Annotated in this window: 38 protein-coding genes and 1 pseudogene (1 of these 39 only partly in view); 28 read left to right on the top strand and 11 right to left on the bottom strand. The window is 60.5% G+C overall.

Translation table 11 applies throughout. The annotated features are described in order from the left end of the window. From J1D76_RS10915 to J1D76_RS10885, 7 genes and pseudogenes are all read left to right on the top strand, one after another. A partial coding sequence (locus J1D76_RS10915) for an RHS repeat domain-containing protein (RefSeq protein ID WP_421138334.1) occupies window positions 1–986 on the top strand: 986 nt, incomplete at its 5' end. After that, complete coding sequence (locus J1D76_RS10910; protein WP_421138333.1) at window positions 986–1402, top strand: hypothetical protein; 417 nt, start codon at window positions 986–988, stop codon at window positions 1400–1402. The genes J1D76_RS10915 and J1D76_RS10910, both read left to right, overlap by 1 nt. Window positions 1403–1552: 150 nt before the next feature. Continuing rightward, window positions 1553–1783, top strand: a pseudogene (locus tag J1D76_RS10905) (integrase core domain-containing protein); the annotation flags it as partial. Beyond that, the gene (locus J1D76_RS10900) at window positions 1784–2053 is read left to right on the top strand and encodes an RNase A-like domain-containing protein (protein ID WP_421138339.1); all 270 of its coding nucleotides are present in this window, start codon (window positions 1784–1786) and stop codon (window positions 2051–2053) included. It abuts the pseudogene before it with no gap. Next, complete coding sequence (locus tag J1D76_RS10895; protein ID WP_421138332.1) at window positions 2050–2364, top strand: contact-dependent growth inhibition system immunity protein; 315 nt, start codon at window positions 2050–2052, stop codon at window positions 2362–2364. The genes J1D76_RS10900 and J1D76_RS10895 overlap by 4 nt, the downstream gene beginning before the upstream one ends. A 399-nt stretch (window positions 2365–2763) precedes the next feature. Beyond that, complete coding sequence (locus tag J1D76_RS10890) at window positions 2764–3024, top strand: short-chain dehydrogenase (RefSeq protein ID WP_421138331.1); 261 nt, start codon at window positions 2764–2766, stop codon at window positions 3022–3024. Between the two features lie 233 nt (window positions 3025–3257). Then, on the top strand, window positions 3258–4097 hold the full coding sequence (locus J1D76_RS10885; RefSeq protein ID WP_421138330.1) for a 23S rRNA (adenine(2030)-N(6))-methyltransferase RlmJ: 840 nt from the start codon (window positions 3258–3260) through the stop codon (window positions 4095–4097). 188 nt (window positions 4098–4285) lie between these two features. On the opposite strand, the gene msrA is transcribed toward J1D76_RS10885, so the two are convergent. From msrA to aceE, 5 genes are all read right to left on the bottom strand, one after another. Next, a complete protein-coding gene (gene msrA, locus J1D76_RS10880; RefSeq protein ID WP_421138329.1) occupies window positions 4286–4933 on the bottom strand; it encodes a peptide-methionine (S)-S-oxide reductase MsrA in 648 nt (215 codons plus the stop codon). A gap of 63 nt (window positions 4934–4996) precedes the next feature. After that, on the bottom strand, window positions 4997–7690 hold the full coding sequence (locus tag J1D76_RS10875) for a putative bifunctional diguanylate cyclase/phosphodiesterase (protein WP_421138328.1): 2694 nt from the start codon (window positions 7688–7690) through the stop codon (window positions 4997–4999). A 226-nt stretch (window positions 7691–7916) separates the two neighbouring features. Then, complete coding sequence (locus J1D76_RS10870) at window positions 7917–9311, bottom strand: alkaline phosphatase D family protein (RefSeq protein WP_421138327.1); 1395 nt, start codon at window positions 9309–9311, stop codon at window positions 7917–7919. Window positions 9312–9582: 271 nt separating this feature from the next. Then, window positions 9583–11538 carry a dihydrolipoyllysine-residue acetyltransferase gene (aceF, locus tag J1D76_RS10865; protein WP_421138326.1) on the bottom strand — a complete coding sequence of 652 codons (1956 nt, stop codon included), beginning with the start codon at window positions 11536–11538 and terminating at the stop codon, window positions 9583–9585. An 11-nt stretch (window positions 11539–11549) separates the two neighbouring features. Next, the gene (gene aceE / locus J1D76_RS10860) at window positions 11550–14195 is read right to left on the bottom strand and encodes a pyruvate dehydrogenase (acetyl-transferring), homodimeric type (protein WP_421138325.1); all 2646 of its coding nucleotides are present in this window, start codon (window positions 14193–14195) and stop codon (window positions 11550–11552) included. A gap of 384 nt (window positions 14196–14579) precedes the next feature. Between aceE and glnE the strand changes: the two genes are divergently transcribed. The 15 genes from glnE to J1D76_RS10785 all read left to right on the top strand — a co-directional run bounded on the left by glnE (window position 14580) and on the right by J1D76_RS10785 (window position 32745). Then, window positions 14580–17519 carry a bifunctional [glutamate--ammonia ligase]-adenylyl-L-tyrosine phosphorylase/[glutamate--ammonia-ligase] adenylyltransferase gene (gene glnE, locus J1D76_RS10855; protein WP_421138324.1) on the top strand — a complete coding sequence of 980 codons (2940 nt, stop codon included), beginning with the start codon at window positions 14580–14582 and terminating at the stop codon, window positions 17517–17519. A gap of 319 nt (window positions 17520–17838) precedes the next feature. Next, window positions 17839–18873 carry a lipopolysaccharide heptosyltransferase II gene (waaF, locus tag J1D76_RS10850; protein ID WP_421138323.1) on the top strand — a complete coding sequence of 345 codons (1035 nt, stop codon included), beginning with the start codon at window positions 17839–17841 and terminating at the stop codon, window positions 18871–18873. A 1-nt stretch (window position 18874) separates the two neighbouring features. Then, entirely contained in the window at window positions 18875–19936 is a 1062-nt protein-coding gene (gene waaC, locus J1D76_RS10845) for a lipopolysaccharide heptosyltransferase I (protein ID WP_421138322.1), read from the top strand. Then, window positions 19936–21057, top strand: a complete 1122-nt coding sequence (locus J1D76_RS10840) for a glycosyltransferase family 4 protein (protein ID WP_421138321.1) — start codon at window positions 19936–19938, stop codon at window positions 21055–21057. Before waaC ends, J1D76_RS10840 begins: the two co-directional genes overlap by 1 nt. After that, window positions 21058–21864 carry a lipopolysaccharide core heptose(I) kinase RfaP gene (rfaP, locus tag J1D76_RS10835; protein WP_421138320.1) on the top strand — a complete coding sequence of 269 codons (807 nt, stop codon included), beginning with the start codon at window positions 21058–21060 and terminating at the stop codon, window positions 21862–21864. Continuing rightward, complete coding sequence (locus J1D76_RS10830) at window positions 21864–22598, top strand: lipopolysaccharide kinase InaA family protein (protein WP_421138319.1); 735 nt, start codon at window positions 21864–21866, stop codon at window positions 22596–22598. The genes rfaP and J1D76_RS10830 overlap by 1 nt, the downstream gene beginning before the upstream one ends. Then, window positions 22595–23347: a lipopolysaccharide kinase InaA family protein gene (locus tag J1D76_RS10825; protein WP_421138318.1), complete on the top strand. Its 753-nt coding sequence runs from the start codon at window positions 22595–22597 to the stop codon at window positions 23345–23347. Before J1D76_RS10830 ends, J1D76_RS10825 begins: the two co-directional genes overlap by 4 nt. After that, window positions 23347–24798: a lipopolysaccharide kinase InaA family protein gene (locus J1D76_RS10820; RefSeq protein WP_421138317.1), complete on the top strand. Its 1452-nt coding sequence runs from the start codon at window positions 23347–23349 to the stop codon at window positions 24796–24798. Before J1D76_RS10825 ends, J1D76_RS10820 begins: the two co-directional genes overlap by 1 nt. A 197-nt stretch (window positions 24799–24995) precedes the next feature. Continuing rightward, entirely contained in the window at window positions 24996–25331 is a 336-nt protein-coding gene (locus J1D76_RS10815; protein ID WP_421138316.1) for a YceK/YidQ family lipoprotein, read from the top strand. 163 nt (window positions 25332–25494) lie between these two features. After that, the gene (locus J1D76_RS10810) at window positions 25495–27252 is read left to right on the top strand and encodes a carbamoyltransferase (RefSeq protein ID WP_421138315.1); all 1758 of its coding nucleotides are present in this window, start codon (window positions 25495–25497) and stop codon (window positions 27250–27252) included. Beyond that, entirely contained in the window at window positions 27236–28366 is a 1131-nt protein-coding gene (locus J1D76_RS10805; protein ID WP_421138314.1) for a glycosyltransferase, read from the top strand. Before J1D76_RS10810 ends, J1D76_RS10805 begins: the two co-directional genes overlap by 17 nt. Then, on the top strand, window positions 28366–29262 hold the full coding sequence (locus J1D76_RS10800) for an antimicrobial resistance protein Mig-14 (RefSeq protein WP_421138313.1): 897 nt from the start codon (window positions 28366–28368) through the stop codon (window positions 29260–29262). Before J1D76_RS10805 ends, J1D76_RS10800 begins: the two co-directional genes overlap by 1 nt. Before the next feature lie 8 nt (window positions 29263–29270). Next, a complete protein-coding gene (locus tag J1D76_RS10795; protein WP_421138312.1) occupies window positions 29271–30713 on the top strand; it encodes a PIG-L deacetylase family protein in 1443 nt (480 codons plus the stop codon). Continuing rightward, window positions 30710–31864, top strand: a complete 1155-nt coding sequence (locus J1D76_RS10790) for a glycosyltransferase family 4 protein (protein ID WP_421138311.1) — start codon at window positions 30710–30712, stop codon at window positions 31862–31864. The genes J1D76_RS10795 and J1D76_RS10790 overlap by 4 nt, the downstream gene beginning before the upstream one ends. Next, window positions 31861–32745: a glycosyltransferase gene (locus J1D76_RS10785; protein ID WP_421138310.1), complete on the top strand. Its 885-nt coding sequence runs from the start codon at window positions 31861–31863 to the stop codon at window positions 32743–32745. Before J1D76_RS10790 ends, J1D76_RS10785 begins: the two co-directional genes overlap by 4 nt. Before the next feature lie 34 nt (window positions 32746–32779). Here the strand turns inward: J1D76_RS10785 and J1D76_RS10780 are convergent, their stop codons facing one another. Together J1D76_RS10780 and J1D76_RS10775 are read right to left on the bottom strand one after the other, a co-directional pair. Beyond that, window positions 32780–34000 carry an acyltransferase family protein gene (locus tag J1D76_RS10780; protein ID WP_421138309.1) on the bottom strand — a complete coding sequence of 407 codons (1221 nt, stop codon included), beginning with the start codon at window positions 33998–34000 and terminating at the stop codon, window positions 32780–32782. Further along, entirely contained in the window at window positions 34000–35862 is a 1863-nt protein-coding gene (locus J1D76_RS10775; RefSeq protein ID WP_421138308.1) for an O-antigen ligase family protein, read from the bottom strand. The genes J1D76_RS10780 and J1D76_RS10775 overlap by 1 nt, the downstream gene beginning before the upstream one ends. A gap of 155 nt (window positions 35863–36017) precedes the next feature. Between J1D76_RS10775 and msbA the strand changes: the two genes are divergently transcribed. From msbA to hldE, 4 genes are all read left to right on the top strand, one after another. Continuing rightward, window positions 36018–37820 carry a lipid A export permease/ATP-binding protein MsbA gene (gene msbA / locus J1D76_RS10770; RefSeq protein WP_421138307.1) on the top strand — a complete coding sequence of 601 codons (1803 nt, stop codon included), beginning with the start codon at window positions 36018–36020 and terminating at the stop codon, window positions 37818–37820. 188 nt (window positions 37821–38008) lie between these two features. Then, window positions 38009–38713, top strand: coding sequence for a sulfotransferase family 2 domain-containing protein (locus J1D76_RS10765; protein WP_421138306.1), 705 nt, complete (start codon window positions 38009–38011; stop codon window positions 38711–38713). After that, on the top strand, window positions 38706–39311 hold the full coding sequence (gene cysC / locus J1D76_RS10760; RefSeq protein WP_421138305.1) for an adenylyl-sulfate kinase: 606 nt from the start codon (window positions 38706–38708) through the stop codon (window positions 39309–39311). The genes J1D76_RS10765 and cysC overlap by 8 nt, the downstream gene beginning before the upstream one ends. A 102-nt stretch (window positions 39312–39413) precedes the next feature. After that, the gene (gene hldE / locus J1D76_RS10755; RefSeq protein WP_421138304.1) at window positions 39414–40835 is read left to right on the top strand and encodes a bifunctional D-glycero-beta-D-manno-heptose-7-phosphate kinase/D-glycero-beta-D-manno-heptose 1-phosphate adenylyltransferase HldE; all 1422 of its coding nucleotides are present in this window, start codon (window positions 39414–39416) and stop codon (window positions 40833–40835) included. Window positions 40836–40977: 142 nt separating this feature from the next. Here hldE and J1D76_RS10750 read toward each other — a convergent pair whose 3' ends face one another. The 4 genes from J1D76_RS10750 to J1D76_RS10735 form a co-directional block, all read right to left on the bottom strand. After that, window positions 40978–41946 carry a metal ABC transporter ATPase gene (locus J1D76_RS10750; protein ID WP_421138303.1) on the bottom strand — a complete coding sequence of 323 codons (969 nt, stop codon included), beginning with the start codon at window positions 41944–41946 and terminating at the stop codon, window positions 40978–40980. A gap of 32 nt (window positions 41947–41978) precedes the next feature. Then, window positions 41979–42791: an aldo/keto reductase gene (locus J1D76_RS10745; protein ID WP_421138302.1), complete on the bottom strand. Its 813-nt coding sequence runs from the start codon at window positions 42789–42791 to the stop codon at window positions 41979–41981. Continuing rightward, window positions 42788–43963, bottom strand: coding sequence for an NAD(P)/FAD-dependent oxidoreductase (locus J1D76_RS10740; RefSeq protein ID WP_421138301.1), 1176 nt, complete (start codon window positions 43961–43963; stop codon window positions 42788–42790). Before J1D76_RS10740 ends, J1D76_RS10745 begins: the two co-directional genes overlap by 4 nt. Window positions 43964–44124: 161 nt before the next feature. Continuing rightward, window positions 44125–44457: a DMT family transporter gene (locus tag J1D76_RS10735; protein ID WP_421138300.1), complete on the bottom strand. Its 333-nt coding sequence runs from the start codon at window positions 44455–44457 to the stop codon at window positions 44125–44127. A gap of 103 nt (window positions 44458–44560) precedes the next feature. Here J1D76_RS10735 and J1D76_RS10730 point away from each other — a divergent pair, with 103 nt between their 5' ends. Together J1D76_RS10730 and waaA are read left to right on the top strand one after the other, a co-directional pair. Then, window positions 44561–45463 (top strand): LysR family transcriptional regulator, encoded by a 903-nt coding sequence (locus J1D76_RS10730; RefSeq protein ID WP_421138299.1) that lies wholly within the window; start codon window positions 44561–44563, stop codon window positions 45461–45463. Window positions 45464–45474: 11 nt separating this feature from the next. After that, on the top strand, window positions 45475–45650 hold the beginning of the coding sequence (waaA, locus tag J1D76_RS10725; protein WP_421138298.1) for a lipid IV(A) 3-deoxy-D-manno-octulosonic acid transferase. It continues 1102 nt past the right edge of the window; only the first 176 of its 1278 coding nucleotides appear in the window; the start codon lies at window positions 45475–45477; its stop codon lies beyond the right edge, outside the window.

Genomic DNA, 45650 nt, shown 5'->3' with positions numbered 1-45650 from the left:
GCCCCAACCACTACCGCAGCTACCTCTACGAACCCGGCACTTTCCGACCCTTGGTCATGCTCGACGGCAAGGGCCGCCAAAACGCCCGCCCGTTCTACTACCAACTCGACCACCTCGGCACCCCGCAAGAACTCACCCACCACGACGGCCAACGGGTCTGGTCAGCGCACTACAGCGCCTACGGCAAACTGCGCGAAGTGAGCCACGGCAGCGGCGAACACCTGGAACAACCGCTGCGTTTTCAGGGGCAGTACTGCGACGCCGAGAGCGGCCTGCACTACAACCGGCATCGGTATTACCACCCGGACCTCGGGCGCTACCTGACACCGGACCCGGTGAAGCTGGCGGGTGGGTTGAACCCGTACCAGTACACGCGCAATCCGACCGGGTGGGTGGATCCGTTGGGGTTGAGTGGGAATTGTCCGGGGGCGAACAGGCCGGGGTGCTCGGTACCGAATCCGGTGGCTGGGGCTAAAGTTGATGAAGGGGAGCCGACGCTGCCGAAGATGTCGGCGGAGCAGCGGCGAGCGAGAGTTGATGAGTTGGCAGAAGCGAATGCTAAGCGACGGGTTATTGAATTTGAGGATAAGTACCAGATGCATACTGTTGCGAAGCACAGCTCAGAAATATCTGATCAAGCGCTTAGGCAGAGAGCGATTAACGGCGCAGATCCCCATACAGGTATTGCGCCGAGAGGGGGGAGAGGTAATCTAAGCTCTCAGTTCAAAAACTGGCGTATGCATTTAAATGCGCTGAATAAAGCGATGACAAGAGAATCTCTGGGGTTAAGTCCTCATACTGGGAAAGATCATAACAATGACCCGATTGTGAGGCTGGAGCTTCCTGGTGCAGGTCGTGGTTATAGGCCAAACAGGAATAATGCAAGTGACCCCAAGTTGAATGAGGATCTGAATTGGTTTGAAGTAAAGTTCGATAAGAACGATGTAACACGGCCCTATACAGGTTTTCCTGCGGAGAAAAAATAATGTTGCGTGACCCATTTGCAGATGAAAAATTTGAGCCTGACTTGATGTGGTTTATTGGGGCGTTCAATGTTTATGATCGCGAGGAGACTCGCGGTAAAGAGCTTGAAGTTTATGATCCGAACGATAAGTCAGATAGGGCAGAGCTGATCAAAAAATATAGCTTGAATTTAGGGTGCTTGTCGTACCGACACAAGCTTCTGCTTGTCGATGTTTTGGCGGAAAAACTGAGTGAGGAAAATTATGACTTTCAGGCTCTGTTCGACATTGATGAAAGTGAAGCCACGAGTTGGCCTCGAGGCGAGTGGTATGAGTTAGATGATCCTCGTGGATTTCTTCGAGATGTCTACTCGTTGGCTCAAGAGATATGGAGGGATGATCTTCTTAAAGCCAGCCTTGAAGACAAGTCAACTTGGTGAAAAGAATGCGTACGTAGTTGAAGGTTATATAGCCAATGATGAATTAATTTGCTCGCTATGCGGCTTTTAAAAATCCTCCGTATCGTGCTCGATTTAATGAATGGGAAACTGAGGAAAAATCCGTATTTCGTGAGTGGTGTGATTTGTGGCAGGTTTGCTCGCCAGATCGGCTTGCAGCCGGTGACCACACCGGTACGCAGCCCGCAAAGTAACGGCATGGCAGAAAGCTTCGTGAAGACGATCAAGCGTGATTACGTCGCGCATATGCCCAAACCGGATCGAGAAACGGCGCTGCGCAATCCGACGATTGCCTTCGAGCATTACAACGAGCAGCATCCGCACAGCGCCTTGAAATATCGGTCGCCGAGAGAGTTTAGGCGTTTGGCAGCAGCATCAATTTTACGGGGAGTTGGTGTCCGGTTTGGTAGGGGCAAGTCCACCCTTAATGCGAATAAACCAAAAATTGAAAGATTCCTTAGTGGCACAAAAGAGAAGACGACAATTACCCACCAATTTCCTTATCCGGTAGGTGTTAGCCTACTTAACGGTCGCACTGACGCCGCGCCAGCATCGAAGGTAATGTTGGTACTGATCAAGGATGTCAGACGACCTGAGGGCTATTTTTTATTAACAGGGTTTCCCGAAAAATGAGCAGAGATTTCCCCGAATTACATAATTTTTTTGGAGCGTACTTTCATCAAGATTGGACGGTCGAGCACAACACGGCTGAAAAAGTTATTGACGCTTTCCTGGCCGAGTCAGACTTTGAGGATCTAGCGGCGGTGCAGCGAGAGCTCGACGTACTGCTTGATCAAAATAAAAATGAGCTAGCGCTAAGGGAGTATTTGTTGACGGAGTTGAGTTGCTATTACTCATATTGGAACGTGTGGGTGTCAGGTGAATCCTGGTTGCGTCATATAGCGGAAAAACTGGCTCGTCAACTTGATCGGCATTCACATTAGCAGCGAACTTTCCGTGCAAGGTCTTCGGAAGTTTCCTTCAAAACGTAGCGGCTTCCATGAACGGGTGCGGTTTGAACTCCATGGATAGTCTTTGGCTGTCGCTGCAAATGCAGTGGCAGGGTGTAGGAACCCTTGGAGGTCAATCCCGCATCAGCAATGTCGTTTTTGTGGCACTTAATGTGTGTTCGCAAGTTCGTTCGCGGCGGCTGGCGCGGGACACGTTTCGACGTGGCTGAGTAGATGGCCTCTCAGTTTCCTACTCCCGCGTACGGCTGCCACCCAAGCCTCTAGGAAGGGCCGTTGGCAGCTTAACTTGCTAGTCAAAGGCCAAAATAAAATGAAAAAACGTCACCCCGACCCACCCACGAAAAACCCATTCCCCATCCCGACAACCGCTTCATGGTATTGACCAGCAACTGCACCGACATGCCCACCCTGTTCGTCGACATCCATGCACCGCTTGATATTTTGACCGACGCTGCCGGTTACCGGATTCGTGCCGTCACCCAAGTGCTTGAGAACCCGTCCATGCGTGGCTCGGTGGAGTGCGATTCGATGATTCTCAGTGACTTTGCCTTGCTCTGCGCCATTCCATTGCGCGATGGCTGTGATGTGCTGGATGTGATTGGGCGGCGGAGGCGGGCTCGACCATCGCAGTAGCGCAGAGGGCTTTTGTGGCGAGGGGACTTGCCCCCGTTGGGGCGCAGAGCGGCCCCAAAAAACTGGCAATTCAGTTTTGTCAGATGCACCGCGGGGTTTGATCTTGCGACTGCTTCGCAGTCGAACGGGGGCAAGCCCCCTCGCCACAGGGGTTGGGTTGTGGCCACTCAGCCGCCAGCCCCTGACTTGCCGGCCGGTAAAAGGTAAACTTCCCGGCCTTCGCAGGAGCAGCCATGAATTATCGTCACGCCTTCCATGCCGGCAATCACGCCGATGTGTTCAAACACCTGACCTTGACCCGCCTCATCGCCCTGATGTCGCGCAAGGAGCAGCCGTTTGCCTATCTCGACACTCACGCCGGTATTGGTCTGTATGACCTGCAAGGCGACCAGGCCAACCGCACCGGCGAGTACCTGGAAGGCATCGCGCGTTTGTGGGATCAGCCGGATCTGCCGATCCTGACCGCTGACTACATGCAAGTGCTGCACGAGATGAACCCGGATGGCCAGTTGCGCTATTACCCGGGCTCACCGGAATTGGCACGGCGCCTGACGCGTGCGCAGGATCGTGTGATGCTCAACGAAAAGCACCCGGAAGACGGCGTGCTGCTCAAGGACAACATGGCCGGTGATCGTCGGGTCAAGGTGCACCTGGGCGAGGGCTGGCATGTGGCGCGGGCGATGTTGCCGGTGCAGGAGAAGCGTGCGGTGATGCTGATCGACCCGCCGTTCGAGCAGCTCGACGAGATGCAGCGTTGTGCGGCGTCGCTCAAAGAGGCGATTGGCCGGATGCGCCAAACCGTGGCGGCGATCTGGTACCCGGTTAAGGATCAGCGTGCACTGCGCCGTTTCTACCAGGACCTGGCCGGCACCGGGGCGCCGAAGTTGCTGCGGGTGGAGTTGCTGGTGCATCCGCTGGATACGCCGAACAGCCTGAACGGTTCCGGGCTGGCGATTGCCAATCCGCCGTGGGGGCTGGAGGAAGAATTGCGCGAGCTGCTGCCGTGGTTGTCCCAGACGCTGGGGCAAACCCAGGGTGGGTGGACGATGGACTGGTTGATTGCCGAGCGTTGATCGGTGGATTCGGTGGCGTCTGGGCTGACGCCTTCGCTGGCAAGCCAGCTCCTACAGGGATCGTGGTCAAGCGCCACATAACTCTGTAGGAGCCGGCTTGCCGGCGAAGAGGCCGGCAAAGCCCGCATCCATGGCGACTGATACGCCGCCTTCGCTGCTAAGCCAGCTCCTACAGTCGATCCGGTCGATCAGATCGGGCAGGTCACGCCTGTGCCGCCGATCCCGCAGTAGCCTTCCGGGTTCTTGGCCAGGTACTGCTGGTGATACGCCTCGGCGAAGTAGACCGTTGGGGCTTCTTCGATTTCGGTGGTGATGTCGCCTTTGCCGGCCTTGGTCAGTTCGACCTGGAACACTGCTTTGCTGTGTTCGGCGGCGGCCAGTTGCGTCGGGTTGGTCGCATAGATCACCGAGCGATACTGGGTGCCGATGTCGTTGCCCTGGCGCATACCCTGGGTCGGGTTGTGCAGTTCCCAGAACATCTTCAGCAATTCGTCGTAACTGACTTTTGCCGGCTCGTAGACCACGAGCACCACTTCGGTGTGGCCGGTCAGGCCTGAGCAGACTTCTTCATACGTAGGGTTTGGCGTGAAGCCGCCGGCGTAGCCCACCACGGTGCTGACCACGCCTTCACGCTGCCAGAAGCGACGTTCCGCGCCCCAGAAGCAGCCGAGGCCGAAGATTGCAAAATCGACATCGGTGGCGAACGGGCCCAGCAGCGGGGCGTCGTGGACGAAATGTCTTTCCGGCAGGTTCATCGGGGTTTCGCGGCCAGGCAGAGCTTGATCTTTAGTAGGAAGCACGTTTTTGTTCACCAGAATTTCCGAGCGCAGAACCATGATCAGTCCTCTCAGTCAGGATAATTAGACAGACAAACAGTTTGCCCGAGAGTTGGGTCGCTGTCAGGCGATGGGGCCACGCGGGTAGCGTTTGAGCTTTTCGATCAGCTCGTTGCCCGGGATCGGCCGGTCGAACAGGTAGCCCTGGCCGACGTCGCAACGGTGGCGGCGCAGGAACGTCAATTGATCGGCCGTTTCGATGCCTTCGGCCACGACCTTGAGTTTCAGGTTGTGGGCCATGGCGATGACCGCCGAGGTGATTTCCATGTCGTCCTGGTTGTCCGGGATTTCGTGGATGAAGCTTCGATCGATCTTGATGATGTCGATGGGGAATTTTTTCAGGTAACTGAGCGACGAATAACCGGTGCCGAAGTCATCCATGGCCAGGGTCAGGCCCAGGCGTTTGAGCTGGTCGAGCTGCAAGTGTGTGTCTTCGGTGGCTTCCAGCAGCAGGCCTTCGGTCAGTTCCAGTTCCAGCAGGTGCGCCGGCAATGCTTCTTCCTTGAGGATGGTGGCGATGGAGGCCACCAGGTCCGGGTCGGAGAATTGTTTGGGGGACAGGTTGATCGCCACTTGCAGGTTGCCCATGCCGGCGGCAGTCAGGGCTTTGCTCATGCGGCAGGCCTGGCGGGCGATCCATTTGCCGATCGGAATGATCAGCCCGGTTTCCTCGGCAACGCTGATGAACTGGTCCGGGCGGATCATGCCCTTTTCCGGATGATCCCAGCGCAACAGTGCCTCCATGCCCAGCAAGCGACCGCTGCGCAGGCATAGTTTTGGCTGGTAGAACACGTCCAGTTCGTTCTGGGTCAGGGCGCGGCGCAGGTTGTTTTCGACGAACAGCTTGTAGCTGGCCTCGGCGTTCAGCGCTTCGGTGAACACTTGCACCTGGTGTTTACCGTTAGCCTTGGCTTTGTGCAGCGCCAGGCCGGCGTTGCGCATCAGCGTTTGCGGGTCGCGCCCGTGCAGCGGCGCGCAGGCCAGGCCCACGGAGCCGGTGACGCTGATCAATTGGTTATCGACGAACATCGGCTTGTCGAGGGTCGCCAGCAACTGATTGGCCACTTGCTGACCTACCGTGAGGTCGCTGTTGTCCAGCAACACGGCGAACTCGTTACTGGCGAAGCGCGCCAGGCTGCCGCTCGGAATCAGGCTGTTGCGCAGGCGTCGGGCCAGGCTGATCAGCAGTTTGTCGCCGGTCTGGTGGCCGAGGCTGTCGTTGATTCGCTTGAAGTTGTCGATGTCCACCAGCAACAGGCTGATCGGCGCATCGCTGTCCCGGGCAAAGCGCTCGTCGAGGTTGCGAATGAACGCCGGGCGGTTGCCGAGGTTGGTCAGGTTGTCAGTGTAGGCCAGGCGCTCGATGCGTTGCTGGGCGAGCTTGGTCTGGGTGATGTCTTCGTAGATGCCGATGTAGTGGGTCAGTTCGCGGTTGTCGCCGTAGACTTTGGAGATCGACAACTGGCCCCAGTAGGGTTCGAGGTTCTTGCGGCGGCTCTTGAATTCGCCCTGCCAGCTATTGCTCTTGGCCAGCGCCGAAGGCGCGTCGAACAGCAGTTCGCTGAGGTTTTCCAGGGCCGGCAGTTCCGACAGGCGCTGACCATGTACTTCTTCGGTGGAATATTGGGTGATCGCGGTGAAGCTTGGGTTGACGTATTCGACGACGCCATCGCAATTGACCAGCAAAAAGGCGTTGGCACTTTGTTCGACGGCGCGTTGGAACAGGTGCAATGCGCTGGTGGCGGCACGTCGGTTGTGGTTGCTGATGACCTGGGCAAACTGGTCGGCGAGTTCGCCGGCGAAGGCGATTTCGTCCGACTGCCAGGCGCGGGTCGCCCCGGTTTGCTCCAGGCACAGCACGCCGACTACCTGGCCGTCGACGCGAATACTGGCGTCGAGCATCGCATTGACGTCGCGCGGGCGCAGGCTTTCGGCCATTTCCCGGGTGCGCGGGTCGCGAGTGGCATTGTGGGCGTCGATGGCGCGTCCGGTGTGCAGCGCGTCGAGGTAGTCGGGAAATTCGCTGGCGTCGATTGACTGTGGCAGCAGGTATTCCTGGCTGGTACGGTGATAGGCCGAGATCGGCACCAGCATCGAGCCCTCGAGGTGCCACAGGCTGGCGCAGTCGATTTCGTAGATGTCGCAGGCACTGCGGGTGATTAGCTCGGCGGCTTCCTGCAAGGAATTGTTGCTGCTGTAGCGCTGGCGGGTGAGCAACAGGATCAGGTCCTGCTGGGCGCGAACTCGGTCCAGGTGCAACAGTTGCTCTTGCTGGGCACGCTGATTGAGTTCCAGCGCGATCTGCAGGCGCGAGTTTTGGGTTTCGAGGTCCAGCGCCGGTTGCAGCGGATCATCTTCGAACAGGCCATCGATCACCAGCAGGTAGCCGCGCAACAGGTGTCGATTGTGCTGTTTGAAGGCTTCGCCCAGCTCCAGCAGACTCAGCGAGCCTGAAGCGGTGTGCAAGGTGTAGCGAATCAGGTAATGGGGGCTGACGCTCAGCTGTTGCTGGACCGCGTCATGCAACTGATAGCGCGCTTCCGGTTCCATCAGGCTGGCGTAGGGCGAACCCACCAGCGCGCAAAGCTCAACGGCCGGCAAGCCGAATTGGCGTTCGCAATTGGGGTCGAGAAACAGCAGGGCCCAGCTGGGTTCATTAAGCCGTTCGAAACGCAGCATGCCGAGCCGCGAGGGCACAGGCAACTGCGTCACTACCTCGGCCACCATACGGCTGGCGGCATCGGGTTGGCTTTTCATGGAGGGAAACTCGCTTCGAATATGCTGAACGCGCCGGGCTCTCGCCCTCTTTACTGTTGCCTGCGGCAAGGTTGCATCATTGCGACACCGACTGACAAGAGAGATGAAGGCCAAGTGCTATAAGAATATGTCGGCAGCGGGCAAGATTTCTCCAGTCGATTACAAAAAGTAATGCTATTGGCCGAAAAGATCGCAGTTTTACCCAAGGCTGCGATCTTATTTCGCTTCAGCGCAGGCGGATGCCGATGGACTGCAACGGCTTGCCGTCCCGATCGTGATAATTCACCTGGATGTGTTCGGCATCGACCACCACGTGCGCGAAGTTATCCTGGCTGATCACGGGACTGGTCAGTTCATGCCGATAGTCGCCAGCGGCAGTTCGGGCCAGTGGTTGATCGAGGATGAAGGTGGAGGCCCTCGCGTAAGGCAACATTTTGCTGTTGCACAGGGGAGAGGACACGATGGTGTGCACCTCGAAGTCCGGGTCTTCGCTGTGGCTCAGGCGGCTGGTCAACGAGCCATGAATATCGCCGGAGATGAATACGACATTTTTGATACGACGTGTACGAATAGTCTCCAGCAACCGTAGCCGTTGTTCCGGGAAGGCTTGCCAGGCGTCATCACCCAGGCGTTTGCGGTCAGGGTAGAACATGACACTGGTGACCACGAATTTGACCCGGGCCGGGCTGTGGATCAGCCAGTCGCACAAGGTTTGCTCCTGGGCTATATCGAGAATGCGCCGGTCGCTGGCTGAGAGATTGCGCCGGGTGCGACTGTCAGTGACAAACCATTCGATATCGCCGTCGCTGAATTGATACCAGTATTTGTCTGAGTGCTTAATGATTTGCCCATCAGTGGACAGTGCGTGGATCGGACTATGACTGGCTTGATATATCTCATAGGCCTTCATGGCGTTGGCATATAAGTAATCGCCGGATTTGCTCTTGTTGGCTGGCCAGTTGTCCTCGATTTCATGGTCATCAAGCGTCATATAAGTTGCTAGGCTGGACATTAACTTTGCGATATGCGGTTGCGAAAACGCCGTACGGTATTTATGCAGGATTTCTTTAAGTTCCCGATCGGGTGCGATGAAGTTCAAGTCATCGACATAGACTTGATCGCCGGTCATCAACAAAGCACTGATCGGTGGGGAGGCTTGTTCCGCCAAACGTGAGATTGAGGCGAATATCTTGTCACCCAGATGAGGCACCGAGGCGATGCCAGCGGTCAGGCGCAGATACCGACAGGAACCGACAACAAAGGACCGGGGCTGACTGGCGTGGCTGGAACGGGTACGCAACTGATAAATCTGTCGTGGCCATTGCAGCGGCAACTCTTGCACGGTATCGACGGTGTGCGCCGGGCTCATCGGGCTGAACCAGCCTGCCTGGTATTCATAGTCGGAGTCGGCATCAAGATTGTTGACTACAAACACTTCGCACATATCGTTTTCGGTATTGAGCAGGCGAAAGCTAGCTTCTGACCAGTGTTCTTCGCCTTGTCGTCGATAGCGGATACCGGCAAATACCCAAGCATTTTCTTTGTATTCACCGCGCAAGAAGATTCGCGCGTGATGAGTGGTGGTGTGGCCGACAATTGGGCCAACAGTAGGTTTAAACATAATTGAATCCATTCGGCCGTTTGCGAATTAAATAAGTAATTTTTCGGCTGTAGTGAATAACCGTCTATTCAAGACTAGTTATTGGGCCTGAAAAAATACCGGGCAGAAATGGATGAGAGTTGTGGGCGATATCAGCCACAAGTGTAGGAAGGCGTTACTTCGATTAAAGCGTCGGGCAAAAAAAGCCCCGCCAAATTGGCGGGGTTGAGGTACGAGCGTGGCTCGGAAACGTGGAACGCAACCGGCCCTGCGGAAGCAGGGCCGGCCGGTATTACAGGAGCATGGTGCGGATGTCGCCCAACAGGTCGCTCAGGCGTTTGGTGAAGCGTGCAGCCGCGGCACCATTGATCACGCGGTGATCGTAGGACAGCGACAGTGGCAGCATCAGCTTCGGCTGGAAGGCTTTGCCGTCCCAGACTGGCTGGATGGTTGCCTTGGAAACACCGAGGATCGCCACTTCCGGCGCGTTGACGATCGGCGTGAAGCCGGTGCCGCCAATGTGGCCGAGGCTGGAAATGGTGAAGCAGGCGCCTTGCATCTCGTCCGACGAAAGCTTCTTGGTCCGGGCTTTTTCCGCCAGGGAAGCGGCTTCGGCAGCCAGTTGCAGCAGGCTCTTCTGGTCGACGTTCTTGATGACCGGTACCAGCAGGCCTTCTGGAGTGTCGACCGCGAAGCCGATGTTCACGTATTTCTTGCGGATGATCGCTTTGCCGCTTGGCGCCAGCGAGCTGTTGAAGTCCGGCAGTTCCTTGAGCAGGTGTGCGCAGGACTTGAGCAGCAACGGCAGGACGGTCAGCTTGACGCCAGCCTTCTCTGCAACGGCTTTCTGGGCAACGCGGAACGCTTCGAGTTCGGTGATATCCGCCGAATCGAATTGCGTCACGTGGGGCACGTTCAGCCAGCTGCGGTGCAGGTTGGCGGCGCCGACCTGCATCAGGCGGGTCATCGGCACTTCTTCGATTTCACCGAAGCGGCTGAAGTCCACGACCGGAATCGGCGGGATGCCCGCGCCACCGGTTGCGCCAGCAGCAGCGGCCGGTGCTTCCTTGGCCTTCTGCATCATGGCCTTGACGTAAACCTGTACGTCTTCTTTCAGGATGCGACCGTGCGGGCCGCTGGCGCCGACAGCGCTCAGCTCGACGCCGAACTCGCGAGCCAGTTGACGCACGGCCGGGCCGGCGTGAACTTTCGCGCCTGGCTTGGCAGGTGCAGCAACCGGAACGGCAGCAGCAGGTGCGGCGGCAGGAGCGGTGGCGGCTGGAGCCGGAGCGCTCGGTGCGGCAGCGGCAGGCGCCGGAGCAGCGGCCGGGGCAGCGCCTTTGACCTTCAACTTCAGGATCAGGTCGCCAGTACCGACTTCGTCATCGAGCTTGATGGAAACGCTTTCCACCACGCCAGCGGCAGGCGATGGAATCTCCATGCTCGCCTTGTCGGATTCCAGGGTGATCAGCGACTGGTCGGCGGCAACGGTGTCGCCAGCCTTGACCAGGACTTCGATGATCTTGGCCTTGCCCGACGAACCGATGTCCGGCACGTGGATGTCCTGAACGCTGTCGGCAACCGGTGCAGACGGCGCTGCTGCTGGAGCAGGCGCCACGGCAGCAGCAGGTGCAGTCGCTTGGGCCGGAGCAGCAGCCGGCGCCGCAGCGCCTGCCACTTCCAGGTCCAGGATCAGGTCGCCAGTGCCGACTTCGTCGTTGAGCTTGACGCTGATGGCCTTGACCACGCCAGCGGCAGGCGACGGGATTTCCATGCTCGCCTTGTCGGATTCCAGGGTAATCAGCGACTGATCAGCCTCGACGGTGTCGCCGACCTTGACCTGGATCTCGATGATCTGGGCCTTGCCCGACGAACCGATGTCCGGCACGTGCACTTGCTGAACCGAAGCGGCAGCCGGGGCAGCGGCAGGCGCGGCGGCAGCAGGCGCCGCAGCCGGTTTGGCCTCAGCCTTGGCGGTTGGCGCAGCGGCAGCCGCAGGGGCCGCTTGCGCGCCACCTTCGACTTCCAGCTCCAGCAGTTCGTCGCCTTCTTTCAGGCGATCGCCCAGCTTCACTTTCAGGCTCTTGATGATGCCGGCCTTTGGCGCAGGCACTTCCATGCTCGCCTTGTCCGACTCAAGTGTCAGGATGCTCTGGTCGGCTTCGATGCGGTCACCGACCTTCACAAACAGTTCAATTACTTCACCTTCACCGCTGCCGATGTCAGGTACGCGAATGAGTTCGCTCACAGAATCTCTCCTCAGCAGTCCAGTGGGTTGCGTTTTTCCGGGTTGATACCGAACTTGGCGATGGCTTCAGCCACGACCTTAGGTTCGATGTCGCCACGGTCAGCCAGGGCTTCCAGGGCTGCCAACACCACGAAATGACGGTCGACTTCGAAGAAATGACGCAGTTTCTTGCGGCTGTCGCTGCGACCGAAACCGTCGGTGCCCAGGACTTTGAATTCCTTGGACGGTACCCACTGACGGATCTGTTCGGCGAACAGCTTCATGTAGTCGGTGGAGGCAATGACCGGACCTTTACGGCCGTTCAGGCACTCTTCGACGTAGCTCAGCTTAGGCTTCTGGCCCGGGTGCAGACGGTTGGTGCGCTCAACGGCCAGGCCGTCGCGACGCAGTTCGTTGAAGCTGGTAACGCTCCACACGTCGGCGCCGACGTTGAACTCTTCACGCAGGATCTTCGCCGCTTCACGGACTTCACGCAGGATGGTGCCGGAGCCCATCAGCTGAACGTGGTGCGCCGCTTCGCGGTTGTCTTCTTCGAGCAGGTACATGCCTTTCTTGATGCCTTCTTCGGCACCGGCCGGCATGGCTGGCTGCTGGTAGGACTCGTTCATGACGGTGATGTAGTAGAAGACGTCCTGCTGCTCTTCGGTCATCTTCTTCATGCCGTCCTGAATGATCACCGCCAGCTCGTAGCCATAGGTTGGATCGTAGGTGCGGCAGTTCGGGATGGTCGCGGCCAGCAGGTGGCTGTGACCGTCTTCGTGTTGCAGGCCTTCACCGTTCAGGGTGGTACGGCCGGCGGTGCCGCCAATCAGGAAGCCACGGGTGCGGCTGTCGCCAGCGGCCCAGGCCAGGTCGCCAATACGCTGGAAGCCGAACATCGAGTAGAAGATGTAGAACGGCAGCATTGGCTGGTTGTGGCTGGAGTACGAAGTACCGGCCGCGATGAAGGAGCTCATGGCGCCTGCTTCGTTGATGCCTTCTTCAAGGATCTGACCTTTCTGGTCTTCCTTGTAGAACATCACCTGGTCTTTATCGACTGGCTCGTAGAGCTGGCCGACGGAGGAGTAGATGCCCAGCTGGCGGAACATGCCTTCCATACCGAAGGTACGGGCTTCGTCCGGGATGATCGGCACGATGCGCGGACCGATTTCCTTGTCCTTGACCAGTTGCGCGAGGATCCGCACGAACGCCATGGTGGTGGAAATTTCACGGTCGCCCGAACCGTCGAGGATCGCTTTGAGCGTGTCCAGTGGCGGGGTCGGGATGTTGAAGCTTTGGGCGCGACGCTGTGGCACGAAACCGCCCAGCGCGTTGCGGCGCTCGGCCAGGTAACGGGCTTCGGCGCTGTTCGGCTCAGGCTTGAAGAACGGCAGGTTCTCCAGCTCTTCGTCCTTGACCGGGATGTCGAAACGATCGCGGAACAACTTCAGGCTGTCGACGTCGACTTTCTTGGTGTTGTGCGCGGTGTTTTTCGCTTCGCCCGCACCGGTGCCATAACCCTTGATGGTCTTGGCCAGGATGACGGTCGGTTGTTCTTTGTGGTTGACCGCTTCGTGGTACGCCGCATAGACCTTGTACGGGTCGTGGCCACCACGGTTGAGCTTCCAGATCTCGTCGTCGGACAGATCGGCAACCATCGCCTTGAGTTCTGGCGTGTTGAAGAAGTGCTCACGCACAAACGCGCCGTCTTTGGCTTTGTAGTTCTGGTACTCGCCGTCGATGACTTCGTCCATGCGACGTTGCAGGATGCCGTCGACGTCCTTGGCCAGCAGTGGGTCCCAGAAACGGCCCCAGATGACTTTGGTCACGTTCCACTGGGCACCGCGGAACACGCCTTCGAGTTCCTGGATGATCTTGCCGTTGCCGCGAACCGGGCCGTCGAGGCGCTGCAGGTTGCAGTTGATGACGAAGATCAGGTTGTCCAGCTTCTCGCGGCCGGCCAGGGAGATCGCGCCCAGGGATTCCGGCTCGTCGCACTCGCCGTCGCCGAGGAAGCACCAGACTTTCTGTTTGCCTGGCTGGATGAAACCGCGGTGTTCCAGGTACTTCATGAAGCGTGCCTGGTAGATCGCCTGGATCGGGCCCAGACCCATCGATACGGTCGGGAACTGCCAAAAGTCAGGCATCAGCCAAGGGTGCGGGTAGGACGACAGGCCCTGACCGTCGACTTCCTGGCGGAAGTTGTTCATCTGGTCTTCGGTGATGCGGCCTTCCATGAATGCACGGGCGTAGACGCCTGGCGAGGTGTGGCCCTGGAAGTAGATCAGGTCGCCGCCGTGTTCGTCGGTCGGGGCCTGGAAGAAGTAGTTGAAGCCGATGTCGTACAGGGTCGCACTGGAAGCGAAGCTGGAGATGTGACCGCCCAGGTCAGAATCTTTCAGGTTCGTACGCATTACCATGGCCATCGCGTTCCAGCGTACCAGCGAGCGAATGCGGCGTTCCATGAACAGGTCGCCAGGCATGCGTGCTTCGTGGGTTACCGGGATGGTGTTGCGGTAAGGCGTGGTGATGGCGTAAGGCAACTGCGAACCGCTGCGGGTCGCGAGTTCACCCATACGGGTCATCAGATAGTGAGCACGGTCTTCGCCTTCTTTGTCGAGAACCGATTCCAGGGCGTCCAGCCATTCCTGGGTTTCGACGGGATCGAGGTCTTGCATGGCTTGCTCCAGGGCGGAAAGGCTACCAGAATCGGTTGCCTGAGTTAGCGACTGGCCTTGTGGGCAGACGTTTATGAATTCTTGGATTGCCGACAGGTTGTTCCGGCGGCGTGTAGTTTTACTACAAATCTTCCGGCATTTCAGCCTGCCTAATGTATATACGAGTAGTAAAACTACAGATGAGCGGCTTGTGGCCTCCGGCTGCGTTGTGAGAATAATCGTTAAGGTTGGTCTTTTTGCAACTACAAAAGGTAAAAGCTTGATGCTGGCTGCCAAGATTAGAGAAATTTCAGCTATTTCTAACTTTTGTTCGACACTCCGTCAGGTAGTGGGTTTTCGAAAACCACTACATGCAGCCCGATACACGCCGATCAAGGATAGACCATGAGCCTCCCGCCGATTGCCGAGCTGCCCGCCATTCTCCTGCCGTTTGTCACCCGCGCCGAGCAGTCGTTCCGGGCGGCTGTCGACACCCTGGACGATGACGGTGGGTTGACCACCTGGACACCGGAACGCTGGGCGCAATTCGCCCGTGTCACCGCCGCCAGCGATTTCGTGATTGAACAGAGTGTTCGTGACCCTTTGATGTTGCTGGAGCTGGTCCAATCCGGCGAACTGGACCGCCGCTTTGCGCCGGGCGAGTTGTGCGCACAGATTGCGAGCGCCGTGAGCGTGGCCGAGACCGACGACCAACTGGGCCGAGCCCTGCGCCGCCAGCGCGCACGCCATCAGGTGCGGATCATCTGGCGCGACCTGACCCGCCAGGCCGATCTGATCCAGACCTGCCGCGATCTGTCGGACATGGCCGATGCCAGTATCGATCAGGCTTATCAATGGTTGTATGTGCGCCATTGCCAGCAGTTCGGCGTGCCGACCGGGCGCCGCAGCGGCGAACCGCAGCAGATGGTTGTCCTCGGCATGGGCAAGCTGGGGGCGGTGGAGTTGAACCTGTCCTCGGACATCGACCTGATCTTTGCCTACCCCGAGGGCGGCGAAACCGTCGGCGTGAAACGCCCGCTGGATAACCAGGAGTTCTTCATTCGCCTGGGTCAGCGGCTGATCAAGGCGCTGGACCCGATGACCGTCGACGGCTTTGTATTCCGCGTCGACATGCGCTTGCGCCCCTACGGTTCGGCGGGCGCGCTGGTGCTGAGCTTCAACGCGCTGGAGCAGTACTACCAGGACCAGGGCCGCGACTGGGAACGCTACGCGATGATCAAGTCGCGGGTGGTGGCCGGCGACCAGGTGGCCGGCGCGCAACTGCAAGAGATGCTGCGGCCTTTCGTTTACCGGCGTTACCTGGACTTTTCGGCCATCGAAGCGCTGCGCACCATGAAGCAGTTGATCCAGCAGGAAGTGCGGCGCAAGGGCATGGCCGACAACATCAAGCTCGGCTCCGGCGGCATTCGTGAAGTCGAGTTCATTGCCCAGGCGTTCCAGCTTATTCACGGCGGCCGCGACCTGAGCTTGCAGCAACGTCCTCTATTAAAGGTACTGAGCACGCTCGAAGGTCAGGGTTACCTGCCGCCGGCGGTGATCAGCGAGCTGCGCGAAGGTTACGAATTCCTGCGTTACACCGAACATGCGATCCAGGCGATTGCCGACCGCCAGACGCAAATGCTGCCGGACGGTGCGCAGGATCAGGCGCGCATCGCGTTTATGCTCGGCTTTGCTGACTGGGACGCTTTCCACGAAAAATTGATGTTTTGGCGTGGCCGTGTGGCTTGGCACTTTGCGCAGGTCATCGCCGATCCCGATGAAGAGGAGGGGGGTGAAAGCGAAGTGGTGGTCGGCGGTGAATGGTTGCCGCTGTGGGAAGAGGCTCAGGACGATGAGGCCGCTTGCCGTCAATTGGAAGAGGGTGGTTTCAAGGATGCGCCAAACGCCTTGAAAACCTTGGCCAGCTTGCGCAGCAGCCCACAATTGCGGGCGATGCAGCGTCTGGGCCGCGAGCGTCTCGATGCCTTTATCCCCCGATTGCTGGCGCAGGCCGTGGAACATGACAATCCGGACCTGGTGCTGGAACGGGTGCTGCCATTGGTGGAAGCTGTGGCCCGTCGCTCCGCTTATCTAGTGCTGCTGACTGAGAACCCCGGCGCCTTGCGACGTTTGCTGACGCTGTGCGCGGCGAGTCCGTGGATCGCTGAACAAATCACCCGCTTCCCGCTGCTGCTCGACGAATTGCTCAATGAAGGCCGGCTGTTCAAGCCACCATTGGCGCCGGAGCTTGCCGCTGAATTGCGCGAACGCCTGACGCGAATTCCCGAAGACGACCTCGAACAACAGATGGAAGCCCTGCGTCATTTCAAGCTGGCGCACCGCTTGCGCGTGGCCGCCTCGGAAATCGCCGGCAGCCTGCCGCTGATGAAAGTCAGCGATTACCTGACCTGGCTTGCCGAAGCGATTCTTGAACAAGTGCTGGCGCTGGCCTGGCGCCAAACCGTGGCCAAGTACGGTACGCCGTTGCGCACGGACGGGTCGTTGTGCGACCCCGGCTTCATCATTGTCGGTTACGGGAAAGTCGGCGGCCTGGAACTCGGGCATGGTTCGGACCTGGACCTGGTGTTCATCCACGACGGTGATCCGCAGGCGGAAACCGACGGACCAAAGCCCATCGATGGCGCGCAATTTTTCACCCGGCTGGGGCAGCGGATCATTCACTTGCTGACTGCGCAGACCAACTCCGGTCAGCTATATGAAGTGGACATGCGTCTGCGACCGTCCGGTGCGTCGGGTTTGCTGGTGAGCTCCCTGGGGGCGTTTGCCCGTTATCAGGAGAACGAAGCCTGGACTTGGGAGCACCAGGCACTGGTGCGCGCGCGGGTGCTGGTGGGCAGCCAGGATGTTGGCCAGGCCTTCGAGAAAGTCCGCGCCGCGATCCTGGGCAAGGCGCGTGATCTTCCGACCTTGCGCCAGGAGGTCAGCGAGATGCGCGCCAAGATGCGCGATAACCTCGGCAGCAAGAGCACGGCGGCCGGCACCGGGGCAAATGCCTTCGAAGCCACGGCGCCGTTCGATATCAAGCAGGACGCCGGAGGTATCGTCGATATTGAATTTATGGTGCAATACGCGGCCCTGGCGTGGTCCGAAACACATCCGCCACTGCTGCGCTGGACGGATAATATCCGCATTCTGGAAGAGCTGGAGCATGAAGGTCTGATGCCCGTCGAAGATGCCAGCCTGTTGCGTGAAGCGTATAAGGCTTATCGCTCCGCCGCCCACCGGCAGGCCTTGCAGAAGGACCCTGGGGTCATACCGGGCGACCAGTTCTCGGACGAACGGCGCCAGGTCATGCGGATTTGGCGTGAGCTGGGGTTAAGCTGAAACGGGATATTTGATACGCCGATATCCCTTGTAGGAGCGAGCTTGCTCGCGATGGTCGTTAACGATAACGCGGCGAGCCTGGCGCCCCGCGGCGTTCTCGGATGCTTCGCGAGCAAGCTCGCTCCTACAGGAGTAGATCTGCGGTGTTACGCAGATCGAGTTACACCCAATACCCATGTGGGAGCGAGCCTGCTCGCGATAGCGCAGTGACAGTCGACAGCAATGTTGAAGGTGATGACCCATCGCAAGCTGCCATGCTCCCACAGAAATTTTCGAGGCGGGGAGGCGTAGGCCTCCCCGGTTCGTTTATGGAAACCACATGAAAATTCTGATCGTTGGGCCCAGTTGGGTCGGTGACATGGTGATGGCGCAGACACTTTTCCAGTGTCTGAAACAACGCCACCCGCAATGCGAAATCGACGTGCTGGCCCCCGAGTGGAGCCGGCCGATTCTTGAGCGCATGCCCGAAGTTCGCCAGGCCTTGAGCTTCCCGCTCGGTCACGGCGTGCTGGAGTTGGCAACGCGTCGGCGCATCGGCAAATCCCTGGCCGGCCAGTACGACCAGGCGATCCTGCTGCCCAATTCCCTGAAGTCGGCACTGGTGCCGTTTTTTGCCGGTATCCCCAAGCGCACCGGCTGGCGCGGTGAGTTCCGCTATGGCTTGCTCAACGACGTGCGCACGCTGGACAAAGACCGTTACCCGCTGATGATCGAGCGCTTCATGGCCCTGGCCTTCGAGCCGGGTGTCGAGTTGCCACAGCCTTACCCGCGCCCGACCTTGCAGATCGACCCAGTGACCCGCGAAGCGGCACTGGCCAAGTTCGGCCTGACCCTCGACCGCCCGGTGCTGGTCCTATGCCCTGGCGCCGAATTTGGCGAAGCCAAGCGCTGGCCTTCGGAGCATTACGCGAAGGTCGCCGAAGCGAAGATTCGCGACGGTTGGCAGGTCTGGTTATTCGGTTCGAAAAACGATCACGCCGTGGGCGAAGACATCCGCGCACGCCTGATTCCCGGCTTGCGTGAGGAGTCGGTCAACCTCAGTGGCGGCACCTCGCTGGCCGAAGCCATTGACCTGATGTCTTGCGCCGATTCAGTGGTGTCCAACGACTCCGGCCTGATGCACGTCGCCGCGGCGCTGAACCGCCCGTTGGTGGCGGTCTACGGTTCGACGTCGCCAGGCTTCACGCCACCGTTGGCCGAGCACGTGGAAATCGTCCGCCTGGGCATCGAGTGCAGCCCCTGCTTCGATCGCACCTGCCGCTTCGGTCATTACAACTGCCTGCGCCAGCTCATGCCGCAAGCGGTGAACGAAGCTTTGCAGCGGTTGCAGGGCACTCCGGTCGAGGTCCAATAGTTTGCGGGTTCTGTTGATCAAGACTTCATCGCTGGGCGACGTCATTCATGCGTTGCCCGCGTTGACCGACGCGGCGCGGGCGATTCCCGGCATCAAGTTCGACTGGGTGGTGGAAGAGGGCTTTGCCGAAATTCCGACTTGGCATCCAGCGGTGGGCAAGGTGATTCCGGTGGCGATCCGTCGCTGGCGCAAAAACATCTGGCAGACCATCAAGCGCGGCGAGTGGAAGCACTTCAAGCAAAGCGTGCGCGCCACGAAATACGACTTGGTGATCGATGCCCAGGGCCTGCTGAAAAGCGCCTGGCTGACCCGTTACGTCAAGGCGCCGGTGGCCGGCCTCGATAAAAGCTCGGCGCGCGAACCCATCGCTGCACGCTTTTACGATCGCCGGCTGGCCGTTGCCCGTGGTCAGCATGCGGTTGAGCGTGTGCGCCAACTGTTCGCCATCGCTCTGGGCTATGACTTGCCCAAAGGCCTGGGCGATTACGGCCTGAGTGTCGAGCGCCTGGTGGAATTGCCGCGCAAGAACCCTTACGTGCTGTTCCTGCATGGCACCACGTGGGACACCAAGCACTGGCCCGAAGCCTATTGGCGCGAACTGACCGAGCGCGTCGGTTACCTCGGTGTCGGGGTGAAGCTGCCTTGGGGCAATGCCGTGGAGAAGGCCCGCGCCGAGCGCATCGCCGCCGGTTTCAAGCATGCCGAAGTGCTGCCGAAACTGAACCTGGCCGGTGTCGGCAAGGTGCTGGCCGGCGCGCAGGCCTGTGTGGCGGTGGACACTGGCCTGGGCCACCTGGCTGCCGCACTGGACGTGCCGACGCTGTCGCTGTTCGGCCCGACCAACCCGGGCCTGACCGGTGCCTACGGCAAGGTGCAGATTCACCTGGCCAGCGATTTCCCGTGTGCGCCGTGCCTGCAAAAGAAATGTACCTATCAACCGACGGCCGACGATGCCCGTCAGTTTGACCTGAAGCGCGAGTGGCCCCTGTGCTTCACGCGCCTGAATCCCGAGCGTGTCGCCAGCCGACTGAGCACGTTGTTAATGGCTGAGGAGCTGCGCTGATGCAATTGGCATTTGTCCTGTACAAGTATTTTCCGTTCGGCGGCTTGCAGCGCGATTTCATGCGCATTGCGCTTGAGTGCCAGAAGCGCGGCCACCAGATTCGCGTCTACACGCTGATCTGGGAGGGTGACATCCCGCCGGGCTTTGAAGTGCTGGTGGCGCCGGTCAAGGCGTTCTTCAACCATCGGCGCAACGAAAAGCTCAGCGAGTGGATGGAAGCGGACCTGGCCAAGCGTCCAGTCGACCGCCTGATCGGTTTCAACAAGATGCCGGGCCTGGACGTCTACTACGCCGCCGACGGTTGCTTCGAAGACAAGGCGCAGAACCTGCGTAACTCGCTGTATCGCCGCTGGGGCCGCTATCGCCACTTCGCCGAATACGAGCGCGCCGTGTTCGCCAAGGATGCGAAGACCGAAGTGCTGATGATTTCCGAAGTCCAGCAGCCGCTGTTCATCAAGCATTACGACACGCCGCTGGAACGCTTCCACCTGCTGCCGCCAGGCATTGCACAGGACCGTCGTCGGCCGGCCGATGCCGACGAAATTCGTGCAGGCTTTCGCGCCGAATTCGGCCTCAAGGACGACGACCTGCTGCTGGTACAAATCGGCTCCGGGTTCAAGACCAAAGGCGTGGACCGCAGCCTCAAGGCGCTGGCGGCATTGCCCGCCGAGCTGAGAAAACGCACCCGGCTGTTTGTAATTGGCCAGGATGACCCCAAGTTATTCCAGGTGCAGAGTGCAACATTGGGGCTGGGCGATAACGTCACGTTCCTCAAGGGGCGCAGCGATATCCCGCGCTTCCTGCTGGGTGCCGACCTGTTGATCCACCCGGCGTACAACGAAAACACCGGGACGGTGTTGCTAGAAGCACTGGTGGCCGGCTTGCCGGTGCTGGTGAGCGCGGTGTGCGGTTACGCCCATTACATTGCCGAGGCCGATGCCGGCCGGGTGCTCGACGAGCCGTTCGACCAGGCGCAACTGACGCAATACCTGACCGGCATGTTGAGCGACGCTCAAGCGCGGGCGGCCTGGAGCCGCAATGGCCTGGCCTTCGCCGAAACGGCCGACCTCTACAGCATGCCGCAGCACGCGGCCGATGTGATTCTGGCGGAGCACGCTTAAATGAAGTTGATGCTGGCTGAACCGTTCAAGAGCCTCTGGGCCGGACGCGACCCGTTCGCCGAAGTCGAGGGGCTTGAGGGCGAGGTGTACCGCGAGCTGGAAGCGCGCCGGACATTACGCACGGAAGTCGACGGCAACGGGTTTTTCGTGAAAATCCACCGGGGTATCGGCTGGGGCGAAATCTTCAAGAACCTGCTCACGGCCAAGTTGCCTGTACTGGGCGCCGGCCAGGAGTGGCAGGCCATTCAGCGCTTGCAGGAAGTCGGCGTGCCGACCATGACCGCCGTCGCGTATGGCGAGAAGGGCAGCAACCCGGCGGACCAGCACTCGTTCATCGTCACCGAAGAGCTGGCACCAACGGTCAGCCTCGAAGATTTCAGCATCAACTGGATCAAGCAGCCGCCGCCGCCTGCGCTCAAGCGCGCGCTGATCGCCGAAGTCGCCCGCATGACCGGCATGATGCACCGCGCCGGGGTCAACCACCGCGACTGCTACATCTGCCATTTCCTGCTGCACACCGACAAACCGGTGACTGCCGACGACTTCAAGCTCTCGGTGATCGATCTGCACCGCGCCCAGACCCGCCCGGCGATCACTTCGCGTTGGCGTAACAAGGACCTGGCTGCGCTGTACTTTTCCGCGCTGGACATCGGCCTGACCCGCCGTGACAAGCTGCGATTCCTCAAGGGTTATTTCCAGCAACCGCTGCGACAGATCCTCAGCGAAGAAGCGCCTTTGCTGGCCTGGCTCGAAGGCAAGGCCAACAAGCTCTACGAGCGTAAACAGCGATACGGGGATGCGCTCTGATGTCGGGTTGGAAACTGGAACCGGCCTACAGCGATCTGGCAGAAGACTTCGGCAGCCTTGAGGCCGTCTTTGCCCTTCAGGGCGAGCGCTTGACCAAGGACCCTCTGTCCGAGGTCATTCGTGTGCAGCGCAATGGCGTGAACTATTACGTCAAGCGTTACGTGGGGGCTGGTAAAGGCCTGCGCCGTTACCTCGGCAAGCCTCGGGTAAAGATGGAATGGCAGAACCTCAAGCGCTTCGCCAAGTGGGGTATTCCCACGGCCGAAGTGGTGGCCTGGGGCTTGGAACGGCGCGGTGCGGCTTACGATCGCGGTGCGATGATTACCCGCGAGCTGCCGCACACCGAAGACTTGTCGGCGCTGGCTGAAAGAAACGACCCGAAACTGGCTGATCGCGCCTGGGTCGATAGCGTCAGTCGTCAGTTGGCCCGGTACACCCGTACTATGCACGACCACCGTTTCACCCATAACGATCTGAAGTGGCGCAACCTGCTGATCGACGATCAGGCCCGGCTGTTTTTGATCGATTGCCCCAACGGCGATTTCTGGCGCGGTTTCTGGCTCAAGTACCGCATCACCAAGGATCTGGCGTGCCTGGACAAGGTCGCCAAGTATCAACTGTCGGCGACCCAGCGCCTGCGCTTTTACCTGCAATACCGCAACCGGACCCGGCTCAACGCCGCGGACAAGCAACGTATCCGGCATGTGGTGAGATTTTTCGAGGGACGCGAATGACTGATTTCCTGGCCGCTGAAGACCGTGCGCTGCTTGAGCGCCATGGCCTCGGCACGTTCGAGGCCCTGTGGGCCAAACAGCTCGACGCGGTGGACGAACCCAACACCGGTCGCGGCGGCTGGAGCAGCGTGTTTCGGCTGGACCTGGAAGGGCATGGCTTCTACCTCAAGCGCCAGAGCAATTACCTGACCCGCACCTTGCGCGCACCGTTCGGCGAGCCGAGTTTTGCCCGCGAATTTCGCAACATTTCCCGTTACCGCAAGATGGGCATTCCGGCGCTGGACGCGGTGTTCTACGGCGAGCGCAAGGTCGATGGCGAAGTGCGCGCGATCCTGATGACTCGTGCCCTAGACGGTTGGGATGACCTGGACTCGCTGTTGCAACGCTGGAACGAACTGAGCCCTGAGCAGCACTCGGAAATCCTCAAGGCCAGTGGCGAACTGGCGCGGCAACTGCACGCTGCACGCCAGGTGCACGGTTGCTTCTACCCCAAGCACATTTTCATGCGTGCCAGCGGCAACGGCTATCAGGCCCAGTTGATCGACCTGGAAAAGACCCGCCCGCTGTTGTACGGGCAGCGTGACCGGATCAAGGACCTGGAGCCGTTGACCCGTCGCGCACCCGAGTGGGGCGATTCTGCGCTGCGCGAGTTGCTGGCTGCCTACCTCGATCAACCGCAGGGCAGCTCGCTGATCGACAGTTGGCTACAGCGTTTGACGGCGCGACGCAGTCAGAAGGGGCCGCGCTGATGCGTTTGTCTGAACTCAAATCTGCCGGCCGCACGCCGAATTTGCCACTGAACGTCTCGCTGGCCGATGCCGCCGGCCCCGCCGATCTGCAACTGCTGAGTCTGTTGCGGGTGTTGCCCGGGCAGCGTTATGTCGGTGCCGGCGTCTGGCGTGGACGGCCGGTGCTGGCCAAATTGCTGGTCGGCAGCAAGGCTGCACGGCATTTCCAGCGTGAACTGGATGGCGTGCGCTTGCTGGCCGCTCAAGGATTGACCACGCCGCAGCTGTTGGCCGATGGCCTGAAAGAAGGCGAGGGTGGCTGGCTGCTGTTCGAGTTTCTGGAAAGCGCCGAAAGCCTGGGCGATACCTGGAAGCAGGTTGAGCAACAACCCGTACTGTCCGATGGGCAAGGGGCGGTACTGGCCGAGGCCTTGGGCGCCATCGGTCAGATGCACCGCAAGGGCCTGTGGCAGGAAGACCTGCATCTGGACAATCTGCTGCGCCAGCGCGGTCGCCTGTATCTGATCGATGGCGCCGGGATTTGCTCTGAAACGCCGGGGCAGCCACTGTCGCGGCAGAAAGTCCTGGAGAACCTCGGGGTATTTTTCGCCCAGCTGCCGAAGTCGATTGAGCCGTTCATTGAAGAGTTGCTGGTGTATTACCTCCTGAGCAACGGCGAACACGCCTTGCCCATGGAAGCGTTGCAGAAGCAGATCGACAAGGTCCGCCACTGGCGTCTCAAGGACTTCCTGAACAAGGTCGGTCGCGAGTGCACGCTGTTCAGCGTCCAGCGCGGGGCCTTCGGATTGCGGGCGATTCGACGGGAAGAAGAAGCGTCGATGCTGCCGGTGCTGGAGCGGGCCGATGCCTTGCTCGATCAGGGTCACCTGTACAAGACCGGCGGTGCGGCGAGTGTTGGGAAGGTCGAGGTCGATGGTCGCACGCTGGTGATCAAACGCTACAACATCAAGGGGTTTGCCCACTGGCTCAAGCGTTTCTGGCGTCCGAGCCGGGCCTGGCATTCGTGGCGCGAGGGCAATCGCCTGGCGTTCCTCGGCATCGCCACCCCCACGCCGCTGGCATTGCTCGAAAAGCGCTTCTTGTGGCTGCGCAGCCGGGCTTACTTGATTACCGAGTATCTGCCGGGGCCAGACATCATCGAGCGTTTTGCGCCCTATGTTGAGCGTGGCGATGCGCCGCAAGCCGAACTGTTGGCGCTGGAGCACCTGTTTGCCGAGTTGATTCGCCTGCGCATCAGCCATGGCGATTTCAAGGGTCACAACCTGTTCTGGCAGCAGGATCGCTGGGCCTTGATCGACCTCGATTCGATGTGCCAACACGGCTCCCTCGGCAGCTTCGCCCCGGCGTATGCGAGGGATCGCGCACGGTTCATGCGCAACTGGCCTGAAAGCAGCGCGCTGTATCAGGTGATCGATCAGCGTTTACCCAGGGATATTTCCAGCGCTGGCTGAAGCCTTTCGCGAGCAGGCTCGCTCCTACAGTGGATCAAGGTGCACACAAAACCCTGTAGGAGCGAGCCTGCTCGCGAAGGGGCCATAACTGCCACCGACAAGTTCCTATGAACCGTCCTACGCAATCTTCGGAAGCCATGAACTGTGGCCGCAGTCACTCCGATGCTAGCTTGCCTGACGTTCTCCGAGGGCAAGCTATGACGATCAAAATGGCCGTTTCATCGGGTGTCTTGTGCATTTCCCTCATGGGCTGCGGGACCGCCGCCACCGTGCTTCAAGATGAAGCCGACGCCGCGCAGGGGCTACGCAGGCAAAAGACCTATTGCCAGTCTATTGCGCGGGTGTACAGCGGCCTGGCTTATGACTTCTGCATATTGAATGCCCCGCCGGACCCTACCGGCATCCTTGTGCCGCTGGTCCTGGTTGACTTGGCCCTGTCTGGCGCGCTGGACACGGTGGTCTTGCCGTACACGATTTATCGGCAAAGCGTGGATGGCAACATCCGGATCTATTGGCGACCGGCACGCGGATAAGACCCATGAGGTCCCCTGCGCCATTGCTTGCCACTTGCGGCTAGAGGTTTGCCGCTGCTTTTACGCTATAATCCCGCCCTTTAGCTGTCTCTCGCCCCTTGCGAGGGCACATTAATTTTTGAGGCGCTTGCGCCTGCACGCAGACTAAAGAGGCTAGACCCCTGTGGCATTGACGATTCTTGGCCTGTCCGGCGCCCTTAGCCATGATCCTTCCGCAGCCCTGTACATCGACGGCAAGCTGGTCGCGGCCGCAGAAGAAGAGCGCTTCGTACGCGATAAACATGCAAAGAACCGCATGCCCTACGAATCGGCGAAATTCTGCCTGGAACAGGCCGGCATCAAGCCGTCCGACGTTGACGTTGTAGCGATTCCATTCGCCCCGATCAGCCTGTTCGGCAAGGCCCGCTGGCAGTACGCCAAGCGTTACTGGTACGCCCCGGACCGTGCACTCGACGCGATCCTGATGGGCAACCGTCGCTACAAGCGCTATCGCAACAAGATCGTCTGGTGCCTGGAGCAACTGGGTTTTGATCCGAAGAAGATCAAGATCGAACCGGTCGAACACCACCTGGCCCACGCCTCCAGCGCTTATCACTGCTCCGGTTTCAAAGAGAAAACCGCGATCCTGGGCATCGACGGCAAGGGCGAGTACGCCACGACCTTCTTCGGGTATGGCGAAAACGGCAAGATCCACAAGATCAAGGAGTTCTTCGATCCGGACTCCCTCGGCGGACTGTACGGCGCGATCACCGAGTTCCTCGGTTTCGACATGCTCGACGGTGAGTTCAAGGTCATGGGCATGGCGCCGTACGGCGACGCCAGCAAGTACGATTTCTCGCGTCTGGCCTCGTTTGAAAACGGCGAGCTGGTGATCAACACCGACTACGCCAACGTCATCGGCCTGCGCCGCTACAAAGAGAAGGGCAAGGGTTACTACTTCTCGCCGAAGCTGATCGAGTGGCTGGGTCCGAAGCGCGAAGGCGACATCGCCGACGAGCCGTACATCCACTACGCCGCCAGCATTCAAGCGCTGTTCGAAAAAATCTCGTTGCAGATGATCGACCACTACCTGGGCGACGTGCTCAAGGAAACCGGCAAGCTGGCCTATGCCGGTGGCTGTGCGTTGAACGTCAAGCTCAACCAGAAAATCATCGCGCGCGACGACGTCAAGGAGCTGTTCGTGCAGCCTGCATCCGGCGACGCCGGCACTGCGGTGGGCGCCGCGGCCTATGTGTCCCATGCTCGTGGCGTGCCGGTCGAGAAGATGGAACACGTCTACCTCGGCCCGTCGTACAGCAACGAAGACGTGATCGCGGCCTGTGCCCGTCATGAGAACAAGCCCGCCTGGCGCAAGCTGGACAACATGCCGGAGCAGATCGCCAAGATCATGGTCGACGGCAACCCGGTGGCCTGGTTCCAGGGCCGCATGGAGTTCGGTCCGCGTGCACTGGGCGGTCGTTCGATCATCGGTTGCCCGAGCATTCCCGGCGTGGCTGACCGCATCAACCACCAGATCAAGTTCCGCGAGCGCTGGAGGCCTTTCTGCCCGTCGATGCTCGACACCGTCGCGCCACAGATGATCAAGATCGATCACCCGGCGCCGTTCATGACGTTCACCTTTGAAGTGGCGGAAGAATGGAAGACCCGCGTGCCGGAAGTCGTCCACGAAGACGGCACCTCGCGCGCCCAGGTGCTCAAGCGCGAATACAACCCGCGCTACTACGACATGATGAAAGCGCTGGAAGTACTGACCGGCAATGGCGTGTCGCTCAACACCTCGCTCAACCGTCGCGGCGAGCCAATGATCTGCTCGCCGACCGACGCGCTGAACATGTTCTTCGGATCGGATCTACAGTATCTGATCATGGAAGACATTCTGGTGGTCAAAGAGGGCGCGAACGCCTATGACACGTTCGGCTGAACGCCATGTGCTGCAGTTTTGTCACGGCTATGACGGGCCGTTCCTGGACTGCGCACGGCAGTACGCCAGCCTGTTCGCGGGGACCGGTTATCGAGTGACCACGGTGTTTCTCACCGGGGTTGCCGATGCCGACGTCGCCGTGGGCTGCGCTTCCGATGAAGTGTTGTTCATGGAATACAGCTCCAAGGCCATTCGTGGCCTGAAGCTGGGCGCCATCGCCGATCTGCGCAAGATCGCCGCCTCGCGCAATTTCAGTTTCTGCATCGCCCACCGTTTCAAACCCATCTATATCGCTTTGCTCGGTACGTCGTTGCCGGTCATTGGCGTGCACCACGGGTTTGAAGACTACAAGCGCGGCAGCCGCAAACTGTTTGCGCACATTTTCCGCAAGCGCCTGAGCCTGCTCGGTGTGTCTGATGCCGTGCGCGACGACATGCGCCGTTGCCTGCCGAAGTGGCCAACTGCGCGAATCCAGACCCTGTACAACCGGATCGACGTGGACGCGTTGCAGGCGACCCAGGTGTCGGCGCAAGAGGCCAGGGAAACCCTCGGTCTGGCGGCGGATGCGTGGATCGTCGGCAATGTCGGGCGGCTGCATCCGGACAAGGACCAGGCCACGCTGCTGGACGGTTTCGCCGAAGCGTTGCCAGGCTTGCCGGCCAACAGCCAACTGGTGATTCTCGGCAAGGGGCGGCTGGAGGACGAACTCAAGGCGCAGGCCCGCGAGCTGGGCATTGGTGACCGGGTGCTGTTCCTTGGCCAGGTGCCGGATGCGCGCAATTACTTCCGCGCCTTCGACGTTTTCGCCCTGAGTTCCGACAACGAGCCGTTCGGCATGGTGTTGCTCGAAGCCATGGCTGCCGGTGTGCCGTTGCTGGCCACCGCCTGCGGCGGCGCCAAGGAAGTGGTCGAAGGCGTGGGCATCCTGTTCCCGCTGGGCGATGCCAGGCATCTGGCGCAAGGGCTGCACCATCTGGCCGCGATGGATGAGCAGCAACGCCGCCAGTGTGCCGAGATGATGCTCGATCGCTTGCGTGAGCGCTTCTCCGATCGCGCCGTGCGCGACACTTTCTGGCATTTGCCGCACGTTACCGAACTGGCACCGAGGGGCTGATGCTCAACCGATTTCAAGGCTGGCGCGAGCGTGGCTGGGCGGTCGTCGACGCGTCGACTTACGCCGACACCTGGCAGCGTTATGGCGGCAGCGTCGCAACGCATCCCATGGTGGTCGAGCGGCTGGCGCAACTGGCCGATATTCCTGTGCGTTACCTGGCGTGGATGCAGGGCGATGAAGTAAAGGCCGCCATTGCGACCTGGGGCCGCGACCTGGCCTTGTCCAAGGACGTGCTCAAGCGTCGCGGCAAGAAAGGCCTGTTCGACCTGGGCAACGCCGAGATCATTCTGCCCGCCGCCGACGATACCCAGGCGCCGTTGCGCCATCGCGGCCGCTACCTGTCGGCGCTGAACGAAGGCCGGTTTGCCGGCATCAGGCTGCAGGCCGAACAACTGGCCATGGCCCGTACCCCCGAAGAATTGTCGAAGAAATTCCGCTACAACCAGCGCCGTGAATTGCGCCTGCTGGAAGAGGCCGGTGGCGTGGTGCGGCCGGTGTCCGAGTTTTCCAGTGCAGAGCTCGCGGCGATTTATTGCGATCTGTTCCAGCGTCGCTGGGGTTTCCCGGCGACCGGTGCCGAACGCATGGCGGACGTGATCGAATTGCTGCGCGACTTGTTGATCGGCTCGGTGATTTTCCTGGGCAATGCGCCGATAGCCATTCAACTGGTGTACCGCGTCGAAACCCCGCAATGGATCAGCGTCGAGTACATCAATGGCGGCGTCGATCCCGAAACCCGCGAGTTCAGCCCCGGCAGCGTGCTGAGTTTCCTCAACACGCAAAGCGCGTGGGAGCATGCCCGGGCGCAGGGCAAACCGTTGCGCTTTTCCTTCGGTCGCGCCGATCGTGAATACAAGGATCGCTGGTGCAATCCTGTGCCGGTTTTCACCGTATGAGCCAAGCCATGAGCCGCAAACAGCAACTGCTCAAGCGCCATCGGCGCACTAAACGCATCGGCCTGTTGATTGCGCTGGTGCTGTTGATCGTCATCGGCGTGCTGGTGGCCTGGTGGTTGCCGCCGGTCTTGGCGGTGCTCGGCTGGATCGCCCACGAAGCCTGGTTTGCCGATCACCTGTTCTACTCGCCCAAAGACGATTACCAATACAGCTTTCCCCCGTACACGCCGCAGCCCAAGGTGCACCTGAGCGGTGAACATTTGCGCCTGGACGAGGGCGTGATGCTGGTCGATGACGCGACGCTGGTTTTGGCGGTGCGGGTCAAAAGCACGTGGCTGGGACGGTTTATCGATCCGGTCGTCGAGTTGGCAGGCGGCGACAACCCTGACCGGCAGACCTTCGAACGCGGCGTAAACGGCCTGCGCTACCTCAATCTCAGTGGCCAGGCTCAGGCGCTGTCCCGTGGTCAGCTGCGCTTGCGCGGACGTTTCTGTCGTGTGTTCGGTGAGCCTGTGCTGTGGGCACTGGAGCATCCCGATTACCGGCGTCAGCGGGTGATGGTCATCGCACCTCACGCCGATGACGCCGAACTGGCCGCCTATGGCTTGTACAGCCAGGCCGACGAGACCTGGATCGTCACGCTGACCGCCGGCGAAATCGAAGCCGAACACTATCAGCAGATGGGCCTGAACAAGGTCGAGGCGGCGCGTTTAAAAGGTCGCTTGCGTGCCTGGGACAGCATCGCCGTGCCGCGTTGGGCCGGTGTGCCTGAGGCCCACTGCGTACAACTGGGGTATTTCTGCCTGCAACTGGCGAGCATGCAGGCCGCGCCTGGTGTGCCGGCGGGCTCGCGGGAAGCGGACCTGAGCGACACCCGGCTGTTCCGCCAGTTGAATCCTTTCGCGCTGCCGGGCGATGCCGACGGCGCGCCGACCTGGAACAACCTGCTGGCCGATCTGCGCGAGTTGCTGCTGCGGGCCCGGCCGGAGGTCATCGTCCTGCCGCATCCGACCCTCGATCCGCATCCCGATCATGTCTGCGCCCAGGCGGCCGTACTCGAAGCCCTGCAAGGCCTGGACTGGCAACCGACCACGTTGCTGGGCTACGCCAACCACTTGCACGACAACGACCGTTGGCCGATGGGCAATGCCGGTGACGGCGTCGCCCTGCCGCCGGCCTTTGATCCGGCCCAGGCGATGCAGCCCTTCTGCCTGCCGATGTCGCTGGAGCAACAGCGGGACAAGGCCATGGCGCTGGGCATGATGCACGACCTGCAACCGACAATGCCGTTCAAGCGGCGCCTGCGTCGGTTGATCCAGAGGCTGTTGGCCGGCCGGTTGCCGCCCACCTATGGCGAGAACGAGTTCTTTCGCAAGGCAGTCCGGCGCCACGAGCTTTTGTGGTCCCTCAAGCACACACCAGGCAATGTTTCTCAGCGGGGAGAGTTATGAGTCAGCGGTCGAAGGTTCTGCAATTGCAGCCAGACTACAACGTCAAGGCCCATGATTTCGCCGACCTCGCGGAGCAGATCGTCAAGGCCCTGCCCGGCGATCGCTATGAAGTGATCGCAGCGTTCCTGCGCGGCAAGCCGGGGCCGGGCGAGGCGGTGAGCCGCGCCGACCGTTCGGTGTACTTCGAGTTTTCCGACAAGTCCCTCAAGGGCATGCGCCTGCGGGCGATGTGGCAGCTGTACAAGTTCTGCCGTCGGGAAAAATTCGACGTGGTGATCTGCAACCGCTTCAAACCGGTGAACATGATGCTGGCGCTCAACCGCTGGCTGAAAGTGCCGTTGTGCATCGGCATTTCCCACGGCTTCGGCGAGTACGACCGGTTTTACCGGCGCCGCCAGACCCAGCGCCTCATCGATCGTCACTGGCGTTTTGTCGGCGTGTCGCCGGCGGTGAAGCAGTATCTGCTGGACTGTGACTGCGGCTTCACCGACCAGAACACCTATGCCATCACCAATGCCATCGACATCGAGCAGGCCGAAGCCTTGCAGCACAGCCGCGAGAAGGCCCGTGAAATGCTCGGCATCGATCCGTCGGTGCGGCTGATCGGTGCTCTGGGGCGACTGGTGCCGGTCAAGGGCCACATCTATTTGCTGCAAGCTTTCGCGGCGCTCAAGGACAAATACCCGAATACTCAGCTGGCGATCATCGGTGCCGGTCGCGAAGAGTCGCGCCTGGCCGCGGAAATCGACCGCCTCGGCCTCAGTGGTCGCGCGCACTTGCTGGGCTTCAAGGAAATCGCCTTGCAGTACATCCGCGCCTTCGACATCTGGACCATGCCCTCCCTGGCCGAAGGCCTCGGGCTGGCACTGCTTGAAGGCATGAGCGGGCATTTGCCGGTGATTGCCTCGAACGTGCCGGCCATGTTGCCGCTCATCGAGGGCGCGGGTGGCCTGGCGATTACGCCGAAGGACGTGCCCACCCTGCAAGCGGCGCTGGACACTTACCTCGGGCTGCCGGATGACGCGCTCAAGGCCAAGGGCGAGCAGGCTTTCCAATACCTGCAACAACACCACGACATCGAAGTGTTCCGCCAGGAATACCTGGACCTGATCGATTCCGGCCTGGCACAGGCCCGCAAGGAACAGCCATGAGCGACGCGCAACCCATCGTCACGGTCATCATTGCGTCGTACAACCATGGCCGCTATATCGAGGAGAGCATTCTCAGCGTTCTCAACCAGACCTATCCGAACATCGAGTTGCTGGTGGTCGATGATGGCTCCAAGGACGACAGTGTCGAGCGGATCAAGGCGTTGCAGGCCATCCACGGTTTCGACCTCCGGGTCCAGGAAAACCAGGGGCTGACCAACACCCTCAACGGTGCGATTGCCCGGGCCAAGGGCAGCCTGATCGTGCCATTCGGTTCCGATGACATCATGCTGCCCGAACGTATCGCGATTCAGGTCGCGCACATGGACGGCAAGCCCGAGGTCGGCATTTGTGCCGGCAACATCGAGCTGATCGATGCTGATGGCAATCTCTATCCGGAAAAACGCCAACGCCGGGACGTGCCGTTCCGTCGCCTGGACTTCGATGACATGTTCCTGGAGCGCAAGCCGTACCCGCCAGCACCGACGCTGATGATCCGTCGCGAAGCCCTGGACAAGGTGGGTGGATTCGACCCGACCATTCGCCTGGAAGACCTGTTGATCGAACTGAAAGTGACCCATGCCGGTTACTTCATCGATGGCCTGGGCGTGTTGATGGCGCGCTATCGCAAGCACGCCACCAACTCCTACAAGAACCACCGGTTCATGATCGACAGCATCCTGCGCACCTATGCGCTCTTCAGCGATCACCCGCTGTATGACGAGGTGCGCTACAAGTTTCTCAATTCCATGTTCCTCAAGACCGCCAACCGCGACCGCAAGCTGGCGCGCGAGTTGCTGGCGCAGATACCGTTCAAGGCCTGGAACAAGAAAACCTGGCGTGGGTTGGGCCGGATGTACTTCTCGCGGATCGAGAAAGACTGAGCCGCCGCGGGCAGCGGCTCATCCCGGTGAAGTGCTAGCCTTGCTGAGCAGTCTTTTGCGAAGCCGCTTTGCGCTGCTTGTTTTGGCGCAGCCAGATCACGGTTCGCTTGCCGGCATCGATGCCTGGCTTTTCGAGGTACACGTAAGTCAGGCTACTGATGACGATCAGCAGGCAACTGCACACGGCCATCAGTGGCAGGAAGACCCAGGCATCGCGGCTGTCCAGGTGCAGCAGTGGCGGTAGTCGCTGTACCAGTACCCAGAGCACGTAACCGTGCAGCAAGTAAGTGCTGTAGCTGATTTCCCCCAGCCAGCGGATGCCGCGCGGTCGCAAAGCGCCGAACAAGGTGTTGCCCGAGGCCACAATCACAAAAAACAGCGACATCAACAAAATCGGTGCAGTGCTGAAGGCGCGGTTGAAGGCCGTGAACGCAATGATTACCGCCAGCAGGGCAACGGCTCCTGCCAATGGGGTTTTACCCCAGGCGAGCAATGGCGGCCGGCGTATCCAGTACGCTGCTGCGATGCCGCCGAGAAAACTGGCGAGGAAATGCTTCTTCAGCGAGTGTTCCAGGCCAACGATCTCATACAGGGCGTAAATACCGATCAGGCACAGCAGCGTCTGCTTCCAACTGCCTCGATAAATGAACACCATGCCGGCCAGTGGCAGTGCCAGGTAAAAGAACACCTCGTAACCCAGCGTCCAGGTGACATTGGAGATCAGCATCCCCGTCTGGTGGTACAGGTTGACGTCTGGTCGGTCGAAGGTCAGCCAGGCCATGAACTGGCCAAGGAATTCCAGGCCGGAGACCTTGAGTTCCCAGCCCTGCAAATAGAACACGGTGACAAATACAGTCAACATCAGTGGCAGGTAGAGCGGGTAAAGGCGAAACAGCCGTGATACCGCAAACGCCAGCCAGTCGTGTTGCCGGCCGTGGGTCAGCAAACGGTCCCAGAACAGGAAGCCGGTGATCATGAAAAAGAGGGCGACGCTGCCCTGGCCGAGCTGTGAATAGAAGTTGCTCGGCGGGAAATCGATCACGCCGGTTTGCAGGAAGATCCAGGTAATGATCGAGTGGTGCACGAACACGCCGAACGCCAGGTAGCCGCGCAAACCGTCGATGCTGGCAAAGCGGCTTTCACCGGAGTGCTCCAGCTGGCGGGCGAATGTCGGTACGGTGCGTAGCAGCAGCGCAGCGGTCGCGAAGGCGAGCACGTAGGCCGTCAACGCGATGAGCGGGTTGGTTTCTATCATCAATGGGCCCGGGCCGTTGGGGTTCCGGCCAGCACTTGCCTGTGCAATTTGTCCACGTCGGATTTTGACGCCGTTGCGGCGTATCCCTGCAGCAGCGCTTCGAAGTGGTCCTCGAACAGCCAGTGCTTGTCTTCTGAGTAACGCTGCATATGGCGCAGATTACGCCGACGCAGGGACGGGCTCAATGACGAAGGGTAAATCCGCAGGTCCGCCAGGTCGATCAGGCCAAATTCGCCATCCTCCAGCACCAGCACATTGCCCAGGTGCAGGGAGCGGAAGTAAACCCCCTGTTGATGCAATTGGGCCATGAATTTGCCGAACCGCTCCACCAGTGCCTGGCGTACCGCGGGGGCGGTGATGCCTTGCAGGATCTGGCGCAGGGTGTTGCCCGGCAACGGGGAGTAGTGCACGCCGGTGCTACCGTCTTCGAAACGGTAAAGGTCGAGAATGGGCGGTGTCGGGATGCCCAGGTTGCGCAGTTGCACGCTGTTGATGGCAAAACGCTCGGAATACGGGGTGAAGCGGCCCGAGGTGTACCAGCGGCGACGACGGAACAACTTGAGGAAACTGCCGTCGGTCAGGCGCAGGACCTTGGGGCCCAGGCCGTCCTCTTCGATGATCCGCGCCTCGGCGGTGAGTTGTTGCAGAGCGTCAGGCGTGACCTTTTTGATCGGCATGTCCAGCAGACGCCGGGCCCGTTGATTGATGCTCAATGCGGCAACCAGTGCCAGCGGGATCCACAACAGGAACCAGTGTTCCTTGGGGCGGGAGATGATTCCGCCACCCTCGGTCAGGCCTGCGCCAATGCCGAACATCAGCCAGACAGACGCGAGGATGAACAGCGGTTGCAGGCGATTGCGCCAACTGCTGAACAAGCCCCGGGCGAGGAAAAACAGCCAAGGTAAAAAGCCAATGATGCCGACGTAGTAGAGCACCCCGAGAGAAAAGCTATGGGGTTCCTGCAAGGTGTAGCCAACGCCGGGGTCCAGCGACAGTGAGGCGTTGTAGCCGTGACCGAGCCATGGGTGGTCGGCAATCTTGTGCAGGGTCAACTGCCAGAGCTCGATGCGAAATGAATCGCCCCGTTCGATGATTTTCTGCGAAAACAGGGCGAAAATTCCCGCTCCTGTCGCCAACATGGCAGCCAGCAACACAATGGAGCGTCGATTCCAGCACATGAAGCAAAGCCAGAGCGCGGCCATCGTCAGTGCAACCAGCGGGGTCCTGGAACCGGTAGCAACGACGGCGGCCAGCATGATCATCAGCGCCGGGATGCTCAGCCAGAGCACCTGAACCCGCTTGAAGGTCATGCTCAGACTCAGCCAGTAGACACAGAAGAACCCGAAGACATGAGAGCTGAGCAACGGGTTGTCGAAAGCGCCAACACCGATCAGGCGCATCTCTGGCTGGTAGATCCTGGCAAACAGGAACAAGTTATAGGCAGAGGCGATCAGCGCAACCATCGCGGCACAAAACAGCAAGGGTTGGATGATTTCACTGCGAAAGCGGACCAGCAGGTAGCAACCGACAAACAGCAGCAGGGTATGCAGGGGCGGTTTGAACTGGCCGGCATCGACGTCCTCGGCAGGCCCCCAGCTCAGGCTGATCAGCGCCCAGGCAACAAACAACAAGACCGCGATAATGATGGGTTCACGCAACAACTCCTTGGCCATTCGCGGGCGCAGGCACAGTGCGAGCAGGGCCGGAATGCTGAACAAGCCGTAGAAAAGCTTGTGATGCACACCGCGCCCCGGCAAAAAAAACAGCGCGCACAACAGCAATAAATAACCAAGCGGAAGAATCCACAGGCAAATGAAATCGAAGATTCGGTTGGACGTGCTGTTCAATGCGATCAATTGCATGCTGAGTAACTTTTTCCTGAATTGAGCAACCGTACCAGGGCAGCGGACATTGGATGGCGATTTGACGCGTCACAATACACAGACTGTATGCGATTGCCAGAACCCTGAGGAAGCTGTGCTAAAGTCAGCGTCCTTTTTATCGACAAACGCGTGATATGACCGACTCCAGTCTCGCCGCAAGCCCATCGAGCTTGAAAATCTACTTCCGCCTGCTTGGCTATGTCCGGCCGTATATCAGCCTGTTCCTGCTCAGCATCGTCGGTTTTCTGATTTTCGCTTCGACGCAGCCAATGCTGGGCTACATCCTCAAGTATTTCGTCGACGGTCTGTCCAACCCGGAAGCAGCGCTGTTTCCAACCGTGCCTTACCTGCGGGACCTGCAACTGCTGCAGGCCGTGCCGTTGTTGATCGTCCTGATCGCCGCCTGGCAGGGGTTGGGGTCGTACCTGGGCAACTACTTCCTGGCCAAGGTTTCCCTGGGCCTGGTCCATGACTTGCGGGTGCAACTGTTCAACAACCTGCTGGTTTTGCCAAACCGCTATTTCGACAAGCATAACTCGGGGCACCTGATTTCCCGCATCACCTTCAACGTGACCATGGTCACGGGGGCGGCAACAGATGCGATCAAGGTCGTTATTCGAGAAGGCATGACGGTCATCTTCCTGTTTGCCTCGCTGCTGTTCATGAACTGGCGCCTGACCCTGGTGATGGTCGCCATCCTGCCTCTGATCGCCATCATGGTGCGCACCGCGAGCAAGAAATTCCGCAAGCAGAGCAAGAAAATCCAGCTGGCCATGGGCGATGTGACGCATGTGGCGTCCGAGACGATCCAGGGTTACCGCGTGGTGCGCAGCTTCGGTGGCGAGAAGTACGAAGAGACGCGCTTCCAGGAGGCCAGCCAGAGCAACACCGACAAGCAATTGCGCATGACCCGCACCGGCGCGATCTATACGCCGATGCTGCAATTGGTGATCTACACCGCCATGGCCGTGCTGATGTTCCTGGTGCTGTTCCTGCGCGGCGATGCGTCCGCCGGCGACATGGTGGCCTACATCACCCTGGCCGGCCTGTTGCCCAAGCCGATCCGCCAGTTGTCTGAAGTCAGCTCGACCATCCAGAAGGGTGTGGCCGGTGCTGAAAGCATCTTCGAGCAACTGGACGTCGAACCCGAAGTCGATACCGGCACTATTGAGCGTGATGCTGTCAGCGGGCGCCTGGACGTGCGCAACCTCAGCTTCACCTACCCGGACACCGATCGCCAGGTGCTCAACGACATCAGCTTCTCGGCCGAGCCTGGGCAGATGGTGGCGCTGGTGGGTCGCTCGGGCAGCGGCAAGTCGACCCTGGCCAACCTGATTCCGCGTTTCTACCACCACGACAAGGGCGAAATCCTCATCGATGGTGTCGAGGTCGAGCAGTACAAGTTGCTGAACCTGCGCAAGCACATCGCCCAGGTGACCCAGCACGTGACCCTGTTCAGCGACACAGTGGCCAACAACATCGCCTACGGCGACCTGGCCGGCGCCCCTCGTGAAGACATCGAAAAAGCCGCCCGGGATGCCTACGCGATGGACTTCATCGCGCAGTTGCCGCAAGGCCTGGATACCCAGGTCGGGGAAAACGGCGTGCTGCTGTCCGGTGGCCAGCGCCAGCGCCTGGCAATTGCCCGAGCCCTGCTGAAGAATGCGCCGCTGCTGATTCTCGATGAGGCCACGTCGGCCCTCGACACCGAGTCCGAGCGCCATATCCAGGCGGCTCTGGACCAGGTCATGAAAGGTCGCACCACGCTGGTGATCGCTCACCGCCTGTCGACCATCGAGAAGGCGGACCTGATCCTGGTCATGGACCAGGGGAAAATCGTCGAGCGCGGCACCCACGATCAACTGCTGGCGCAAAACGGCTACTACGCACGCCTCAACGCGATGGGCCTCGACGCTCCGGCCGAAGACATCGCCTGACCGTCGACGCAAGGGCAAGCCTGGCTTGCCCTTGCCAACACCCGACGTGCAAGGCGTCCGGTGATTTGTATCCAGACCTTTACGCTTCTTGACCAAACCTGAATAAATCTCGGCAACGCGCTTGTTAAGGTTCCTGAACGAACTTTGACTTGAATCGAGAGGGCCATCCCTTTCGTGCGGGTGCCGCTATGTTGCAACGTTATCTCTGGAAGCTGTTGCCCAAGCCGCAACGGGCTTTCCTGCTGGGGCGCCTGTCGGTCGTGGACCGCCAAGCGGTGAACAAATCGATGTCGGCCAGCGTCCGTTTCCCCCAGCCTTTCGAACAGCGTGCCTGCCTGTTCATCCATGTCCCCAAATGCGCCGGCAGCAGTGTCTGTGCGGCGATGTTTGACGACTGGAGCCCGGGCCATTTGCCGTTGTACTGGTACGAGCAGCAATTTCCCGAGCAGTACGCCTCGAGTTTCAAGTTCACCTTCGTTCGCGACCCGCTGGAACGGGCTTACTCGGCCTACGCGTTCCTGCGCGGCAACGCCTTGGGTAAACGCGATCACGCGGCGCAGCGGCTGGTCGGTCATTACCGTGATTTTGATGACTTCGTTGGCCGCTGGCTGCATCCGGAGACCGTCCAGCGGCAATTGCACTTCGCCGCACAGACGGATTTCCTGACCGATTCGATGGGACGCCTGGCACTGGATTTCATCGGCTACCAGGAGCATCTGGAGCGCGATTTCAGGCTGGTGTGCGAGCAGTTGGGCGATTCGCTGGAGTTGCCCCACGTCAACCGCTCGCAGCAGCGACGCCCCATGCCCGCACGTGAGTTCTGCACGGTGCGCACGCGTCGGCTGGTGCGGCGGGTCTACCAGCGCGACTACGAGATGCTGGGCTATGAATGAAGTCGTGTCGCTGTCCCGCCCTGCGATCAGCCCCTATACGTTGTTGCTGGCGAACGAGGCGCGGGCCGCCCTCAAGTCGCAGGCGCCTCGATGCCTGTGGCTGACGGGGTTATCGGGGGCCGGCAAGTCAACCCTGGCCAACGCCCTGGAGCTGCAACTCAATCAACAAGGACTGCATACGTTCGTCCTCGATGGTGACAACTTGCGGGCCGGGTTGTGTCGTGACCTGGGAATGGGAGCTGACTGCCGCCGGGAAAATATCCGGCGCACCGCCGAGGTGGCGCGATTGATGGTCGATGCGGGGCTGATCGTGATCGTCGCGGCGATTTCGCCGTTTCGCGCTGAACGCGAGGCCGCGCGCCGGTTGTTCGCCGCTGGGGACTTCATCGAGGTGTATGTGAGCACGCCGTTCGCGGTGTGCGCGCAGCGCGATCCGAAGGGGTTGTACCGCGCCGCTCGGGAGGGCCGGATCAAGGATTTCACCGGCATCGACAGCCCTTATGAAGCGCCCCTGCTCGCGGAATGCGAAATCGATACGCAAACGATAGACATGGGCGAAGCCTGTCGTCGCCTGGCAGCATTACTGATCAAAAAGTGAGCAGTAAAATCCGGAAAATCATCCGGTTGCAGCCACCACACAAGCCGACACCAACCCTGTGTTAATATCGCGCCCCTGTTCATTCTGTATGTGGGTTGCACCATGAAGTTGTCCATGCCGCGATTCGATCAAGCCCCCGTCTTGGTGGTCGGCGATGTCATGCTCGACCGTTACTGGCATGGTGGTACCTCACGGATTTCCCCTGAGGCACCGGTGCCTGTGGTCAAGGTCGATCACATCGAGGACCGCCCGGGCGGTGCCGCCAACGTTGCCTTGAACATTGCCGCCCTCGGCGCGCCGGCCTCGCTGGTCGGTGTCACCGGCGACGATGAAGCCGCCAACAGCCTGGTCAACAGCCTCAAGGGCGCTGGCGTGCGGGCGATCTTCCAGCGCATTGCGCACCAGCCGACCATCGTCAAGCTGCGGGTCATGAGCCGTCACCAGCAACTGCTGCGAATCGACTTCGAAGAACCCTTCGCCACTGACGCGCTGGCATTGGCCGCGCAGGTCGACGAACTGCTCGAAGGCATCAAGGTGCTGGTGCTGTCGGACTACGGCAAGGGTGCACTGAAGAATCATCAAGTGCTGATCCAGGCCGCCCGCGCCCGTGGCATTCCGGTGCTGGCCGATCCCAAGGGCAAGGATTTCTCGATCTATCGCGGTGCGAGCCTGATCACGCCGAACCTCAACGAATTCGAAACCATCGTCGGTGGTTGCGCCGATGAGCACGAACTGGTGAACAAGGGCGCGCAGCTGATGCACGACCTCGACCTGGGCGCCTTGTTGGTGACCCGCGGCGAGCACGGCATGACCTTGCTGCGTCCGGATCATCCGGCGCTGCACTTGCCGGCACGCGCCCGGGAAGTGTTCGACGTGACCGGCGCCGGTGACACGGTGATTTCCACCCTGGCCGCTGCGATTGCTGCCGGTGAAGAACTGCCGCACGCCGTGGCCCTGGCCAACCTGGCCGCGGGCATCGTGGTCGGCAAGCTCGGTACGGCAGCGATCAGTGCGCCGGAACTGCGTCGTGCCATCCAGCGCGAGGAAGGTTCCGAGCGGGGGGTGCTGGGTCTTGAGCAGTTGCTGCTGGCGGTCGACGATGCCCGTGCGCACAACGAGCGGATCGTATTCACCAACGGTTGTTTCGACATCCTGCACGCCGGCCACGTGACCTACCTCGAGCAGGCACGGGCCCAGGGCGATCGCCTGATCGTGGCGATCAACGACGATGCCTCGGTCAGCCGCCTGAAAGGGCCGGGCCGTCCGATCAACAGCGTCGACCGGCGCATGGCCGTACTGGCAGGTCTTGGCGCCGTGGATTGGGTGATCAGCTTCGCGGAGGGCACCCCGGAAAACCTGCTCAGCGCGGTCAGGCCGGACGTGCTGGTCAAGGGTGGCGACTACGGGATCGACCAGGTGGTCGGCGCGGACATCGTGAAGGCCTACGGCGGCACCGTGAAAGTGTTGGGCCTGGTTGAAAACAGCTCGACCACGGCGATCGTCGAGAAGATCAGAAAGTCCTAGCGCTACAGCTTTTGTAGGCGCTGGCTTGCCAGCGAAGGAATCACGAACGACGCGTTTAGTCAGAAACAATCGCGTTATCGTTGATGGCCTTCGCTGGCAAGCCAGCTCCTACAAGTTACGTGTTTGGCCGTAAGCGCTGCTTTCAGGAGCTGACTTTTTTACGCGGCACGATTTTCTTCAGCAGCAACCTGGCCTTCCCGCGCAACCGCGCCAGGCCCGAGTCCTTCCCCGGCGGGGTCAACCCTTGCTGCCTCACCCAGTCCTTCCAGCGAATTCGCTCATCGCGCACCAGCCAGCCTTCCTGTCGGGCGAAACTCTCGGCCAGGTACACCCCGCGGGTGCTGGCCGGGTATAACTGATCCTTTTTCAGCGTATAGAGCTCGGCCATCGGGTGGCCGTCCAGCAAGGGCATCAGGTACAGGTCGGGGCGCTTGCGGTCGAGGCGGGCGACGAGTTGATCGCCTTCCAGTCGTTCGTCGACATGGAACAGGCTCAGGGACTTGGCTTCCTTGGGCACGTCCAGGCGCAAGTCGTAAATCAGTTGCAGCGACGCCGTCGGCAGGTGCACGTAGGCCCGCGGACGCTCCATCAGCACCAGGTTGGCGCTACGCACCGGTCGCGCGGAACCGGACAACGGCGACAAGCGAAACGGCAGCGCTTCACGGTAATGCAGGGCCGCAGAGTAGGGCGCCGGCAGCCAGGTGTCATTGAAGCGCCCGCCAAGCCAGCCTTCCGGGGTTTCCAGCAGGCATTCCTCGGCAATCTCCTGGATCGCCGTGTGCAAGGGAATGTTCAGCTCATGGGCCGGCACATACCCGGAGATCAACTTGAGCACCACGTCGCCACGGTCTTGCCGGCGTTGGCGCACCAGCACCCAATAGTCGCGGTTCTGCCAGTGAAGGGTCAGTCGTACCGACACGCCGAGGTTGGCCAGTTCCAGGGCAAACCGTTCGCTGTCACCGACGCTCACCGGGCGGCGACGTTGCAAGGTCTGGGAAAAATTCAGCGGCCGGCCGACGCTTTGGTAGATCAGGCCTTCGGGGGTCGCTTCGACGAATAACGGCAGGGTCTTGAAGTTGCTCGGGTTCTTTCTGATGAGCGTACGCGACATGTCGGCTCCTGCTTAAGGCCGCGTGGGCGGCGTCAGTGGCTACGTAGGACCTGGGCAACGGTCGCGACATTGTGGGCGAGGTGCAGCGGATTGATGGTCCCGACAATAGCACTGGCAACACCCGGATGTTCAAACAACAACTTGAAACTGGCGCGCACCGGATCCACCCCCGGACTCAGGCAGACATGACCACTGGCGAGGGCTTTCTTGACCAGAATGGCTTTGCCGTGTGCAGCAGCATAGTCAATGACGGGCTTTTCGTTTTGTTCGTTCAGATTGTAGGTGACCATGGCGCAATCGCCTTGCTCCAGCGCTTTCAATCCGCCTTCGACGGTTTTGCCGGAAAAACCGAAACCGCGAATCTTGCCTTCGGCCTTGAGCGCGGCGAGGGTGTCGTAGACTTCGCAGCCGTTGAGGATCGCCAGGTCGTTGCCGTCGGAGTGCACCAGCACCAGGTCGATGAAGTCGGTTTCCAGGCGTTGCAGGCTGCGTTCCACCGACATTCGCGTGTGAGCGGCGCTGAAGTCGTGACGTGACAGGCCCTCGGCAAACTCTTCACCGACCTTGCTGACGATCACCCAGTCCTGGCGCTGGCCGCGCAGCAACGGGCCGATACGCTCTTCGCTGCGGCCATAGGCCGGGGCGGTGTCGATCAGGTTGATGCCCAGGTCGCGGGTGAGCTTGAGCAGCATGCGCGCTTCATCGTCATCGGGGATGCGGAAGCCATTGGGATACTTCACTCCTTGGTCGCGGCCCAGTTTCACCGTGCCCAGGCCCAGCGGTGAAACCCGCAGGCCGGTACTGCCCAGTGGGCGATGCAGATCGTGCAGGGTCGGTTGGCTCATGGCAGCAGTTGCTCCCAGGCGGGCACGCCCATTGGCGGCTTCGGCAGATCCGGCAACGCTGGCGCATGACTCGGCTGGATGCCGTCGCGGGTCAGGCTGGCGATTACGCGGTCGGCGAAGTCTGGCGCCAGCGCCAGTTTGGTCGGCCAGCCCACCAGCAGTCGTCCCTGTTCGGCAACAAAGGCGTTGTCGGGACGGGTCAGGCCCGATTGCAGCGGCTCGGCGCGATCCACGCGCAAGGTCGCCCATTGCACCGTGCTCAGGTCGATCCATGGCAGTAATTGGCTGAGTTCTTTCTGCGCGGTGGCGATCTGCTCGGCTGGTTCGCGGGCCACGCCATCGGCTTCGGCGATATCGCCGCCCAGGTACCAGACCCATTGGCCATCTGCCGCCGGGTGCGTGGTCACGGTGATGCGTGGTTTGGTGCCGCCGCCCAGGCAATGGGCGTACAGCGGCTTGAGGCTCGGGCCCTTGGCGATGATCATGTGCAACGGGCGGCGCTGCATCGCAGGCTGGCTCAGGCCCAGCGCTTCAAGCAATGCCGCCGTCCCGGCACCGGCGCTGAGGACGATGCGCTGGGCACGGATTTCGCGTTCGTCCACCTTCAGACCGACCAGCACGCCACCGTCGAGCAACGGCTGGATGCTCTGTCCGGCGAGCAAGCCATCACCGGCCAGGTCGGCGAGGCGCTGGATCAGGCTCGGCACATCGACGACCAGTTCCGCCAGGCGATAGACCTTGCCCTTGAAACGTTTGTCTTGCAGGGCGGGCGGCAATTGGTCGCCCTTGACCTGATCGACGCGACCGCGCACGGCTTTGCTCGCGAAGAAGCTGGTGAGGTTGCCGGCGAGGGTGCCGGGGGACCACAGGTAATGGGCTTCGGACAGCAGGCGCACACCGGACAGGTCCAGCTCGCCGTCACCGGCCAATGCTTCGCGCCAGCGGCGCGGCATGTCGGCGATGGCTTCGGAGGCGCCGGTCAGGGCGCCATGTAGCGCGTACTTGGCGCCGCCATGGATGATGCCCTGGGACTTCACGCTCTGCCCGCCGCCGAGGCTGGCGCTTTCCACCAACACGGTCGAAAACCCCTGGCGGCGCAGGCGCGCATTCAGCCAGAGGCCGGCGACACCAGCGCCGACAATCAGCACGTCGGTGGAAATAACGGATGGCATGCGGCGACCTCAGTGTTCAAAACGAAGGCGCAGTATACAAGGCATCTTCAGGATCTGTTGCAGGATGCAGGTGACCCTGTAGGAGCCGGCTTGCTGGCGATAGCGGTGCATCAGGCACACCGCGTTGGCCGGATCGCCAGCAAGCCGGCTCCTACAGAGTGTCAGTGGCCGGCCGTTTTGGAGAACAGCTGAATGACCACAACCCCCAACACAATCAACCCCATCCCGAGGATGGCCGGCACATCCAGCTTCTGCCCGTAGATGAACAGCGCCGCCACGCTGACCATCACGATCCCCATGCCGGCCCACACCGCGTACGTCACACCCACCGGGATGGTGCGCACCACCAGCGTCAACATCCAGAAGGCGATCCCATAACCGACGATGACCAGCACCAGGGGCAGCGGCGTACTCAAGCCCTTGACTGCTTTCATCGAAACCGTGGCAATCACTTCGGCGCAGATGGCAATGGCCAGGTAGTAGTAGGCAGTCATGGGTTAATCCTCGTGTGAAGTGTTGCTCTCTGAGGTCGGCATTCTAGAGTTTTGGCAGATGCGGTAAAGTCATTACCTATCTGTTTTGAAGATGGGTTTAGCCATGAATACGCAGTGGAATCTGGAGCAGCTTAGGCTGTTTGTCAGTGTCGCGGAGCAGCGATCGTTTTCGGCGGTGGCGCGCGATCAGCGCAAGGCGCAGTCGGCGGTCAGCAGTTCGATAGCGCTGCTGGAAGAAGACCTGGGCGTCAGCCTGTTCGATCGTAGCAGCGGCCGCCAGCCGAAACTCACCGAGGCCGGCACCGCGTTGCTGGACGAGGCGCGCGAAGTGTTGCGCCAATGCGAGCGGCTCAACGGCCGGGCGCTGGCGATGATGCGCGGCCAGGAAGCGCGGCTGCGGGTGGCGCAGGATGAAGCGATGCCGTATCAGCCGATCATCGAAAGCTTCGAGGCCCTGGCGGAAAAATTCCCCAGCGTGGAAGTGCAACTGACCAGCGCCGCCCAGGGCGATGTCGCACGCAAGCTGGTGGAGCGGCGTGCCGACTTGGGGTTGCTGTTCTTTCACGATCAGATTCCCGAGGCCCTTGAGCGGCGAGTGCTGGGCAGCGTGGAAATGGTCACGGTGTGCGGCAAGGATCATCCGTTGGCGTGCAAAGGTACAGTGGACGACCGACAACTGGCGCAACACCGGCAGTTGCTGATGTCCACCGAATCGAGCATTTATCCGGGCAGTGATCCAGCCAGCCCACAGGTCTGGCGCGCCGACAGTTTCTACGTGATGGCCGAGTGGCTGGTGCGTGGCCTCGGCTGGGCCTGGTTGCCGCGCCACGTGGTGCAGTACCCGACGTACCAGAATCAGATGGTCGAGTTGGCCAGCGAGTGGACTCCGCCGGCCCTGGTGGTGGAGCTGGTATGGCGCCGTGACGAACCGCTCGGCCCGGCCGCACGCTGGCTCGCCGAACGTTTTGCCGTGCACTTGCAGGCGATTGGCGAAAAAAGCCGATAAACTCCGGCGCCATGAATAGAACTCTCTACACCGTGCTGTTTTATCTGGGGCTGCCACTGGTAGCGATTCGACTTTGGTTGCGCGCGCGCAAGGCACCGGCCTATGCCCGGCGCATCGGCGAGCGATTCTCTTACGGGATGCCGGCGATGAAGCCGGGTGGCATCTGGGTGCACGCGGTGTCGGTGGG

The organism is Pseudomonas sp. NFX15 (assembly GCF_049132105.1).
Taxonomy (GTDB): Bacteria; Pseudomonadota; Gammaproteobacteria; order Pseudomonadales; family Pseudomonadaceae; genus Aquipseudomonas.
The sequence above is the reverse complement of the archived record's forward strand: the minus strand, read 5'-3'. Positions and strand labels throughout refer to the sequence as shown.

Coding starts and splice junctions, on each gene's coding strand:
- J1D76_RS10910 (WP_421138333.1), top strand. CDS start 986: ATGTTGCGTGACCCATTTGCAGATGAAAAATTTGAGCCTGACTTGATG.
- J1D76_RS10895 (WP_421138332.1), top strand. CDS start 2,050: ATGAGCAGAGATTTCCCCGAATTACATAATTTTTTTGGAGCGTACTTT.
- J1D76_RS10890 (WP_421138331.1), top strand. CDS start 2,764: ATGGTATTGACCAGCAACTGCACCGACATGCCCACCCTGTTCGTCGAC.
- J1D76_RS10885 (WP_421138330.1), top strand. CDS start 3,258: ATGAATTATCGTCACGCCTTCCATGCCGGCAATCACGCCGATGTGTTC.
- msrA (WP_421138329.1), bottom strand. CDS start 4,933: ATGGTTCTGCGCTCGGAAATTCTGGTGAACAAAAACGTGCTTCCTACT.
- J1D76_RS10875 (WP_421138328.1), bottom strand. CDS start 7,690: ATGAAAAGCCAACCCGATGCCGCCAGCCGTATGGTGGCCGAGGTAGTG.
- J1D76_RS10870 (WP_421138327.1), bottom strand. CDS start 9,311: ATGTTTAAACCTACTGTTGGCCCAATTGTCGGCCACACCACCACTCAT.
- aceE (WP_421138325.1), bottom strand. CDS start 14,195: ATGCAAGACCTCGATCCCGTCGAAACCCAGGAATGGCTGGACGCCCTG.
- glnE (WP_421138324.1), top strand. CDS start 14,580: ATGAGCCTCCCGCCGATTGCCGAGCTGCCCGCCATTCTCCTGCCGTTT.
- waaF (WP_421138323.1), top strand. CDS start 17,839: ATGAAAATTCTGATCGTTGGGCCCAGTTGGGTCGGTGACATGGTGATG.
- J1D76_RS10840 (WP_421138321.1), top strand. CDS start 19,936: ATGCAATTGGCATTTGTCCTGTACAAGTATTTTCCGTTCGGCGGCTTG.
- rfaP (WP_421138320.1), top strand. CDS start 21,058: ATGAAGTTGATGCTGGCTGAACCGTTCAAGAGCCTCTGGGCCGGACGC.
- J1D76_RS10830 (WP_421138319.1), top strand. CDS start 21,864: ATGTCGGGTTGGAAACTGGAACCGGCCTACAGCGATCTGGCAGAAGAC.
- J1D76_RS10825 (WP_421138318.1), top strand. CDS start 22,595: ATGACTGATTTCCTGGCCGCTGAAGACCGTGCGCTGCTTGAGCGCCAT.
- J1D76_RS10820 (WP_421138317.1), top strand. CDS start 23,347: ATGCGTTTGTCTGAACTCAAATCTGCCGGCCGCACGCCGAATTTGCCA.
- J1D76_RS10815 (WP_421138316.1), top strand. CDS start 24,996: ATGACGATCAAAATGGCCGTTTCATCGGGTGTCTTGTGCATTTCCCTC.
- J1D76_RS10805 (WP_421138314.1), top strand. CDS start 27,236: ATGACACGTTCGGCTGAACGCCATGTGCTGCAGTTTTGTCACGGCTAT.
- J1D76_RS10800 (WP_421138313.1), top strand. CDS start 28,366: ATGCTCAACCGATTTCAAGGCTGGCGCGAGCGTGGCTGGGCGGTCGTC.
- J1D76_RS10795 (WP_421138312.1), top strand. CDS start 29,271: ATGAGCCGCAAACAGCAACTGCTCAAGCGCCATCGGCGCACTAAACGC.
- J1D76_RS10790 (WP_421138311.1), top strand. CDS start 30,710: ATGAGTCAGCGGTCGAAGGTTCTGCAATTGCAGCCAGACTACAACGTC.
- J1D76_RS10785 (WP_421138310.1), top strand. CDS start 31,861: ATGAGCGACGCGCAACCCATCGTCACGGTCATCATTGCGTCGTACAAC.
- J1D76_RS10780 (WP_421138309.1), bottom strand. CDS start 34,000: ATGATAGAAACCAACCCGCTCATCGCGTTGACGGCCTACGTGCTCGCC.
- J1D76_RS10775 (WP_421138308.1), bottom strand. CDS start 35,862: ATGCAATTGATCGCATTGAACAGCACGTCCAACCGAATCTTCGATTTC.
- msbA (WP_421138307.1), top strand. CDS start 36,018: ATGACCGACTCCAGTCTCGCCGCAAGCCCATCGAGCTTGAAAATCTAC.
- J1D76_RS10765 (WP_421138306.1), top strand. CDS start 38,009: ATGTTGCAACGTTATCTCTGGAAGCTGTTGCCCAAGCCGCAACGGGCT.
- cysC (WP_421138305.1), top strand. CDS start 38,706: ATGAATGAAGTCGTGTCGCTGTCCCGCCCTGCGATCAGCCCCTATACG.
- hldE (WP_421138304.1), top strand. CDS start 39,414: ATGAAGTTGTCCATGCCGCGATTCGATCAAGCCCCCGTCTTGGTGGTC.
- J1D76_RS10750 (WP_421138303.1), bottom strand. CDS start 41,946: ATGTCGCGTACGCTCATCAGAAAGAACCCGAGCAACTTCAAGACCCTG.
- J1D76_RS10745 (WP_421138302.1), bottom strand. CDS start 42,791: ATGAGCCAACCGACCCTGCACGATCTGCATCGCCCACTGGGCAGTACC.
- J1D76_RS10740 (WP_421138301.1), bottom strand. CDS start 43,963: ATGCCATCCGTTATTTCCACCGACGTGCTGATTGTCGGCGCTGGTGTC.
- J1D76_RS10735 (WP_421138300.1), bottom strand. CDS start 44,457: ATGACTGCCTACTACTACCTGGCCATTGCCATCTGCGCCGAAGTGATT.
- J1D76_RS10730 (WP_421138299.1), top strand. CDS start 44,561: ATGAATACGCAGTGGAATCTGGAGCAGCTTAGGCTGTTTGTCAGTGTC.